The sequence below is a fragment of the Streptomyces sp. NPDC016562 genome (assembly GCF_043076955.1).
Taxonomy (GTDB): domain Bacteria; phylum Actinomycetota; class Actinomycetes; order Streptomycetales; family Streptomycetaceae; genus Streptomyces.
Genome location: NZ_JBIBRZ010000005.1, coordinates 339,032 through 394,186, shown reverse-complemented (window position 1 = coordinate 394,186; position 55,155 = coordinate 339,032). Strand labels below are relative to the sequence as shown.

Genomic DNA, 55,155 nt, shown 5'->3' with positions numbered 1-55,155 from the left:
TGGCAGGTGCCCCCGCTCCCGCCGACGCAGGGGCCGCTGGTCACCGTCCCGGTGCGCTACGACGGGCCGGACCTGGCGGAGGTCGCCCGGCTGTGGGGGGTGACCCCGCGGGAGGTGGCCGACATCGTCGGCGGCACGGACTTCCGGGTGGCCTTCTGCGGTTTCGCCCCCGGCTTCGGCTATCTGACGGGGCTCGCGGAGCGCTGGCACCTGCCCCGCCGGGCCACGCCCCGTACGGCCGTCCCGGCGGGCTCGCTGGCCCTGGCCGGGGAGTACGCGGGGGTGTACCCGCGCTCCTCCCCCGGCGGCTGGCAGCTGATCGGCTCCACGGACGCGGTGCTCTGGGACCCGGAGCGGGAACCGGCGGCGCTGTTCGCGCCCGGGGTACGGGTGCGGTTCACGCCGGAGGGCCGGTGAGCGCCCTGCTGGTGGTGCGGCCGGGGGCCCTGACCACCGTCCAGGACCCGGGGCGGCCCGGCCACGCGCACCTGGGCGTGCCGCGCTCGGGGGCGCTGGACACGGCGGCGTACGCACTGGCCAACCGGCTGCTCGGCAATCCGCCTGACGCCGCGGCGCTGGAGACGACCCTCGACGGGGTCGGGCTGCGGGCCCTGGCGGCCACGGTCGTGGCGGTCACGGGCGCGCCCTGTCCCGTACGGGTCTCCGGGCGCCCGGCGGCCTGGGGGGCGCCGGTGTGGCTGCCGGCCGGGGCGGAGCTGGAGGTGGGCCGGGCGGAGTCGGGGCTGCGCAGCTACGTCGCCGTGCGGGGAGGGCTGAGCGTCCCGCCCGTCCTCGGCAGTCGCGCGACGGACCTGCTGTCGGGCCTCGGGCCGCCCGTCCTGTCGGCCGGGACGCTGCTGCCGGTGGGGCCCCCGGGCCCGGATCCGGCGCGCGGGGCGGACGCCTGCGGCCTGCCCGGGCCGCCCGCGGAGCTGGCCCTGCCGCTACGGCTCGGGCCGCGGGCGGACTGGTTCACGCGCGCTTCGCTCGACGGCCTGTGGCGGGCGTCCTTCCGGGTGTCGGCCCTGTCCAACCGCATCGGCCTGCGCACGGAGGCCGGTGCCCCGCTGGTCCGCGGCCGCCGGGAGGAGCTGCCGAGCGAGGGCATGGTGCTGGGCGCGGTCCAGGTCCCGCCGGACGGGCTGCCGGTGGTGTTCCTGGCCGACCACCCGGTGACGGGCGGCTACCCGGTGGTCGGCGTGGTCCCGCCGGGCCCGGCCCTGGACGCGGCGGCCCAGGCCCGTCCCGGCACGCCGGTCAGGTTCCTGCGGGCCCGGTGAAACGTTCCGGGGCGCTGCGGCCAAGTACAGGGTGAGGGGGCCGACGGGGCCCCGACGCAGGGGAGGAACCGGGTGCGCAGCCCACGACAGGAGACCGGACCCCCGGATCTCACCACGCCCGAGGGATTCGGCGCGTTCTACGAGGAGCACATCGACGCGGTCCTCGGCTTCGTCACCCGCCGGGTCGCCGACCCGCACCTGGCGGCCGACCTGACGGCCGACATCTTTCTCGCGGCGATGGGATCGGCCGGGACCTACCGGGGCCACAGGGGAGCCCCGGTCGCCTGGCTGTTCGGCATAGCCCGCAACGTCCTGTCGGGTCATGCCCGGGGGCGGGCCCGCGAGAGCGGCGCGCTGGCGCGGCTCAGCGGACGCCGGCTGCTCGACGACGAGGACGTCGCGGCGCTGGAGGAACGGATCGACGCGCAGCGGGCCTTCAGGGCCCTGGCCGAGCGCCATGCGGCGCTGTCCGAGCCGCTGCGCGCCGCGCTCGACCTGGTCGTCGTCGACGAGCTCACCCCGGCCGAGGCCGCGCAGGCCCTCGGCGTCACCCAGGCGACCGTCCGGGTCCGCCTGCACCGGGCCCGGCGGGCGCTGAGCGCCCCGGGCGCCGTCACCGAACGCCAGTTGGAGGCAGCCCGATGAGCACCCGGCCCAGCGGCTTCGAGGACCGGCTGAAGGCCGCGCTCCTGGCCCGCCTCCCAGAGGCCCCGGCGCCGTCGCCCAGCCCCGCCCGCCGTTACGGCGTCCCGCTCGCGGTGGGCGTCGCCACGGCCGCCGTCGTCGCCGTCATGGCCCTGCCCGGGAGCGCCCGCAACGGCTCGCTGCCCGCCGGCGGTGCCACCGCCTCGCCGAGCCCCTCGGCCACGGAAGCTCCCGAGATCAAGAAGGATCCGGACGGCTCGCTCCGGTTCAAGCTGCCCGAGGCCGGCCAGATCCCGGCTCTGGTGGAACGGCTGAAGGCACTGGGGGTCCGGGTCGCACTGGTCCCGAAGCGGCCGCCGTCCCAGTGCTCCGAGCCGGGCGGCGGGGGACGGGGTCCGCAGGCCGACCGCGAGGCCGAGGTCTTGCAGCCCGCCGATGACGGCTTCATCCTCAAGGTCAACGCGAAGACGGTCCCCCCGGGCCACACGCTGATGTTCCCGTGGGCGGACTACTACCCGCTGGGTGAGCGGGGGGTCGGCTTCGGCGTGGTCGAGACCTCCAAGGTCCCGTCCTGCTCGATCGACTACTCCGAGGGCCTGGAGGAGGCGCTGAAAGCGGCTTCCGGCCCCCCGAAGGACCCCGGGAAGACGATCGAGGTCGAGGTACCCACGCCCGACGGGCTGCCCGAACTGGTGCGGAGGCTTCAGGCCGAGGGCGTCAGCGTCGCGGTGGTCGAGAAGAAGCCCGCGTCGGAGTGCTCGCATCCGGGGGGCGGGTATCGCGGTCCCCAGGCCGACCCCGAAGCCGAGCTGCGCCGCGGTGACGGCAGGCTGCAGATCAACTCGAAGACGGTCCCGCCGGGCTACACGCTCGTGTTTTCGAAGCCGGCCACGCCGTCGGGCCTTCACGCAACCACCGGGTTCGGCGTGAAGGAGACGTCGAAGGTCACGCCCTGCGAGATCGCCTTCTCGCCTCCTCCGTCACCGCCTGGCGCGTCGTCGCGCTGAGCCCGGCCTTCCGCCCCGGCCCCCTCAGGGCCGGGGCGCACGCGTGCCGACCGCCGGTACGCGCAAACGGCCCCGCCTTCAGGCCCGGTTCGATCCGGATGCCCGTCGGCCGGGGCCGTTCGCGTTCCCGAAAGCCGTTCGCGTTCCCGAAACGTGGAACCGCGGCGGCGCCAGAGGGGTCCCCCTACACGGCGGACTCCGGCGCGATGCGGCTGCGCACCGCCGACTGGACGTCCTCTTCCTCCGCGGGGTCCGCCGCGAGGCGGCGCAGCCGGGGCGCGACCCGCGCGTCGGCGGTTTCGGCGTGGCGGGCCGCCACCTCGCGGGTGGTCTCCTCGCAGTCCCAGAGGCATTCCACCGCGAAGCCCGCCGCGAAGGAGGGGTCCGTACTGGCCAGGGCGCGCGCGGCCCGGCCGCGCAGGTGGGAGGAGGCCGTCTCGCGGTAGATGTGGCGCAGGACGGGGGCGGCGCAGCTGATCGCGAGGCGGCCGGCTCCGTCGACCAGGGCGAACAGCCGCGGGGTGTCGGGGCCCGAGCCGCGGACGGTCGAGCGCAGGGCGCCCAGGACCAGGGCCGCGTCCTCGGCTCCGCCGCGGGCGGCCAGGGTGGCCGCGGCGGCGGCGCCCAGGGCGTCGGGGCGGTGGACCCAGCGCCGGGCCCGGTCGACGGCCTCGGGGCCGCACATGCGCTCGTAGGCGGCCACGGCGGGCTCGTCGGCGGCGGCTTCGATGAGGTCCAGCACGGCCGGGTTGTCCGGTTCGGCGAGGACCAGGTGGTGCAGGGCGGTGGCGCGGGCCGCCTCGCCGCAGGCCCCGGCGGCGGCGGCGAGGATGGCGGAGCGGTCCTCGGGCGAGGCCACGGCGGCCAGGCAGCGCGCGGCGGGCACGTGCAGCGGCGTGCCGCGGCGCAGCCCGTCGGCGGCCCAGTCGAAGACGGCCTGGACGCCCCAGCCGGGCCGGGGCCCGCTGGGGGTGAGCTGGCGCTGCCAGCGGTCGAAGGAGCCCTGCCGGCGGGCGGCGCGCAGGCGTTCCCCGTACTGGGGCGACTCCTCCCACAGCCACCACGGCCGGGGCTCGTACGCGTCGCGGATCGCGGCGGCCAGCCGCGCCTCGCCCTCCGCCGTGGCGGGGAAGCGGGCCAGGACGGGCGCGGCCAGTGACCGCAGCCCCTCGTCGTCGTCGCGCAGGGCGAGTTCGTCGAGGGCCCAGGCCCAGTTCGCTCCGCCGGCGGCGTAGCGGCGCAGCAGCATGAGGGCGTCGTCGCGGCCGTACGAGGCCAGGTGGCCCAGGACGGACAGGGCGAGGCCGGTGCGGTGGTCCTCCTCGTCCAGGAGGTCCTCGGCGCTGAAGAGGTGGGCCTCGATCTCGCCCAGGGGGCCGTCGAGGTCCAGGTAGAGCCTGGCGTAGTACAGCGAGCGGTTCTCGACCTGCCAGTCCTGGCGCGGGTCGCGGAGCACGCACTGGTCGAGGGCCTCCAGGGCCTCCGCCCTGGGTGCCGCGAGCGCGTGCAGCGTGCCGTCGCCGCGGCCCCTCTGGAGGAGCCCGAGGAGGGTGCCGCTCGGCGCTATGACTGGTTCGAACATGGGAATGGCCTCAAATCAAGCTGGGGACGCAACCGGGAATCGGGATTCACAGGGCCGCGTAACAGCATGTGAGGACGTCCGCCGTCATGTTCCGCTCGATGTAGACCATTGCCTTCTCACTCTCGTCGGTGCTTCGTGACCAGGGCGGCCGGTTCCGCAGGGCCGGACCCGGACACCCGTTGTGTCCTGCCCGCTCCTGCCCGTCCGCCGTGCTCACGAATCGAATCCGACGCCATGATGACCCAGCCGGTTTGTGCACCGCGACCACATTTACGGCCGCCGTGATCAACCTGTGAGCTCGGCGGCGTCCCCGGCCCGGCCAAAAGCGGACTACTTGGCTCCGAAGAGTTCCAGCAGGTCGGCCTTTGCGAACATGCGCGCCGTGTCCACCGCGGAGGGGGTTCCGGCGGTCGGATCGGCCCCGCCGGCGAGCAGGGCGCGGATGACGGCCTCCTCGCCCTTGAACACGGCGCCGGCGAGCGGGGTCTGGCCGCGGTCGTTGGCGCGGTCGGCCTCGGCGCCGCGGGCGAGCAGGGCCGTGACGGTGTCGGCGTGGCCGTGGTAGGCGGCGAGCATGACGAGGGTGTCGCCGCGGTCGTTGGTGAGGTTCGCCGGGACCCCCGCGTCGAGGTAGGCGGTGAGCGTCTGCGTCTCCCCCTGGCGGGCGAGGTCGAAGATCTTGGTGGCCAGTTCGATGACGTCCTCGTCGGGGACTTCGGGGGAGGCGCCTTCGGTGTGCTCGCTCATCGTGCGTACCGCCTTTCACTCGCTACTGCCATGAAGCTTCCCCGGGCCGTTCGGGCAGGGGGGTGCACGGCACTGCGTCCGTACGGGTGAATCGTCAGAGTAGCGCCCTGGCCTGCACATGTACGGCCCGGACCGAGGCAATGATCACCTGCGACCCGCTGTGCGGCGGACGCGCCAGCCGGGGTGAGCCGGTCAAGTGAAAAACTCGCCGATTCACCCGTATGCACCTTTTGTCGCATTGATACTTCCTGTGAGCCTGGAAGAACTGATGGTGACTGTCCCCACCAACCAGGAGAAGCTCTCATGGTTCTGTCCATCTCAGGCGTGGTCCTGCTCGGCATCATCTGCTTCCTCTTCTTCAAGAAGGACGGGATGAAGCTGTCGCACGCGTTCGTCTCCTCGCTCTTCGGCTTCTTCCTCGCCGGCTCGGCCATCGCCCCGAGCATCACGGCGAGCACGGCGAGCCTCGCGAGCCTGCTCGGCGGGATCAAGCTCTAGGCGGGCCCCGCGCAGCGCATCACCAGCAACACCCGAAAGACCCGTCACATCCACAACTCCAGGAGACGCCCGTGGCCCGGCGCCCACTTCCCCGCATTCTCAGCAGCGGCACCGTGTCGCTGTCCCGGGGCCGCGACCTCGCTCGCACGGCCGCCGACAGCGCCACGGACGTCCTCCATCCGCTCCTCACCATCGGACGCGGCCTGCGCATCCTGGCTTCGACCGGGCGGCGCAAATGGGCCGAGACCCCCAAGGACAAGCGTGGTCCCGCGCTGTTCCTGGGAGCAGCCTGCGTCCTGGTGGTCGCGCTCGTCCCCTACGGCCCGCTCCTCGCCCTGATCACCCTCATGGCGGCGGCGGCCTGGCAGGGACGCGACCGCAATCCGGTGAAGACCGGGCCCAGCGATGCCGAGACCGAACGGCTCGGCTCCCTCTACGAAGCCCTCGTGCCGTACTTCTCCATCCCGGAGGACCCCAGTCCGCTCTTCGCCCACGGCGGGGAGTGGGACAAGGCCTTCAGCGGCCACGAGTTCGACGAGGCGGGCCGCATCACCCGGCTCCACATCCGCTACCCGGCCTACTTCACCGATGGCGAGGCCGCCTCACGGGCCCGGATCGAGGCACTGCTGCACGCCAAGTCCGGGCGCGGACGGGAGTATCTCTTCGACTGGGACGAGGAGGGCAACCAGCTCGACCTGAGCGTGCTGGCGGCGCTGCCGACGGGCATCGCCGCCCAGCCGTTCGTCACCTCGCCCGGTGAGACCGTGCTCGGTTTCACCGACGCCGGCAGCGTCCAGCGCACCCTGCCCGTCCTGGTGGGCGACGAGCCCCGTGACGTGCCGCCGGTGATCTGGCGCACCGGGCCCCGCTCCACCGAGCCGCACCTGCTGGCCGTCGGCCAGCCCGGCAGCGGCACCTCCACCCTGCTCCGCTCCCTCGCCCTGCAGGCCCTGCGGCACGGGGGCGACGTGATGATCGTCGACGGCGGCGGCAGCGGCGACTACTCCTGCCTGACCGGCCGCAGCGGCGTCCTCGCCGTGGAATGCGGGCCGACCGGGGCGCAGGCCACCCTGGAATGGGCCGCGCAGGAGACCGAACGGCGTCTCATCGCCACCCACCGGGCCCGCGAGGGCGGCCGGCCGGCGCCCGAGGACACCCGGCGCCCGCTGTGGATCCTGCTGGACCAGCCGAGCGTGCTGGCCCACCTCGCCGTCGCCGAAGGGCGCCCCGACCCGCTGGCCGCGTTGCAGGTGCCGCTGCGGCACGGGCGGCCCGCGCACGTCACGGTGGTGGTGGCCGAGCAGTTCGACCACCTGGAGCTGCTGCACGACGCCATCTGGCAGCACACCCGCGCCCGGATCGTGCTCGGGCCCGCGACGATCCAGCAGATCGCCGACGTACTGGGGCTGCCGCCGCACACCACCCCGCCGGCCCACATGCCCCCGGGCCGCGGGTACGCCCGGCTCGGAACGGGTCCCGTGTACCGCTTGCAGGTGCCCGCCACCCCCGACCCGTACGACGAGGCCACGCACCCGCTGCACCGGCAGGCCGTACGGGAGCTGCTGCCGGAGCGCCCGTCGCCGGGCGCGGGCGGCGGCCAGGGCCACCCCGGGCCGGCCAAGTCGCTCCAGGCGCAGCCGCCCGCCCAGGCCCAGGGCCCGGCCATCGACTCCACGGACGTCCCGGACCTCCCGGAGGTCGCGGCGGAAACGCCGTAGCCCCGGCCGGCGCCCCGACTTCGGGGGCGGCTACGCCACGAAGGTGCGCGGCGGCTCCGCACCGCCGCCGCCCGCGCCGGTGCCGACCAGCCGGGCCGCCGCCGCCAGTCTCGACGCCGCCTCGTCGGCCACCGGCCCGCCCACGGTGAACGGCAGGCGGACGTAGCCCTCGAAGGCCCCGTCCACGCCGAACCGCGGCCCCGAGGGGACGCGTACGCCGACCCGCTCCCCCACCTCGGCCAGCCGGGACCCCGACAGTCCGCCGGCCCGGGCCCACAGGGTCAGCCCGCCCCGGGGGACCTCGAACTCCCAGTCCGGCAGCTCCCGGCGCACCGCCGCGACCAGCGCGTCGCGGTTGTCCCGGGCCTGGTCACGGCGGATCTGGACGGCCTCCTGCCAGCCCCCGGTGCGCATCAGCCAGTTCACCGCGAGCTGTTCCAGCACGGGCGTGCCCAGGTCGGCGTAGGCGCGGGCGGCGACCAGGCTGCGGATGACGTCGGGCGCGGCGCGGACCCAGCCGATCCGCATGCCCGCCCAGAAGGCCTTGCTGGCGGAGCCCACGGTGATGACCGTGCTGCCGGCGGGGTCGAAGGAGCAGACCGGGCGCGGCATCGGCATCTCGGGGTCCAGCTGGAGCTCCAGCATGGTCTCGTCGGCGACCAGGACGGTGCCGGCCGACCGGGCGGCCTCCACCATGGCGCGGCGCTGCTCCTCGGAGGCCAGTGCCCCGGTCGGGTTGTGGAAGTCGGCGACGACGTAGGCGAGGCGGGGGGCCGAGTCGCGCAGCACCTGCCGCCAGACGTCCATGTCCCAGCCGGCCAGCCCGTCGGCCATGGCGACGGGGACCAGGCGCACCCCGGCGGCGCGCATCAGCTGGAGGATGTTGGCGTAGGAAGGGGACTCGACGGCGATCCGCTCCCCCCGGCCCGCGAAGAGGCTGCAGATCGCGTCGATCGCGCCCATCGCACCGGTGGTGACCATGATCTGCTCGGGCATGGTGGGGATGCCCTGCTCGGTGTAGCGGTCCGCGAGCATCCGGCGCAGGGCGGGCAGGCCGGCCGGGTAGTCGCCGTGGGTGTGCGCGTACGGCGGCAGTTCCTCCAGCGCTCCCTGGACGGCCCTGGTCAGCCAGGGCTCGGGGGCGGGCAGGGCGGCGCAGCCGAGGTCGATCATCGAGCCGAGGGACTCGGGCGGCAGCGGCTCCAGGCCGCGGGCGGGCAGCGGGTTCCCGGCCGGTACGGAGGTCCAGCTGCCGGCGCCGCGGCGGGATTCCAGGAACCCCTCCCCGCGCAGGGCCTCGTACGCGGCGGCGACGGTGGTGCGGCTGAGGGAGAGGGCGACGGCCAGCTCGCGCTCGGCGGGCAGCCGGGCGGCGACCGGAACGCGGCCTTCGAGGACGAGGAGGCGGATCCCGTCGGCGAGGGTGCGGTAGGCGGGCAGTCTGCGGGCGCCGGAGACGGCGGGCCGCTCCTGTTGCGAGCCGATGAGACGGGCGAGCTGCGCGGCACCGACCGCTGAGGTCCATTCGGCCATGGCGTCCGGTCCACCTTCGTCGGATTGGCCTCGACGGCGCGCGCCGGAGGCCGGGATTGGATTGATAGCTGCGGCACAGACTGTCACGTGCCAGTCCACTCGCACCAGGGGGCCTCGGACCGGAGCTCGACGAAGGCGGCGCGCTCACGTCCGTCGTCCGCCTCGCGGCCCACCGGCCCCTCCCGCCACGGGGGATACTGCCGCCGTGACGCACGTACGCCTTCGCCATCCCTATCTGGACCACCCGGCTCCGATCGCCTTCGCGCACCGCGGAGGCGCCGCGGACGGGCTGGAGAACACCGCCGCCGCCTTCCGCCGGGCCGCCGACGCGGGCTACCGGTACTTCGAGACCGATGTGCACGCCACGGCCGACGGGAAGCTCGTCGCCTTCCACGACTCCACCCTGGACCGGGTCACCGACGGCCGGGGCCGGATCGCCGAGCTGCCCTGGGCCAGGGTCCGCGAGGCGCGCGTGGCGGGCACCGAGCCCCTGCCCCTGTTCGAGGAACTCCTGGAGGAGTTCCCGGACGCCCGCTGGAACATCGACGTCAAGGCCGAATCGGCGCTGCACCCGCTGATGAACCTGATCGCGCGGGCCGGGATCTGGGACCGGGTCTGCGTGGGCTCCTTCTCGGAGAGCCGGGTCGCCCGGGCCCAGCGGATCGCCGGCCCCCGGCTGGCGACCTCCTACGGGGTGCGCGGCGTGGTCGGCCTGCGGCTGCGCTCGTACGCCATCCCGGCGGCGCTGCGCGTGGGGGCGGTGGCGGCCCAGGTACCGGAGACCCAGGGGGGCGTCCGCGTGGTCGACCGGCGCTTCGTACGGACCGCGCACGAGCGGGGACTGCAGGTGCACGTGTGGACCGTGAACGAACCGGAACGCATGGAGGCTCTCCTGGACTTGGGAGTCGATGGCATCATGACCGACCGGATCGACATCTTGCGCACGGTGCTGGACCAGCGCGGGGCCTGGGCCTGACACGCTCTTCGGCTCCCGCGCGGGACCCGGCGGCCGCTGCCGTACGGGGACCAGCGAGGGGGACGCCGCATGACCGCGGAAGACAGCAGGAAGACGGAAGAAGCGGAACCGGGGGCGGAGGACGGCAGATCGGCCGCCTCGGCCGAGGCCGACACGTCCGCGGCCGCGACGGCCGCGCGCAAGCGGGAGCAGCGGGGCTGGTACTTCTACGACTTCGCCGTCTCGGTGTACTCGGCGAGCGTGCTGACCCTGTTCCTGGGGCCGTACCTGACCGAGATCGCCAAGGAGGCCGCGGACCCCGAGGGCTTCGTGTACCCCCTGGGCATCCCGGTGCGCTACGGGGCGTTCTTCGCCTATTCGGTCTCCGCGTCGGTGATCCTGGCCGTCCTGCTGATGCCGCTGGCCGGGGCGGTCGCGGACCGCACCGGCCGCAAGAAGCCGCTGCTCGCGGTGGCCGCGTACACGGGCGCCGCCGCGACGGCGGGCATGTTCTTCCTGAGCGGTGAGCGCTATCTGCTCGGCGGGGCGCTGCTGGTCGTGGCGAACGCCTCGCTGTCCGTCTCGATGGTGCTGTACAACGCCTATCTGCCGCAGATCTCCACGCCGGACGAGCGGGACGCCGTCTCCTCGCGGGGCTGGGCCTTCGGTTACACCGCGGGCTCCGTGATGCTGGTGGTGAACCTGGCGCTGTTCCAGGCCCACGACACCCTGGGGCTTTCCAAGAGCGAGGCCGTGCGCATCTGCCTGGCCTCGGCGGGCCTGTGGTGGGGCGCCTTCGCCCTGATCCCGCTGCGCAGGCTGCGGGACCGGGCCGTGGTGCGCGAGCCGGGGGCCGCACCGGCGCTCAGCGGCTGGAAGCAGCTCGTCGCCACGCTCAAGGACATGCGGCGCTACCCGCTGACCCTGTCGTTCCTGCTCGCGTACCTGATCTACAACGACGGCGTGCAGACGGTGATCTCCCAGGCGGCCATCTACGGCAAGCTGGAGCTGGAGCTGGAGGAGTCCACGCTGATCGGCGCGGTGCTCCTGGTGCAGGTGCTGGCGGTCGCCGGCGCGCTGGGGATGGGACGCCTCGCCCGCATCTACGGCGCGAAGCGGACGATCCTGGGTTCGCTGGCCGCGTGGGCGGTGACGCTGGCGGTCGGCTACTTCCTGCCCGCCCGGACACCGGTGTGGTTCTTCGCGCTCGCGGCGATGATCGGGCTGGTGCTGGGCGGCAGCCAGGCGCTGTCGCGCTCGCTGTTCTCGCACCTGGTGCCGGCGGGCAAGGAGGCGGAGTACTTCTCGGCGTACGAGATGAGCGACCGCGGCCTGAGCTGGGTGGGACCGCTCGTCTTCGGCCTGACCTACCAGCTCACGGGCAGCTACCGGGACGCGATCATCTCGCTGGTGGTCTTCTTCGCACTGGGATTCGTGCTGCTGGCGAGAGTGCCGGTGCGGCGCGCGGTGGAGGCGGCAGGCAATCCTGTACCGGAGCGGATCTGAGAACGGTCCGCGCGTGTGGGTCCGGTCCGCATCCACGAACGAATTCCGAACGAATTTAGACGTTGAAGCAAAGGGCCGGTAGTGTACGCCTTTGGCCTGCCAGGCGGACCGTTACTGCGCGCTTGAGAAGTGTAGACGTTGGGTGACATCTGCTGCCAGATGTGACAAAACGGGCATTGGTGGGTACAACAAGGGGCGGCACGACGGGCGACGCATGACCCGGAGCGGGAATCTATACCGCAGTCCGGACGTTGACCGGATGACGACGACAGCGACACCTGTCCTGTGGGCGACAAAGCCCGGGAGGCACGATTCATGAGTGAGCGAGCTCTCCGCGGTACGCGCCTCGTGGTTACCAGCTACGAGACGGACCGCGGCATCGATCTGGCCCCGCGCCAGGCGGTGGAGTACGCATGCCAGAACGGACATCGATTTGAGATGCCGTTCTCGGTTGAGGCAGAAATTCCGCCGGAGTGGGAGTGCAAGGCGTGCGGCGCCATGGCACTCCTGGTGGACGGGGATGGGCCCGAAGAGAAGAAGGGCAAGCCTGCGCGAACGCACTGGGACATGCTCATGGAGCGGCGCACCCGCGAGGAGCTGGAGGAAGTGCTGGCCGAAAGGCTCGCGGTCCTTCGTTCCGGCGCCATGAACATTGCCGTGCATCCGCGGGACAGCCGCAAGTCCGCCTGACAGCCGGACGGAACAGCACAGCCGAGGGGCCCCGCCACACACCGTGTGGCGGGGCCCCTCGGCTGTGTCACGGGGTCCGTGCGAGCGGGCCAGCAGCTCCTACGGGGCCAGGGGCGGGCGGTACGACGCGTCGTCCGGGCCATCGTGCCGCTGCCCCGGCCGGTCCTCGCGGATGACCTCGCCCGGCACGATCTTGCCGTCGGGGTAGTGGATGCGGGCCTGCTGGAAGGCGTCGCCGAAGGTGCCGGCCTGCGCCGTGGCCATCTTGCGCTCCAGCGAGCGGGCCGTCCGGCGGCCGAGCCAGGCCCGGACGGGCGGGAGCAGCAGGAACAGGGCCGCCACGTCGGAGAGCAGCCCCGGCAGTATCAGGAGCAGACCCGCCAGCATGGTGAGGCCGTTGCCCTGGCCGGGCTGCTGCGGGCTGGGCTGCCGGCCCTGCTGCGCCTGCTGGAAGGTGTCCGCCAGGTTCTTGAAGGCGCGCCGCCCGGCCCGCTTGATGACCACCGCACCGAGGACCAGCCCGCCCGCGAGCAGCGCGGCGACGCTCACCGCGCCGCCGGCGCCGGCGACCAGGCTGAGCAGCCAGATCTCCAGGATCAGCCAGGCGGCGATCGCCAGGGGGAGGAAGGTGCGGGCGGCCGAGCGCCGCCGGGGGGCGGTCGAGGTGCCCGACCGCAGGGAGCCAGTGCCGGTCGTCATACCGACAAGTGTGCCCGGGACGGCGTAAGAGCGGCCTCAGCCGGAGGTACCGGACACCCCCTAAGGGCCGTCCGGTCGTCCCCGGCGACCGGCGCGCGGCGGGTCAGACCGAGCGGTCCGGCTTGCCCAGCAGCTTGGCCGCCTGGGCCTTCAGGCCCCACTGGGTGACCCGCCACAGGGCCTCCACCACGATGTCCTTGCTCATCTTGCTGTCGCCGAACTCACGCTCGACGAAGGTGATCGGCACCTCCACCACGCGGAAACCCTTCTGCACGGCCCTGCGGGCCAGGTCGACCTGGAAGCAGTAGCCCGCGGAGGCCACCTCGTCCAGACCCAGGCCCTCCAGGGTCTCGCGGCGAAAGGCCCGGTAGCCGCCCGTCACGTCGCGGATCGGGACGTTCAGCATCAGCCGGGAGTACGTCGACCCGCCGCGCGAGAGGATCTCGCGGCTCTTGGGCCAGTTCACGACCCGGCCGCCCGGCACCCAGCGGGAGCCGAGGACCAGGTCGGCGCCGGCCAGCGCGGTGAGCAGCCGGGGCAGTTCCTCCGGCTGGTGGGAGCCGTCGGCGTCCATCTCGACGATCACCCCGTACCCGGCCTCCAGGGCCCAGACGAAGCCCGCCAGGTAGGCGGCGCCCAGCCCTTCCTTGCCCTTGCGGTGCAGGACGTGCACGTGGTCGTCGACGGCCGCCAGCTCGTCGGCGAGCTTGCCGGTGCCGTCGGGGCTGTTGTCGTCCGCGACCAGGATGTGGGCCTCGGGCACCGCCGCGCGGACGCGGCCGACGATCAGCCCGATGTTCTCCGCCTCGTTGTAGGTCGGAATGATCACCAAGGCTGTACCGAGCGGCCCGTAGGCCCGCTGTCCGCCGTCGCTCACTGAGTCCCCTTTGTGCTCTCGCACGTCCTGTACATCTGGTCGCAGAGGATGACTTTAGAACAGCGATCGGGGCCCGCGGTCCTTCGGGCCGGTCAGAAGGCCGCTGGATGCGGGCCGCCGTGACCGTTGTCTACTGGACCGCCGGGCCCCGACCGGGGGCCACCCTCTCCCGGCCGCAGCCGGGGGTGCCCCCACCGGCGAAACCTTCCCTCGCCCCCGAGGCGCGGGCGCGCTGAGCAGACGGATCCGTCCGGTACGGACGTCCTGTGGTGGACCCGGCCGAACTTATCCGGGTCCGACCGCCCGTACCGAACCCAGGCCCCCCGGATCACCCCTGTGGGCGTACGAATACCTCCCGCCCGCCGACGACGGTCGCCAGGCACACCGGCAGGTCGGAGCCGGGGCTCAGATCGGGCAGTCCGGGAGTGCCCGAGCGGGGGTCGGTGGACCAGCGGGCCACCCGGTCGTCGGGGGCCTGGACGACCAGCTCGCCGGTCCGCCAGAGCGCGTAGTCGGCCGGGGCGCCGGGCACCAGGATCCCCGCGTCGTCGCGGCCCAGCGCCCGCCAGCCGCCCCGCGTGTGGGCGGTGAACGCCGCGCGGACGGAGATGCGGTGCTCGGGGGTGCGGTGGAAGGCGGCCGCGCGGACGGTGCCCCAGGGGTCCAGCGGGGTGACGGGGGCGTCCGAGCCGAAGGCCAGCGGGACACCGGCCCTGAGCATGGCCGCGTACGGGTTGAGGGTGCGGGCGCGCTCGGCTCCGAGCCGGTCGGCGTACATGCCGTCCTCGCCGCCCCAGGCCGCGTCGAAGGCGGGCTGCACGGACGCGGTGAGCCCCAGCTCCGCGAAGGCGGCGATGGCGGCGGGGGTCATCATCTCGGCGTGCTCGACGCGGTGCCGCGCGGCGCGCACCCGGGCCAGGCCGACCCGCTCGGCCGCCGCGCGGACCCCCTGCACGACGGCGGTGATCGCGGCGTCGCCGATGGCGTGGAAACCGGCCTGCAGGCCCGCCTCGGTACAGGCGGCCACGTGCTCCGCGACGGCGTCCGCGTCCAGGTAGCCGGTGCCGGTGTGCGCGGCGTCGGCGTACGGGGCGTGCAGGCACGCCGTGTGCGAGCCGAGCGCGCCGTCCACGAAGAGGTCACCGGCGGCTCCGACGGCCCCCAGCGCCTTGGCCCGGTCCAGGTCCCGGTCGGCCCAGTACCCGAAGACGCGCGGCCCGGGCCGCTCGGCCGCCAGGTCGAGAAGGGCGGTGAAGTCCTCGGCCGAGGAGATGTCGGGCCCGCCGCACTCGTGCAGCGAGCCGATGCCGAGGGACGCGGCCCGGTCGAGGGCGGCCCGCTGCGCCTCGGCGCGCTGGGCGGGGGTGACCGCGGCCAGCGCGGCCCGCCGCACGGCGTGGTGGTCCTCCCGCGTCAGCGGCTCGTCCCCGTCGGGCCGCACCCCCGGGACCAGGTCGAGCAGGGCCGTGGTGACCACCGCCGAGTGCACGTCGATGCGGCTCAGGTAGAGCGGGCGGCCGCCCGCGGCCTCGTCGAGCTCCGCGCGCCTCGGTGCCCGCCGCTCGGGCCAGCGCGCGGCGTCCCAGCCGTGCCCGAGGAGCACCCGGTCGGCCGGACGGCTCGCGGCGTACGCCCGTACGAGGTCCAGCGCGGCGGACAGGGAGCGCGCCCCGGACAGGTCCAGCCCGGTCAGGGCCAGGCCCGCGGAGGTGGCGTGGACGTGGGCGTCGGTGAAGGCGGGCGTGACGAGCGCGCCGCCCAGGTCGACGACCTCGTCGACGCCCTGCGCGAAGGCGTCGGCGGCGCCCTCGGAGCCGACCCAGGCGATGTGGCCGCGCTCGACGACCATCGCGGTGGCGAAGGGGTCGGCGGGGCTGTGGACCTCGCCCCCGCGGAGGAGAACGGTCCTGGTCGGTGCTCCGGCGGCGTCGGCGGAGTGGGCGGTGCGGTCAGTCATGCCGACCAGTCTCCCGCGTCACCCTCCCCCGTCCGACCGCCGGGTCCCCTCAGGGGCCCGGACGCGCGCTAAACGCGCGGCGGGCGGGCCTCGTAGGGGGTGGAGAGGACCACCGTGGTGCGCGTGGAGACGTGGGCGAGGGCGCGCAGCCGGCCCAGCAGGTCCTCCAGCTCCAGGGGCGTGGCGACGCGCACCTTGAGGATGTAGTTCTCGTCGCCCGCGACGCTGTGGCACGCCTCGATCTCGGGAACACCGGCGAGCCGGTCGGCGATGTCGTCCGGGGCGCTCGGGTCGAAGGGCTTCACCGAGATGAACGCCGTCAACGGCAGCCCGACGGCCTCCGGGTCGACCACGGCCGCGTAGCCGCGGATCACCCCGCGCTGCTCCAGGCGGCGTACCCGCTGATGGACCGCCGACGTGGACAGTCCCGTGGCCTTGCCCAGATCCGTGTAGCTCATCCGCCCGTCCCGCACGAGCAGATCCACGATCTGGCGGTCCAGCTCCTCCATTGCGCTCATAGCCGCACAACTTAAGGCCCAAGGGGCCTCCAGGCACAGCGGTGTCCGCCCACTGGAGGCATCTGCGGCAGGCATGTGACCAAGCCCACAGGGGTAGGCAAATGGCAGGCCGGTCTGTTGTGGTTACTCGTGACGCTCGGCGGGAAGTGCTTGCTGTGGCCGAGGCCGCAGAACCTGCCCGCCCGGCCCACCCAAGGGGGAGTACATCCATGCAAAACACCAAGCGCGCCGGTCGCACCGAACCGGATCCTCTCGAACCGTTCGATTCCGGGGACGGCGAGGACTCCGAATACCTCGACGACGCCGAGGGGTTCGAGATCCACCACGCGATCTGCCCCGACTGCGACCAGGCCATCGCCCTCTTCGCGGACGAGGAGTTCCTGCCGCAGCACGCGCTCTGCCTGACCCCGTGGAACCCCTTCGGGCTCACGGTGTGCGCGGGCACCGGCCGGCCCGCGGCGGACGCGCTGCCCACGGTCGGCAGGATCCAGCCGGTGGAGCCGCAGGAGCGGGAGTCCGTCGCCCTGTCGGCCCTTCCCCAGGGCCTGGACTGGCGCACGCAGCCCTTCTCGCACGTCGGCGGCCCGGGCTCGCGTCCGGTCCGCGTGGTGAGCCCCGTACTGCCGCAGGCCCAGGCCCAGACGCGGCAGCAGCACGCGCAGGCGGCCTGACGGTCGCCCGGGCGCTCCGCTCACCTTTTTCCCCTCCCCTCCCTGCGGGCTACCAGTACGTGCCCTGCACCATGGCGGCCAGGCTGGCGTGGTGCAGGATCAGGCCGTCCGGATCCGCGGGGATCTCGACCTCGCCGAAGTGCGCCTGCCGGTAGGCGATGCGCAGCATCACGATCGCGTGGCGCAGGGCCGCGTACAGGGTGTGGAACTCCATGTCCCGGGGGGTGTGGCCGGTGAGTTCGGCGTACCGCCGCTCCAGGTCCTCGCGGCGCAGGAAGTCCGGCAGGCCGGGCTGGCCGAAGCTGACCGTGAGGTCCTGGAAGAACCGGTGCAGGTAGACCGTCCAGCCGAGGTCCACCTCGCGCGGGGCGTACGCCGCCATCTCCCAGTCCAGCACGGCGGCCGGCGTGAAGCCGTCGTAGATGACGTTGCCGATGCGGGCGTCGCCCCAGTTGAGGACGGACGGGCCCTCGTCCGCGGGCCACAGCTCCTCCAGGCGGGCGAACGCCCGCTCGATGAGCGGGGACGGGGCGAGGCCGCCCACCACCCAGTCGTAGTAGGCCCGTTGGGCCTCCACGTGCCGGCGCAGCGGGCTCCCCGCGCCGGCCGGCAGGAGGAACTCGGCCTCCTTGGGCGGGAACTGGTCGTGCAGCCGGGCCAGCAGCGCGATGCTGGCCTCCTGGAGAGCGGCACGCTCGGCGTCGGTCGCGTCGTACAGCCAGTTGCCCTCGTAGGTGTACGGCATGACGTCGGGCGGGACCCGGCCCTCGGCGCGGGCCATCACGAAGAACGGCGCGCCCAGCGGCCCCGGGTCCTCCTCCAGCCACTGCACGCGGGGGACGGGCACGTCCGTGTGCTCGGCGACCAGTCTCATCACGCGGTGCTGGCGGGGCATGTCGTACGTCGGGAAGACGGTGTAGGCGGCCGGGTCGGCGGCGAGCCGCAGCGCGCAGGCGCGCAGCGGGGTGTCGGGGTGCTCTATGTCGAAAAGCAGGGTTTCGCTGGACATGCCGTTGGAGCCGGGGACGGAGACGTTGACGACCTTCGCGCCGGGGAGCTTGGTGTCGAGCCAGCCGGCGAGGCGGCGGCCGAGCTCTTCGGGCTCTCGGGTGGAGGTGCGCGGACGCGGAGCGGTGGCCATGGAGGAGCTCCTTTCCTACGAGTTGCTGCGGGACTACGGGGCTACTGGGCTACTGGGCTACTGGGCGACGGACGAGTAGTCGGTGAAGCCGCTCGGGTCATGGCGCCCGAAGCTGCCGTGCTCGAAGATGCCGTGGCCCACCCGGCCGTCGAGGGTGAAGCGCGCCGCGTGGTCGGTGACTCCGAAGGCGGCCATCGGGTGGGCCGCCGGGTCGGACAGGTCGAAGACGCGACGGTCGGTCCAGCCCCGCCCCTGCCAGGTGCCGTGCTGCCAGTCGGCGGCGGGCGGGTAGCCGGCGCCGACGGCGAGCGGGGAGGAGCTGAGGATCTCCACGCCCATTTCGAGGGACTTGCGGGCCGGGTCGGTGAGGTGGACGACGGCGCTCTCGGGATGCCGACTGCCGGGCCGGTAACGGATCTCGGTGTGCGGCCAGCCGAGTTGGACGTCGTTGCGCCCGCTGCCTTCGGGGAAGACCTGCACGGCTTCGTTCAGGGTCCGGTGCCCGTCGGCGTCCTCCTGGGCGATGACCATCACGAAGCGGTCCTCGAAGCGGACCGGGATCCAGAGCCAGTGGAAGCCCTCGGGGCGGTACTCCTGCGCCGCCCGCCCGCCGTCCTCGCCGGGTATGGGGCGCACGCCCCAACTCCGGTCGCGCGTACCGGTCCACTCCCCCGGCGTGAGGGTCAGCTCCTCGCCCTTCGCACGGATGGTGCCGGTGACGTTGCCCGCCTGCACGAAGCGGCGCCCTTCGAGCATGAGGCGATCGCCGCGCCGCTGGATGTGGTGGGGCTCCCAGACGGCGGGGAACTCCGCGGTCCAGGTGACGTCGTACGAGAGCCCGTGCGGGTCGGCCGGGTCTGCGGCGCAGCGCAGCGTGAGCTGCTGGAGCGGGGCGTCGACGGTGATGGACAGGGGTCCCACCGAGAGGTTCATCCGCTCGTCGGTGAGGGCGTCGGAGGCGCGGACGGCGAGGAGCTCGTCACCGACGCGGAGGGTGGCGTAGGCGTCGATGACCCCGGCGTTGGGGTACACGCCGAGGCCGAGGATGAGAAGGGCGCGGCCGGCGTGGTCGAAGACGTGGAAGATGCACCGGTCGTAGGCGTTCCGGTCACCGCTGACGAGGTGCTTCATCGACAACGGAGCCTGGTGGATGGGGTATTCGTCGAGGGCGACGGGCCGGTCGGCGGGCATGGCGAACCTCCAGGACGGACGACGTCGGGGCGTGGGCGGGAGGGGGCGGGAGACGCGCAAGGAAAGAGAGGGCCAGGGCCAGCTCAAGCGAATATGACGGTACGTCAGAAACCCTGCGGGAGGCCACCCTTCTGGCACGTTCTGACAGCCGGGCACGGCACGCCGGGGGGCGGGGAGGCTTCGGGGGCGGAAGCCAGACCGGCGGCATCAGAAGCTTGCGGAGAGGCTACGCAGGCGGAAGCCCGGCGGGCGGCACGAGGCGATGTGGGGTGGCTTCGGGGGGGCGGGAGCCCCTTGGGCGGCATCAGAGTGGCGTATGGGGGTTTCCCGTCAGTCTCATCGTCTCTCCGTGTCGGGCCGGTCCCTCAAGGGCGCTCCCTGCGGTCGCGTCGCTGCGCGATGGCCTTCGGCCACCCTTGACCGACCGTCCCGCCCCGGACATACGAAGACTGCCGGGAAACCCCCAAAGGAACGGGCCGGCCATCTACATACAGGGGCGGGCAGCGTCGCGATGCACGGCCTGGACCCCGGCCGGACAGCCGGTGAGGCGGGCAGATCCGCATCGGATCCCGAGACCGGGGCGGGAAATCTCCCCACACGGCGGCCAGATGATGCTGGCGACGGATCAGACGGGAGGGACGCGTCAGATCGCTACGCGCTTCTCATCTCTCAGCGTCCGACGGCCGTCCGGGGCTGGACATAGGCCGCCCACGAGTCTTCGATGTCTGCGAAGACGGCGTCTGACGGCTGTCTAGGGAAGTCCAGGCACCAGAGCACGGCTATTCCGAGCTGTATCCGGGTCAGCGTGGGGGGACGACCGCAAAGACCGTCTCTTTGCCCTAATTGAGGCGTTCTGTCCGTCAGTTTGTGGGAGCGGGATCGCTCTGATGGGAGTACAGCTCGGCTGAGGCGAGGAATGGACGCCCACGACCCTCCACCACCCCCCGGCGGGCCCTCTCCACCACAAACGACCGGCTGCCGCCGTCGACGGAGACCGTGTAGCGATCCGTGGCGGCCTATGTCCAGCCCCGGACGGCCGTCGGACGCTGAGAGATGAGAAGCGCGTAGCGATCTGACGCGTCCACCGCCGATCCCGGGTCCCCGGGAGGTGGGGCCGCTCCTGGAGATCCGGCCACCGGCACCCGGGCCGTGCATCGCGACGCTGCCCGCCCCTGTATGTAGATGGCCGGCCCGTTCCTTTGGGGGTTTCCCGTCAGTCTTCGTATGTCCGGGGCGGGACGGTCGGTCAAGGGTGGCCGAAGGCCATCGCGCAGCGACGCGACCGCAGGGAGCGCCCTTGAGGGACCGGCCCGACACGGAGAGACGATGAGACTGACGGGAAACCCCCAAGTCCTCTCTGATGCCGCCCAAGGGGCTCCCGCCCCCCGAAGCCACCCCGCACCGCCCCACCCCGTGGGACCGCTCGAACGGATACCCGGGCTGTGCGGGTGATTACCCGGGCCTGCGGTCCGGCGTTGGCCTGGTATGACCATGCTTCAGTCGGCAACGGGCCGGCGGCGTCGTCCGACGCCGCCGGGTTGCGAAGAATCGGTTCAGCAGTCTCTTCAACATCAACATCAGCATCAACATCAGTACCCGCAGCCGCGTGAGCAGCAGCAGGTTCCCGATCCGCCGATCTACCGCGACCTGGTGGCCCGGTGGGCCGACGACGGCCGCACGCTGCCCGGGCGGCGTGATCCGGAGTGGTCCCGGCTCACGTCCTCCCCTATCTGGCCCACCGGCAGCAGCGGGCTGTACTAGGCGGCAGGGCGCCCAGGCCGTCAGCGCGTCTCCGGGCCCGCCAGGTGGCGGGCGATGACCATGCGCTGGATCTGGTTGGTGCCCTCCACGATCTGGAGCACCTTCGCCTCGCGCATGAGCCGCTCGACGGGGAAGTCCGCCGTGTAGCCGTAGCCGCCGAGGATCTGCACGGCGTCCGTCGTCACGGCCATCGCCGCGTCGGTGCAGAAGAGCTTGGCAATGGCCGCCTGACGGGAGAACGGCTTGCCCGCGTCCCGCAGCCGCGCCGCCGCGAGGTACAGCGCGCGGCCCGCCTCGATCTTGGTGGCCATGTCGGCCATCATGAAGCGCAGCCCCTGGAAGTCGGCGATCGGGTGCCCGAACTGCTTGCGGTCCAGGGCGTACACCAGGGCCTCGTCCAGGGCCGCCTGTGCGACGCCTATGGCGCAGGCGGCGATGCCCAGACGTCCCGCGTCCAGTGCGGCGAGGGCGATGGAGAAGCCCTGGCCCTCCTCGCCGATGCGGCGGGAGTCGGGCACCCGTACGCCGTCGAAGTGCAGCTGGGCGGTGGGCGAGCCCTTCATGCCCATCTTCTTCTCGGGCACGGCCGCGCTCAGGCCCTCGGCGTCGCCGGGGACCAGGAAGGCGGTGATGCCCTTGGGGCCCTCGACGCCGGTGCGGGCGAGGACGGTGTAGAAGTCGGCGACACCGCCGTGGGTGATCCAGGCCTTGGTGCCGGTGATGATCCAGTCGTCGCCGTCGCGCACCGCCTTGGTGGCGAGCGAGGCGGCGTCGGAGCCGGCGGCCGGCTCGGAGAGGCAGTAGGCGCCCAGGAGGCCGCCGCCGAGCATCGCGGGCAGGTGCGTGGCCTGCTGCTCCTTCGTGCCGTAACCGGCGAGGCCGTGGCAGGCCAGGGAGTGGACGCTGACGCCGAGGCCGACGGTGAGGCGGGCCGCGGCCAGCTCCTCCAGGACCTGGAGGTAGACCTCGTACGGCTGCTCGCCGCCGCCGTACTCGCCGTCGTACGGGAGGCCGAGGAGGCCGGCTTCGGAGAGAAGGGTGAAGATCTCGCGCGGGAAGCGTCCGGCGTCCTCTTCGTCGGCGGCCCGGGGGCGGATCTCCCGCTGGGCGATCTCGCGTACGAGTGCGAGGAGGTCCCGGGACTCCTCGGTGGGCAGCTGACGGTCCACCGGCTGCGGGGCGCGGTCGGTCATGGCGGCGCTCTCCTCCCTGGTCGGGCACGGCGGCGACGCGTGAGTGGTGGGACGCGGCGCCGGGTCTGGGTGCTCCTGCAGCCGATCGTGCCCGTCCCGGATCACGGGAGGGGCTGTTCAGCGGCTGCGGCGGCTTGAGTATGCCCGATCAGGGGCCTCCCGTCACCGGGGCAAGATCACCGGGTTGAGCGCACGGCCCTTCGGTCTCGGGAGGTGCCGGACACTCCGGGACGAACTCCTCGATCACGGTGCGGTCGCGCGCCGGCCGGCGTACCGGCGGGTCCACGAACCCGCGCGTTACAGCCAGCCGACCTGGGTGACGAACATGGCGACGACGACCACGAGGGTCCAGCCGAGGACGTGTTCCAGCCAGGAGGAGCCGTCCTGGGGGCCGCCGGTGCGGACGAGGCCGCGGGCGCGGACGCTGGGGGTCGCCGGGGTGGGGGTGGCGGTGTGAGCGGTCATGCCGTCCAATGTGCCACCGTTCGCGGCTTTCGTGGGAGAGACGATGGTCACGCCCGGCGTCACCGGAGGCGCAGGGATGGATGCGGAGTCGTACGACACACCCCGGCACCACGGGGCCCCGGGCGTCCTGGTCACCCAGGGCGGCCGGGGCCCGGTGGCCGGTACCGGTCCCTTCCGGCGTCCGCGTCAGATGCGGGTCTCGCGGGTACGGCCCGCCATGGTGTCGCGGGTGCGGCCTGCCATGGCCGCCATCGCGAGGCCGAGACACAGGGCGACGCCGCCGGCGATCACGTTGCTGACCACGGTGCGCGTCGTGTCCATCTCACCGGCGATGACCCACGGGGCGACGATCGTCCACGCACCGAGGCCGACCGCCGTCCACGCCATCGCGTGCGTGCGCTCGTAGGCGGAACCCAGACCGCCCATGCACAGGCAGTACGCCAGGCCGGCGATCAGGTTGTTGATGGCCAGCGGGGTCAGGGTGCTGAATCCCGCGATCCACGGGGAGGCCGCCAGGTAGAGGCCTGTGAGGAGGGCCAGTGCTTCTACGGCCTGCGCTGCGGGGGTGCTGGTCACCCGCTCGAACCGAGTGCGCATCTCGGCGAGGTCGGGGTGGTGCTCGATGCTCGTATGGGTGGTCATGGCGGACTGCCTCCTCTTACGACGAAGCGCTTATGTGCCATTTACCCCATTATGTTCCACTTATCCACGCTGGTCGGTCTCACGGAGACTCCGCCGCATCACAGCACTCCGACCAGCCGCAGCGCCGCGATCTGCGCCGGGCCCGGGAGCGCCGGGACGTAGAGGTAGCAGACTCCCCCCGTGCCGCTCCTGACCTTGCCGTTGGCGTCGTACCGCTTCGTCCGGAGCCAGATGTTCTCCCACTCGGCGCGCCGGTAGACGCGGCGGACCGCGGGGTTGTCGGGCGCGTTGGGATCGTTGGCGATCACGTCCCCGGCGGCGGTGAAGCCGATGACGGTCATCAGGTGGCCGCTGGTCCCGTAGCCCGCGCCGGTGAGCTCCTCGGCGCGGAAGGACTGCGAGGTGATGACCGGGATGCCGGCCCCGACCAAGGTCTCCAGGTCGGTCAGGGAGGCGAGGCGGGTGATGACGCCGGCGAGCCCCCGGTAGGTGGCGGCGTAGGCGGCGTTGAAGGGCCAGTTCCCGCAGCCCCGGTAGGCGGCGTCGTAGGTGGAGCGGGCGGCGTGGCAGATCTGCGGGTCGGCGTACTGCGGGTTCACCCAGCTCAGGGCGGTGGCGCTGACCCTTCGTCCCCAGTACTCGATGACCATCTGGGAGGAGGCGGGGCTGCACCAGGCTTCGCCGCCGTTGTCGTATTCGGGGTACTGGCCGGCGTGGGTCTCCTGCGAGTAGCGCGGGACCTTGAGCTCGTGGGCCGTGCCCGAGGGGGTGGAGGCGGGGACGGTGAAGCGGTCGGGGACGTCGCAGGCCATGGCGCCGGCCAGCCATACGGTGGGGCCGCGGTCGGCGCCCGGCTTGCGGTGGAGGGTCAGGCGCAGCTGCCAGTGCGTGATCCGCAGCCCGGCGGCCGCGGCTGGGGCGTCGACGGCGAGGGTGTCGGTCCAGACGGTGGACGTGCCGTCGCTCTGGCCGTCCAGGGAGGTGCGGCGGATGTCGCGGTCGCCGGAGGCCCAGCGGCCCATGACGTACCAGGGGGTGGCCGCGCCGTCGGTGTAGGTGCCGCGCAGTTCGATCTGGATCCAGGTGCCGGCGGGGGTGCGGGCGTTCCAGGAGGCGATGACCTCGGTGGCGGGCACGGTCGAGCGGTGCGGCGGGGAGGTCCAGGTGGCGTACTCCCAGGTGCCCTTCTTTCCGGTGTGCGGGTCTGCGTACTCGGTGCGCCCGGCCGCCGCGGCGATCTCCAGGCCGGGGCGGGTGCCGGCGACGGCGGTGGTGCCCTGGTGGGTGCCGGCCAGCCAGTGGGCGTAGGAGAACCAGAACCGGTTGTCGACGGTACGGCCCGGCGCCTCCGGGGCGGGCGGGACGGCGGCCGGGGCACCGGCGCCGTCGCCCGGGACGGGGCCCGGCGCACCCTCGCCCGGGACGGTGGCGGCCGCGGCCCCCGGGACGGTGGCCGCGGTGGCGGTGGCGGCGACCGCCAGGGCCGCGGCGAGCAGGGCCCTGCGGGGCGTGGGTGTGGTCATCGCGAGGTTCCCCTGGGGTGGTCGGCGCTGGGTGGCTCTTCACCCTTCCAGTTCCCGGCGGCCGTACGTCGAAGCCCGGGGCCGTGTCGGGCTTGTCTACGCTGGTCGGGTGGAGCCACACCCGTCACTTGAGTCACTCGCCCGCGAGCTCGCCGCGTCACCTCCCTCCCTCGGCCCGGTGCGGCTCATCGGCGTCGACGGGCACGCCGGATCCGGGAAGAGCACCTTCGCCGGGCGGCTCGCGGAGCTGATGGGCGCTCCGGTGCTGCACCTGGACGACGTGGCCAGCCACGAGGAGCTCTTCGGCTGGCAGGAGCGGCTGCGCGCGCAGGTGCTGGAGCCGCTGGGCGAGGGACGGCCCGCGCACTGGGCCCCGTACGACTGGGTGGAGCGCCGCTTCGGGCCCCCGCGGGTGCTGGAGCCGGCGCCGGTGGTGCTCGTGGAGGGGGTCGGGGCGGGGCGGCGGGCGCTGCGCCCGCATCTGGCGCGCCTGCTGTGGATGGAGACGCCGCGCGCGCAGTCCTGGGGGCGGGGGCGAAACCGGGACGGAGTCGAACTCTCCGACTTCTGGGACGGATGGGAGCGCGCGGAGCGCGCGCACTTCTCCAGCGACCCTTCACGCCCCTTCGCCGACTTCCTGGTACGCCAGAGCGGTACGGGATACGAGTGGTCTTCCGGGGCGGGTGCGACAGCTGGATCCCGCTCTTCTGTCACCGAGGGTGACGAACTCCCCCGGGCCTGAGCGGCCCGGAGATCCGCTCCGCCCGGGCCCTCCGGGACCCGCTTGACCTCGGCCCCGCGGCGGCCTTACGTTCTCAATGTGCGGCTTTTACGGCCGCCGCGGACACGAAGCCCCCGATTGTTCCCCCGTGATCGGGGGCTTCGTTCTGCCCGGCGCCGCCGCCCGCGCCCGCGTCGGCACCCCCTGCGCACCCTCCGCACCCCTCCGCGCCGCCGTCGCGCGGCCCGCACACCCGCCCGTTCTTCACCCTGCGTCACGATGAGCCAGGGGGGCGCAGGCCCGAACCGGCCCCGTCGCGCCCTACGTAAGGTGCCGTACCGCAGGTACGATGCACCCCTGATTTCATCGGCGCAGTGGGCAACTCGCGCGCTCGAAGCGGGGGTTACCGCGCACCACGGGGGCAGGCTTGTGGGGGACGTGATGGATTTCGGCACGCCGGGCAGCATGCACTCCCCGGCCGAGCTCGCCTGGCTGCGAGGCGTCGACGCCTGCACGATGGGCGCCTACCCGCAGGCCGAGGAGGAGTTCCGGGCGGCCGTACGGCTCGATCCCTCGATGGCCGACGGCTGGCTGGGCCTGCACGCGTTACGGGTCGACACCGGCAACGCCCTGCTGCGCATGTACGCGCACCGCGACCGCTTCGGCGAGCAGCGGGCCCGGCACCGCCGCACGCTGAATTCCTGGTACTGGCTGGGCTGGTGGGTGCAGCCGGTGCTGGAGAGCCGGCGGGACCTGCTGCTCGCCCACGCCTCGCACTGGCTGGACGGCCGCCACGTGCCCGAGCTGGACCAGGCCCTCGCCGCGCTGCCGCCGGTGGACGCCGATCCGCAGGTCCGCTTCCTGCACGCCTGCCGGGCCTATCTGGTCAAGGACTGGGACCAGTTGGTGCGTCACACCGAGCCGCTGGTCAACGATCCGCTGCTCGGGATCGAGGCCGGACTGTTCGGCGGCATGGCGCGGGTCCGGCTGGAGATGTACGGGCAGGCGGAGCCGATGCTGTCGGCGGCCCTGATGCGGTGCCGCAGCGAGCAGCCGCAGCGCAAGGAGCTGCGCTACTGGCTGGCGCGGGCGCACGAGGGCACCGGGCGCAGTGCGGCGGCGCTGCCGCTGTACCGGGCGGTGCACCGGGTGGACCCCTCGTTCATGGACACGGCGGCGCGGCTGACGGCCATCGAGGACGGCGACGACACCGACGGCATGGCCGATCTGGCGGGCCTGGCGGGCTACGCCGGGTACGGGGCCCACGCCGGGCACGGCCCGTTCCCGGCCGGCGGGGACTTCGCTGCGGTCGCGCTGGGCGGCGGGCCCGTCCAGGACGTCGCGGCGGACGGCCAGGCCGACCCGGACCCGCTGGCTCCGCCCCCGCCTCCGGGCGGCCGGGTGGAGGGCGTACGGCGCAAGGTGTCCGTCCCGCCCCAGGGCGCGCCCGAGGACCTGCCGGCCGCGCCCGCCGACCCGGCGGCGCTCGCCGAGGCGCTGGCGGAGCTGGAGCGCATGGTGGGTCTGGAGCCGGTCAAGCGGCAGGTGAAAGCGCTCTCCGCGCAGCTGCACATGGCGCGGCTGCGGGCAGGGCAGGGGCTGCCGGTGCAGCCTCCCAAGCGCCACTTCGTGTTCTCCGGGCCCTCGGGCACCGGCAAGACGACGGTGGCCCGGATCCTGGGCCGGGTCTTCTACGCGCTGGGTCTGCTCGGCGGCGACCACCTGGTGGAGGCGCAACGGGCGGACCTCGTCGGGGAGTTCCTGGGCCAGACGGCGGTGAAGGCGAACGAGCTGATCGATTCCGCGATCGGCGGGGTGCTGTTCGTGGACGAGGCGTACTCGCTGTCCAACTCGGGCTACAGCAAGGGCGACGCGTACGGCGACGAGGCCCTGCAGGTGCTGCTCAAGCGGGCCGAGGACAACCGCGACCACCTGGTGGTGATCCTGGCCGGGTATCCGGCGGGGATGGACCGGCTGCTGGCCGCGAATCCGGGGCTGTCCTCGCGGTTCACCACCCGGGTGGACTTCCCCAGCTACCGGCCGCTGGAACTGACGGCGATCGGCGGGGTGCTGGCGGACTCCAACGGGGACCACTGGGACGAGGAGGCGCTGGAGGAGCTGCGCAGCATCAGCGCGCACGTGGTCGAGCAGGGGTGGATCGACGAGCTCGGCAACGGCCGCTTCCTGCGGACGCTGTACGAGAAGAGCTGCGCTTACCGGGACCTGCGGCTGGCGGGCTTCGCGGGCGAGCCGTCGCGGGACGACCTGGCCACGCTGCGACTGCCGGACCTGATGCAGGCGTACGGGGAGGTCCTGTCGGGCCGGGGGCCGCGGGAGCGGCCGGAGCCGCCACCGCCGCTGTGACCCGGGCGGGCCGCGGCGACGGCGACGGCGGTGACGGCGCCGGAGGCGGGGCTGCTACGTCCGGCCTGCCGGGACGCGGTGTGCGGGGTCGCGGACCTCGCCCACCAGCATTTCCAGGACGTCCTCCAGGGCCACCAGGCCCAGCACCCCGCCCGCCGGGTCGGCGACCTGGGCCAGGTGCGTGGCCTCCCTGCGCATGACGCTGAGCGCGTCGTCCAGCGGGAGCGTCGCGGACAGCGTGGTCATCCGGCGCCAGACCCGCTGGGGTACGGCCCGCTCCCGGTCCTCCAGGTCCAGTACGTCCTTGACGTGCAGGTAGCCCATGAAGGCGCCGCTGTCGGCGCGGACGGGGAAGCGGGAGTAGCCGGTCCGCACGGTCAGCTGCTCGATCTGGCGCGGGGTGACGGCGGGCCCGACCGTGACGAGGCGGTCCCGGTCCAGGAGGACGTCGGTGACGGGGCGGCTGCCCAGTTCCAGCGCGTCCTCCAGCCGTTCCTGTTCGACCGGCTCCAGGAGCCCGGCCTGCCGGGAGTCCTTGAGGAGCCGGCCCAGCTGGGCGGAGGTGTAGACGGCCTCGACCTCGTCCTTGGGCTCGACCTTGAAGAGCCTGAGGACGAGCTTGGCGCAGGCCCCGAGGCCGGTGGTGACGGGCCCGCACACGCGGGCGAAGGCCACCAGGCCGGGGCTGAACCACAGGGCGGTCTTCTCGGGGGCGGCCATGGCGAGGTTCTTGGGGACCATCTCGCCGATGACCAGGTGCAGGAAGACCACGGCGGCGAGCGCGACGGCGTAGCCGAGCGGGTGGACCAGGCCGTGCGGTACGTGGACGGCGTGGAAGACCGGTTCCAGGAGCCGGGCCACGGTGGGTTCGGCGACCGCTCCGAGGGTGAGCGAGCACACGGTGATGCCGAACTGCGCGGCGGCCATCATGCGGGGCAGGTTCTCCAGGCCGTGCAGGACCTGGCGCGCCCGCTTGGACTCGGCCGCGAGGGGCTCGATCTGGCTGCGGCGTACGGAGACGAGGGCGAACTCGGCTCCGACGAAGAAGCCGTTGGCCAGGACCAGGAGCAGGGCGAAGAGCAGCTGGAGCGCGTTCATCGGGCGGCTCCTTCCAGCTCGGCCCGCTGCGGGACCGGGTCGCCGTGGCGGCCGGAGCCGAGGACGGCGGCGTGGCCGCTCTGGTGGGGCTGCTGGTACGGGCCGGCCGCGGGCACCGTGGTCAGCCGTACGAGGCGCACCCGCTCGGCGCGGTTGCGGCCGACGCGGCGGACGGACAGCCTCCAGCCGGGGAGCTCCGCGCGGTCCCCGGGGGCGGGGATCCGGCCGAGCAGGTCGGCGACGAGGCCGGCGACGGTCTCGTACGGGCCTTCGGGGACCTCCAGGCCTATCCGGCGCAGGGTCTGGACCCGGCAGCTGCCGTCGGCCTCCCAGGAGGGGCGGCCGTCCTCGGCCGCGACGGCGGCCAGTTCGGGGATGTCGTCCTCGGCGAGGTCGTGCTCGTCGCGGACCTCGCCGACGAGTTCCTCCACGATGTCCTCCAGCGTGACGACGCCGGCGGTGCCGCCGTACTCGTCGACGACGACGGCCATGGGCTGTTCGCTGCGCAGCCGCTCCAGCAGCGGCTGCACGGGCAGGGAGCCGGGCACCAGCAGCGGGGCGACGCAGATCCGGCTGACGCTGGTGCGGTCGCGTTCGGCCTCGGGCACGGCGAGGGCGTCCTTGAGGTGGACGACGCCTGTGATCTCGTCGATGCGCTCGCGGTAGACCGGGAAGCGGGACAGGCCCGTGGCGCGGGTCAGGTTGAGCACGTCGGCCGCGGTGGCCGTGTGCATCAGGGCGCTGACCTTCACCCGGGGCGTCATGACGTGCTGGGCGGTGAGGTCGCCCAGCGACAGGGTCCGTACGAAGAGGTCGGCGGTGTCCTGTTCGAGGGCGCCGGCCTGGGCCGAGTGGCGGACCAGGGAGACCAGTTCGCCGGGGGTGCGGGCCGAGGCCATCTCGTCGGTGGGTTCCACGCCGAGCGCCCGGACGAGCCGGTTGGCCACGGCGTTGAGGCCGGCGATGACCGGCCGGAAGACGCGGGAGAAGGCGTTTTGCGGTCCGGCGACGAAGCGGGCCACCTGGAGCGGCCGGGAGACCGCCCAGTTCTTCGGGACGAGCTCGCCGACGACCATCTGGACGGCGGAGGCGAGCAGCATGCCGATGACGACGGCGACGCCGGCGACGGCTCCCCGGGGCAGGCCCGCCGCGGCCAGCGGCCCGGCCAGCAAGGCGGCGAGCGCGGGCTGGGCGAGCATGCCGACGACGAGGGAGGTGATGGTGATGCCGAGCTGGGTGCCGGAGAGCTGGAAGGACAGCTCCCCGAGGGCCTTGACCACCGTACGGGCACGGCGGTCTCCGTCGGCTGCGGCGCGCTCGGCCTCGGGTCGCTCCACGGTGACGAGGCCGAATTCGGCCGCCACGAAGAAACCGTTGGCGAGGATCAGGGCGAAGGCCGCCAGGAGAAGAAGGAACGGGGTGCTCATGCCGCCGCCTCCGGGGGGAGGGCGGCGCGGGTATTACCGGACGATCCGTCCATTGCTGGAGGGAGTCACTCCTCAAGTCGCAGGTGCCCGCGGGCCACGGGGTCCCGGGGCCGGTGGGGGGGCGCACAGCTGCGCCCCGCCACCAGGGTAGTCACTGAGATCGTGGCCGCAACGGTACGCAGCGGCGGGGATCGGGGCGATCAGTGGGCGTTCGTGCCGGTTCCCCGGGATTCGACGAGGCCGCGCAGGGCGCGGGCGTCGCCGATCGCCTGCTGCTTGGCGACACCCGGCTGGATGCCGAGGGCGGGCAGGCTGGTGCCGTCGCTGAGGTCGAGGAACACCCACGGGTCGCCGGGGCGTAGGTTGACGCGCAGGATCTGCGCCCACTCCAGGCGGCGGGTGGTGGTCAGGTTCACGACGGTGACCCCGCCCTCGTCCGCGACCACCTTGGGGCGGCTGAGCAGGACGAGTACGGAGGTCAGCAGGACGGCGGTGAAGACGAAGCTGATCCGCTCCCCCGGGCCGAGGTTCTCCAGCAGCAGGGCGATCGCCGTGATGGTGGTGAACATGGCGAGCCCGACGCCCAGCAGGACGACCCGGGTGCGGGTCGGCCGGAAGGTGACCGGCAGGGTGGGTACGGGCTGGGCGGCGGACTCGGCCATGGTGCTTCGGGTGCCTTCTGCAGTGGTGTCGCGGGCCGGACGGGTCAGAGACGGCAGGCGTGGATGGAGGTGGTGAGGATCGCGCGCGCGCCGAGCTCGTACAGGTCGTCCATGATCCGCTGGGCTTCCTTGGCCGGGACCATGGCGCGGACGGCCACCCAGCCCTCGTTGTGCAGCGGGGAGATGGTCGGCGACTCCAGGCCCGGGGTGAGGGCGACCGCGCGCTCCAGGTGCTCGGCGCGGCAGTCGTAGTCCATCATCACGTAGCTGCGGGCGACCAGGACGCCCTGGAGGCGGCGCAGGAACTGCTGGGCCTGCGGGTCCTCGGGGTCGGCGCCGTTGCGGCGGATGACGACGGCCTCGGAGCGCAGGATCGGCTCGCCGATGACCTCCAGGCCCGCGTTGCGCAGGCTGGTGCCGGTCTCGACGACGTCCGCGATGATCTGGGCGACGCCGAGCTGGATGGCGGTCTCGACCGCGCCGTCCAGGTGGACGACGGAGGCGTCGATGCCCTGGTCGGCGAGGTGCTTGGCGACGATTCCCTCGTACGAGGTCGCGATCGTCATGCCGTGGAAGTCCTCGGGGCCCTTCGCCGTGCCGGGCTTGGTGGCGTAGCGGAAGGTGGAACGCCCGAAGTTCAGCGGCAGGATCTCCTCGGCGCTGGCGCCGGAGTCGAGCAGCAGGTCGCGGCCGGTGATGCCGATGTCGAGCTTGCCCGAGGAGACGTAGATCGCGATGTCCTTGGGGCGGAGGTAGAAGAACTCCACCTCGTTCTCGGGGTCGACGACCACGAGCTCCTTGGACTCCTTGCGCTGGCGGTAGCCGGCCTCATGGAGCATCGCCGACGCCGGTCCGGAGAGTGAACCCTTGTTGGGGACGGCGATGCGCAGCATGGGGCTTCCTTTGGTGCGTGGTGGCGTGATCGGGCGGGGTGTGTGCGTGCCTGGCTCAGAGGTGCGCGTAGACGTCGTCGAGGGAGATCCCGCGCGCGACCATCATCACCTGGACGTGGTACAGCAGCTGCGAGATCTCCTCGGCGGCGGCGTCCTTGCTCTCGTATTCGGCGGCCATCCAGACCTCGGCGGCCTCCTCGACGACCTTCTTGCCGATGGCATGGACGCCCTTGTGGACGAGCTCGGCGGTGCGGGAGGTGCTGGGGTCGCCGTCGGCGGCCTTGAGCTGGAGCTCGGTGAAGAGCTCTTCGAAGCTCTTGGAGGGTTTGTTCGCCATGATGGTCCTCAGAATACGGGGTTTCCCCACGCCACTCAGCGCCAGGGTTCGCTGACGGTCCGCAGGGTCATGGCGGTGGAGACGGCGGCGGTGACCGCTTCGTGTCCCTTGTCCTCGTTCGACCCCTCAAGCCCGGCGCGGTCCAGCGCCTGCTCGTCGTTGTCGCAGGTCAGCACACCGAAGCCGACGGGGACTCCGGTGTCGATCGACACCTGTACCAGGCCCTGGGTGACGCCCTGGCAGACGTAGTCGAAGTGCGGGGTGCCGCCGCGGATGACCACTCCGAGGGCGACGATGGCATCGTAACCGCGACCGGCCAGTACCTTCGCCACGACCGGGAGCTCGAAGCTGCCGGGGACGCGGAGCACGGTGGGCTCGTCGATGCCGAGCTCGTGCAGGGCCCGCAGGGCGCCGTCGACCAGTCCGTCCATGACCTTCTCGTGCCACTGGGCCGCGATCACGGCGACTCGGAGGTCTCCGCAGTTCTTCACGCTCAGTTCGGGTGCGCCCTTGCCGCTCACAGCTCTGCTCCTCGGTGGTTCGTAGGGTTCGTAGGGGATGTGGTGCGTTCGTTCTACTGGTTGCCGCAGGCGGACGTGGTCGCGGCCGCGTCCAGCCAGGGCAGGTCGTGCCCCATCCGGTCCCGCTTGGTGCGCAGGTACCGCAGGTTGTGCTCGCCCGCCTCCACCGGCATGGACTCCCGGCTGGTGACCGTGATCCCGTGCCGGACGAGGGCGTCGGACTTCTCCGGGTTGTTGGTCAGCAGCCGGACGCTGCGCACGCCGAGGTCGCCGAGGATCTGCGCGCCGGCCGCGTAGTCGCGGGCGTCGGCGGGCAGGCCCAGCTCCAGGTTGGCGTCGAGGGTGTCGCGGCCGCGCTCCTGGAGCTCGTAGGCGCGCAGCTTGGACAGCAGTCCGATGCCGCGGCCCTCGTGGCCGCGCAGGTAGACGACGACCCCGCGGCCCTCCGCCTTGATGCGCTCCATGGAGGCGTGCAGCTGGGGGCCGCAGTCGCAGCGCTGCGAGGCGAAGATGTCGCCGGTCAGGCATTCGGAGTGCATGCGGACCAGCACGTCCTCGCCGCCGTCGGCGCGGACGTCGCCGTGGACGAGGGCGACGTGCTCGACGCCGTCGACGGTGGAGCGGTAGCCGTACGCCGTGAAGGGGCCGAAGGCGGTGGGCAGGCTGACCTCGGCCTCGCGGCGCACGGTGGGCTCGGCGGAGCGGCGGTAGGCGATCAGGTCCTCGATGGAGATGATCGTCAGGCCGTGCTTGCGGGCGAAGGGGATCAGCTCGGGCAGGCGCAGCATGACGCCGTCCTCACCGGCGATCTCCACGATCGCGCCGACCGGGCGCAGGCCCGCGAGGCGGGCGAGGTCGACGGCCGCCTCGGTGTGGCCGTTGCGGACCAGCACGCCGCCGGGCTTGGCGCGCAGCGGGAAGACGTGGCCGGGGCGGACGAAGTCGGTGGGCTGGGCGATCCCGCCGGCGAGCAGGCGCAGGGTGGTGGCCCGGTCGGAGGCGGAGATGCCGGTGGTGACGCCGTGGACGGCGCTCGCGTCGACGGAGACGGTGAAGGCGGTCTGCATCGACTCGGTGTTGTGCTGGACCATCTGCGGGAGTTCGAGCCGGTCCAGCTCGGGGCCCTCCATGGGGGCGCAGATCAGGCCGCGGCACTCGCTCATCATGAAGGCGATGATCTCGGGGGTGGCCTTCTCGGCGGCGATGACGAGGTCGCCCTCGTTCTCGCGGTCCTCGTCGTCGACGACGACGATCGGACGGCCCGCCGCGATGTCGCGGACGGCCTGCTCGACGGGGTCGAGGCGGAAGGTCTCTTCGGGGACGTCGGGCACGGGCTTGAGGCTGGTCATGCCGTTGCTCCTTCCAGGGCCGGGGCGGGGGTGGTGCGCGAGCGGAGCCACCAGTCGCGCAGGCCCCACAGGACGAGCGCGCCGTAGATGACGTAGACGAAGCCGGAGAAGGCGTAGCCGTTGGCGAAGTTCAGGGGCACGCCGACGAGGTCGACGAGGAGCCAGGCGAACCAGAACTCGACCATGCCGCGCGACTGGGCGTACATGGCGACGATCGTGCCGACGAAGATGTAGGCGTCGGGCCAGGGGTCCCAGGACAGCGCCGGGTAGGCGGTGAAGAGCAGGGCGACGGCGACGGTGCCGAGGGCGGCGGCGCCGACGAGGACTCCGCGCTCGCGCCAGCTGGCGAAGCGGACGGCGATCGTGCCGTCCTGGGCCTTGTGGCGGCCGCGGCTCCACTGCGCCCAGCCCCAGGCCGCGACGAGCATGACCACGACCTGCTTGCCGGCGCTGCCGGACAGGTGGCCGGCGGCGAAGGCCACGAAGAGGATGACGCCCGAGAGGAACTGGGCGGGCCAGGTCCATATGGAGCGCCGCCAGCCGAGGGCGAGGGCGAGCAGACCGATCGTGTTGCCGATCATGTCGGACCACTTGATGTGCTGGTCGAAGGCGGTGAACGCCTCGGAGTTCAGCCAGTTCAGGGCGCTCACTGGCCGGCCTCCCGGCCCGCGAGCAGGCGCTCGACGTACTTGGCGAGGACGTCGACCTCCAGGTTGACCGGGTCGCCGCTCTGCTTGATGCCGAGCGTGGTCAGCGCGAGGGTGGTGGGGATGAGGCTGACGGTGAACCAGTCGGCGGCGGCCTCGACCACGGTGAGGCTGACGCCGTCGACCGTGATGGAGCCCTTCTCGACGACGTAGCGCGAGAGGTTCGCGGGGAGGGCGATCTTGACGATCTCCCAGTGTTCGGAGGGGGTTCGGGAGAGGATCTCGCCGGTTCCGTCCACGTGTCCCTGGACCAGGTGGCCGCCGAGCCGTCCGCCGAGGGCCATCGGGCGCTCCAGGTTGACCCGGGAGCCCTTGGTCAGGGCGCCGAGGCTGGAGCGGTTGAGGGTCTCCTGCATGACGTCGGCGGTGAACTCGCCGTCGGCGCTCTCCACGACGGTCAGGCAGACGCCGTTGACGGCGATGGAGTCGCCGTGCTTGGCGCCCTCGGTGACGAGGGGGCCGCGCAGCCGGAAGCGGGAGGCTTCCTCGAGCTGCTCGACGGCGGTGACCTCGCCCAGTTCTTCGACGATTCCGGTGAACACTTCAGTGCTCCTTGGGGGGCGTGTGGACGGTGGGGACGGCGGTGATGCGCAGGTCGGGGCCGATGCGGACGGCCTCGGTGATGTCGAGGCGCACCGCATGCGAGATGTTCGTGACGCCGGCGTCGGCGAGGGCGGCGGGGCCCGCGCCGAGGAGGGCGGGGGCGAGGTAGCCGACGACCCGGTCGACGGCTCCGCCTTCGAGGAAGGCGCCCGCCAGCGTGGGTCCGCCTTCCAGGAACAGGGAGCGCACGCCGCGGGCGTACAGGTGGGTGAGCAGGTCGTGGACGCCGATGCGGCCGCCGTGCAGGGGCAGTCGGAGGACCTCGACGCCGGGCAGGTGCCGGGTGTCGGCGTCCTCGCCGACGACGATCAGGGTCGGTGCGGCGTCGTCGAGGATGCGGGCGGTCGGCAGGATCGTGGCGTGGGTGTCGAGCGCGATCCGCAGCGGCTGGGTCGCGCCCTCGACGTCCCGGACGGCGAGGTGCGGGTCGTCCTGGCGCAGCGTCCCGCCGCCGACGAGGACGGCGTCGGCCTCGGCGCGCAGCCGGTGGACGTCGGCCCGGGACTCGGCGGAGGTGATCCAGCGGCTGCTGCCGTCGGCGGCGGCGCTGCGGCCGTCGAGGGTGGCGGCGTACTTCCAGGTGACGTACGGGCGGCCGAGGCGTACGGAGGTCAGCCAGGCGGCGTTGCCCGCCTCGGCCTCGTCCGCGAGCAGCCCGGCCTCCGTGGTGATCCCGGCGGCCCGCAGGGTGGCGGCGCCGCCGCCGGCCCGCGGGTCGGGGTCGCTGACGGCATAGACCACGCGGGTGATCCCGGCCGCGATCAGGGCTTGGGCGCAGGGTCCCGTACGGCCGGTGTGGTTGCAGGGTTCGAGGGTGACGTAGGCGGTGCCGCCGCGGGCGGCCTCACCGGCCGCCCGCAGGGCGTGGACCTCGGCGTGCGGTCCGCCGGCCCGCTCGTGCCAGCCCTCGCCGACGACCGCGCCCGTGGCGTCGGTGATGACGCAGCCGACGACCGGGTTGGGGCTGGTGGAGCCGAGTCCGCGGGCGGCGAGCTCGACGGCTCGGCCCATGGCGCGGGTGTCCGCGTCGGGTGCTGCGTGCGCGGCGTGGGTCGCCACCGGGTCCTCCTGCCTCATCGGGCACGGACTCCGGGGCCTGTCGGGATACGACAGATGAAGCGGTACAGCTCACACGGGGACGCCGAGGCCGGAAAAGCGGTCCGCTCGGAGACATCCACAGGGATGTGCCGATGAACCGCCGACGGCGGCGTACCGGTGACTGGCCCGCCGCGCACTGCCTCCCATCCGGACTTTAACCGTCGGTCCAGGAATCTCACCTGGTCAACCGGCCGCTGGCTGCGGACGGGTCGCGGACTATAACCGCCGGTTCGGAATTACACCGACCCCGGAGTGCGCTGCTACTGGTACTGAAGCCAGTCTGCCACGGGGGATCGGCAGCCACGCGAGTGATGTGGTGTGGCCTGGCTCACAGGAGGACCGGACCGGAGCGGGTTTTGTCAAGTGGACCGCGGTTGGTCCAGACCTATTGACGGGGTGGTCTAGTCCTCTTAACGTTCCCTTCAACTTCCCGGCAACAGCCCGTCAGATGTGCGCTGTGCGCCCTGTCATGCCCCTGCCATCCTCCCCTCCCCAGGAGGCACCATGCCGTCCCCCACACGTTCGAGAGCGATGCTCCTGGCATCCGGCGCCGCAATCGCCGGACTGCTGCTGGGCGGGCTCTCGGCGGGCGTCTCGCACGCCGCCGACCACGAGAGCTGTCGCCCCGACGGGCTCTACAAGACGGCCGGCGTCGACGTCCCGTACTGCTCGGTCTACGACGCCGAGGGCCGCGAGAAGATGGGCGCCGACCACCAGCGTCGCGTCATCGGATACTTCACCGGCTGGCGCACCGGCAAGGACGGCGCCCCCGCCTACCTCGCCCACGACATCCCGTGGCCCAAGGTCACCCACCTGAACTACGCCTTCGCCCACGTGGGCGCCGACAACAAGATCTCGGTCGGCTCCGACAACGCGAACAACGCCGCCACCGGGATGACCTGGCCGGGCGTCGCGGGCGCCGAGATGGACCCGGCCCTCCCGTACAAGGGCCACTTCAACCAGCTGACGAAGTTCAAGAAGCAGCACCCGAACGTCAAGACCCTCATCTCGGTCGGCGGCTGGGCGGAGACCGGCGGCTACTTCGGCGACGACGGCAAGCGGGTCGCCTCCGGCGGCTTCTACTCCATGGCCACCAACGCCGACGGCTCCGTCAACCAGGCCGGCATCGACACCTTCGCCGACTCCTCCGTCGCGTTCATCCGCACGTACGGGTTCAACGGCGTCGACATCGACTACGAGTACCCGACCACCATGAAGGACGCGGGCAACCCCCTGGACTGGCAGCTGTCCAACGCCCGCCGCGCCGGCCTGGTCCAGGGCTACGCGGCCCTGATGAAGTCCCTGCGCGAGAAGCTCGACCGCGCGGGCGCCGCCGACGGCAAGCACTACCTGCTCTCCGTCGCCGCCCCCTCCTCCGGCTACCTGCTGCGCGGCATGGAGACGTTCCAGGTGCAGAAGTACCTGGACTACGTCAACATCATGTCCTACGACCTGCACGGCGCCTGGAACGAGCACGTCGGCCCCAACGCCTCGCTGTTCGACGACGGCAAGGACGGGGAACTGGCCGCCGCGGGCGTCTACTCCACCTCCCAGTACGGCGGCATCGGCTACCTGAACACCGACTGGGCGTACCACTACTTCCGCGGCTCGATGCCGGGAGGCCGCATCAACATCGGCCTGCCGTACTACACCCGCGGCTTCAAGAACGTGCAGGGCGGCACGGACGGTCTGTGGGGCAAGGCCCCCGCGACCACCTGCCCGGCCGGGGCGGGCCTGACCAAGTGCGGTGACGGCGCGGTCGGCATCGACAACCTGTGGCACGACAAGGACACCAACGGGGCCGAGTCCCCGGCCGGCTCCAACCCGATGTGGCACGCCAAGAACCTGGAGAAGGGGGTCGTCGGCGACTACGTCACCAAGTACGGCTTCCCGGCGAACACCACGCTGACCGGCACCTACGTCCGCAAGTACGACTCCACCCTGGCGGCGCCGTGGCTGTGGAACGCCGAGAAGAAGGTCTTCCTCTCGACCGAGGACGAGCAGTCGGTGGCCGCCAAGGCCGACTACGTGGTCAACAAGGGCATCGGCGGCACGATGGTCTGGGAGCTGGCGGGCGACTACGCGTACAACGCGGCCAAGGGCCAGTACGAGAGCGGCGCCACGCTCACCTCCCTGATGTACGACAAGTTCAAGGCGGCCACCCCGTACGGCGCGAAGAAGGCCGGCGCGGCCCTGCCCGCCCAGGCCGTGGACGTCAAGACGGAGTTCACCGAGTTCAAGCTGGGCGACTCCAACTACCCGCTCACCCCGAAGCTGCGGATCACCAACAACACGCGCACCACGCTGCCCGGCGGCACCGAGTTCCAGTTCGACTACGGCACCTCCGCCCCGAACAACGCCTCGGACCAGTCCGGCTTCGGCACGAAGGTGATCAGCAGCGGCCACACCGGCCCCAACGTCGGCGGCCTCAAGGGCGACTTCCAGCGGGTCTCCCTGAAGCTCCCGGCCTGGCAGACGCTGGCCCCGGGTGCCTCGGTCGACCTGGCGTTCAACTACTACCTGCCGGTGTCCACGCCCTCCAACTGGACGGTGACCATCTCCGGCACCACCTACGCCCTGGCCGGCGACCTGGCACGGGGCACCACCCTGGTGGAACCGGGCGGCCAGACCACGACCCCGCCGACCACCCCTCCCCCCACGGGCGGAACCTGCACCACCCCGGCCTACGTGGCGGGCACCGTCTACAACACCGGCAGCCTCGTCTCCCACAAGGGCCACACCTGGAAGGCCCAGTGGTGGACGCAGAACGAGGAGCCCGGCACCACGGGCGAGTGGGGCGTCTGGAAGGACCAGGGCACCTGCTGACCACCTGAGTCCCCGGTGGCCAATCGGCCACCGGGCCCCGGCCGCACGCCCCTCCCCGACGGGGTCGGGCGTGTGCCGACGTACCCCCGGGGGCCCTGGAGGAAAACGCAGGCCGCACCGGACACCACCGCCGGTCGCGACGGGGCCGGGTGTGTGGCGGGGTGTCCCCGCAGGGCGTCGAACGCGCCACCGCCGCACCTCCCGACCCCCCGAACCGTTCGGCGCCCGAGGAGACACCCCGGCGCGCACCCGGCCCCGTCGCGACCGGCCCCGCAGCCGGGCCCGCAGCCCGGCCCCGGCCCCGGCCCCGGCCCCCCCCGCGCCGCCAGGCCCCCTCACACAACAGCCGAAGCCGCCGGAGCGAACAGCACCGCCTGCGCCGCCTCCCGCGCAGCCAACCGCCCACCCGCCAGAACCGCCGGGTCACCGAGCTCCGTGGCCCGGACCTCCGTCGGAACGGGCGTCAGCCCGGCCAGCCGATGCGCGACCCGGGCCGCCAACGCCGCCCCGCCCGCGCGGCCCAGCTCGCCCGCCAGGACCACGCAGCCCGGGTCCAGGATCGCCGCGGCCGCCGCGGCCCCCAACGCGAGCCGCTCGGCCAGGGCTTCGAGGAACGCCTCCCCCGCGCCCCCGGCCGCGGCCTCCTCCGCCGAGCCCGCGAAGCCGTACTCGCGTGCCAGCGCCGTCACGGCCTCCCGGCCCACCAGCGCGTGGAACCCGCCCCCGCAGTCGGCCGCCGAGGGCAGTCCGCCGGTGCCCGGCACGGGCAGGAAGCCGATCTCGCCCGCCCCGCCGGAGGCGCCCCGCCGCAGCCGGCCGTCCAGGACCACCCCCGCGCCCACACCCGCGCCGAGCCACAGCAGGACGAAGGAGTCCAGGTCGCGGGCCACGCCCAGGCGCTGCTCGGCGAGGGCCGCCAGGTTGGTCTCGTTCTCGACGACCACCACGGCGGACAGGCCGCGCTGGAGGGCGCCCACCAGGTCGCGGTGCCAGCCGGGCAGACCGGTGGTGTCGCGCAGTTCGCCGGTGGCGGGCGACACCAGGCCCGGCGCGCCGACGACCACGGTGTGCAGGGCGCCGGCCCCGGCCCGGCGGGCGGTGTCCAGCAGGACCGCCACCGCGTCCTGCGGCGCGCCGACGGGCAGGGCGGCCTCGGCCAGGGGGTGGCCGAGCAGGTCGGTGACGACGGCGGTGACCCGGTCGGTCCGTACGTCCAGGGCGGCCAGGTGGGCGCGCCCGGCGACGATCCCGTACAGCTTGGCGTTGGGGCCGCGCCTCTGCGCGCCGGACTCCCCGGCGACCTCGATCAGCCCGGCCCCGGTGAGCCGGTCGACGAGGTCGGCCACGGAGGGCCGCGAGAGGCCGGTCAAGGCCTTCAGCTGGGTGGCCGTCAGGGGGCCGTGTTCCTGGAGGAGTTCCAGGGCGAGCCGGTCGTTCAGCGCCCGAGCCGTGCTCGGCGAGGCGGGCGAGGGCAAGGCGGACGACGGCGAGGCGGACAACGGCGCGACCGGCAACGACGGCGGCAACGACGGAGAGGTCACCGGATTCGTCACCGGGGTGGAGGCTGGAGTCACAGCGCCCATCCTAGGGAGTCAGGACATCATCTATCAGGCAGGCTCCCTGATAGTTTATCGGCATGACCGGGGAACCCGACCTCAGCCCGGCGCGCCTGCGCCACGCCCGCTTCGCCATCGCCGCCGTCTTCTGCGCCCACGGCGCCGTCACCGGCTCCTTCGCCACCCGCATCCCCTGGATCCAGGACCACGCCCAGCTCGGCGCGGGCACCCTGGGCCTCGCCCTCGCCTTCCCCGCCCTGGGCGCGGCGCTCGCGATGCCGCTGGCGGGGCGGGTCAACCACCGGTTCGGCGCGCGCCCGGCGCTGCGGGTGCTGCTGTCGATGTGGACGCTCTCCCTCATCCTCCCGAGCCTCGCCCCGAACCTGCCCACCCTCTGTCTGGCGCTCTTCGTCTACGGGGCCACCTCCGGGATGTCGGACGTGGCGATGAACGCGCTCGGCGTGGAGACCGAGAACCGTCTGGGCCGCTCGGTCATGTCCTCGCTGCACGGCATGTGGAGCGTGGGCGCCCTGCTCGGCTCGGCCGCCGGCACGGTCGCCGCGCACCTGGGGGCCGATGCCCGGCTGCACCACCTGATCGCCGCGCTGTCCCTCACCGCGGCCGGGCTGGTCGCCGTACGGGGGGTGCTGGACCTCCGGAGCGACCAGGAGGCGCCGGCTCCGCCGCACTTCGCGCTGCCCCCGAAATCGGCCCTGTTCATCGGCGCCATCGGGTTCTGCGCGGTCTTCGCCGAGGGCGCGAGCCTGGACTGGTCGGCGGTCTACCTGCGGGACGTCCTGGACACGGACGCCGGCCTGGCGGCCGCCTCCACCACCGCCTTCGCGCTCACCATGGCCGTGGCGCGGCTGGCCGGTGACCGGGTGGTGGACCGGTTCGGGGCGGTGCGCACGGTCCGCGCGGGCGGCGTACTGGCCACCGCGGGTGGGGTGCTCGTGGTGACGGCCGCTCATCCGGCGGCGGCGCTGGCCGGCTTCGGGATGATCGGGCTGGGCATCGCCGTGGTGGTCCCGCTGGCCTTCGCGGCGGCGGCGCGCAGCGGGCCGTCCCCGGCGCAGGCCATCGCCGGTGTCGCGACGATCACGTACACCTCGGGTCTGATCGCGCCGTCGGCGATCGGCGCGGTGGCCGACGCGACCTCGCTGGTGGTGTCGTTCGGCCTGGTCACCCTGCTGGCCTTCGCGCTGACCGCGGGCGCGGCCGTGCTGCGACCGCGGCCGCCGGTGGGGCAGGCTACGGGGAAGGCAGGCCCGCCCCACCGGGACGAACCTGCCGATACGCCTGATACCACCGATACTGCCGATACTCGGCCGTAACCTGTCGACTGGCCGCAGCCGCACCCCTGGCGCTGCGGCTTCGATGTGTGATCCGCCGGAGCATGGTCCTCCGGAGAAGTGGAGTGGAAGATGCGCCTCGGCGTGGGCTGGACCCTGCACGGAGACGGGCGGACCCCCGCCCCCGGGGCGGTGGTGCGGCCGGACGAGCGGCTGTCGTGGCCGCGGACCGCGGGGCTGGGGGCCCAGCACGTCGTGGCGATGTTCGGCGCCAGTTTCGTCGCGCCGGTCCTGATGGGCCTGGACCCGAACCTGGCCATCATGATGTCCGGTGTCGCCACGGTGATCTTCCTCCTCGCGACGCGCGGCCGGGTCCCGTCCTACCTCGGCTGTTCGCTGTCCTTCGTCGGCGTCGCGGCGGCCATCCGGGCGTCGGGCGGGGACAGCGCGGTCGTCACCGGCGCCGTCTTCGTCGTCGGCGCGGCGCTGTTCCTGTCGGGGCTGGCCGTCCGGCGATTCGGCGCCCGCATCATCCACGCGGCCATGCCGCCGGTGGTGACGGGCGCGGTGGTGATGCTGATCGGCTTCAACCTGGCGCCGGTGACGGCGAGCACGTACTTCCCGCAGGACCAGTGGACGGCGCTGCTGGTCATGCTGTTCACGGGGCTGGCCGTGGTCTGTCTGCGCGGGTTCTGGTCGCGCATCGCGATCTTCCTCGGGCTGCTCTTCGGGTACGGGCTGTCCTGGGTGCTCGACCGGGTCTTCGGCCGGATCCACTCCTCCATGGGCGGGGCCGAGGCCGTCGACCACTGGCGCCTCGACCTGTCCGCGGTCTCCCGGGCGGACTGGATCGGGCTGCCGTCCTTCCATGCGCCGCAGTTCGAGTGGTCGGCGATCCTGATCGCGCTGCCCGTGGTGATCGCGCTGATCGCCGAGAACGCCGGGCACATCAAGGCCGTCGGCGAGATGACCGGCGACCCCCTCGACGACCAGCTGGGGACGGCCATCGCGGCCGACGGCGCCGCGTCCATGCTGTCCACGGCGGTCGGCGGCCCGCCCAACACCACGTACTCCGAGAACATCGGCGTCATGGCGGCCACCCGGGTCTACTCCACGGCGGCCTACTGGGCGGCGGCCGGCTTCGCCCTGCTCTTCGGGCTCTGCCCCAAGTTCGGCGCGGTCGTCGCCGCGATCCCGGGCGGGGTCCTCGGCGGCATCACCGTCATCCTGTACGGGATGATCGGCCTGCTCGGCGCCCAGATCTGGATCAACGGCCGGGTGGACCTGCGCAATCCGCTCAACCTGGTGCCGGCCGCGGCGGGCATCATCATCGGCGTCGGCGGCGTCACGCTGCGGATCACGGACAGCTTCGAGCTCGGCGGCATCGCCCTGGGCACGATCGTGGTGATCACCGGCTACCACGCGCTGCGGTTCTTCGCCCCCGCGCACCTCAAGCGGCGGGAGCCCCCGCTCGACGCGGGGGCCAGCTCCTACGACGACACGGCCACCGGGGACAAGCGCGGTTGACGCCGCTTCGCCCGAACCGGGGAAGCGTACGGCCAAGTTCCCCGGATCGGCGGCGGCGCCTGCGACCCTGCCCCCATGGAAGCGGTGCTGGCGCGGATGCGCGCCCTGGACGAGCGGCTCCCCGCGCAGGACGGTGTCGCCGTCTTCAACCGGGTCTACCTGACGGTGACGCAGGCGCTGTACGAGCGCATCTCCCACGGGGGTTTCCCCGCGCCCCGCAGGGCGTCGGTGCTGAGCGCCCGCTTCGCGGAGCGCTACCTGGCGGCGGTGGAGGCGGACCGGCCGCCGGCCTGCTGGCGCCCGCTGCTGCAGTACCGCCGCCATCCGGGGGTGCGTCCGCTCCAGCACGCGCTGGCCGGGATCAACGCGCACATCGGCCATGACCTGGCGCTGGCGGTGGTGGCCACCTGCCACGCCCTGGACTGTGAACCGCGGGCCCTTGAGGCGGACTTCGAGCGGGTCGGCGACACCCTGGTCGCCTTGGAGGAGCACATCCGCGAGGACCTGATGCCGGGTCCGGACCTGCTGGAGATCGCCGACCCGCTGACCCACCTGCTCGGCTCGTGGAGCCTGGACCGCGCCCATTCGGGTGCCTGGGCCGCGGCCCGCCTGCTGTGGAGCCTGCGCCGCTCCCCCGACCTGGCGCAGGAGTTCACGCGGTCCCTCGACTCGGGCGTCGGCCTGGTCGGCCGCTGCCTACTGACCCCCGTCCGGGCCGCGTCCGCGGCCCGCCTGCTGTGATCCGGCGGCGCCGAGCATGAGAACGGGCCGCCTCCGCGCTGCTCGCGCGGGGGCGGCCCGTGATCTTGGGCCCGGGGAGGGGGCAGAGGAGGGGTCAGTCCTCGGGGAGTTCGACCGGGGCGATGTCGTCGTAGACGTCGCCCGGGCCCGGGTTGGTGGCGTCGGTGGAGCCGCCGAGGTGGTGCATGACGCCCCAGACGGCGTTCAGGGCGGTCTGGACCGCGCCCTCGGCCCAGCCGGCCGTCCAGGAGATGTCGTCACCGGCGAGGAAGATGCCGCGCTTGTCCTCGGGGAGGCGGTCCTGCATGAAGTGGGTGAACAGGCGCCGCTGGTAGCGGTAGTGACCCGGGAGGTTGGCCTTGAACGCGCCCATGAAGTAGGGCTCGTTCTCCCAGGACACGGTCACCGGATTGCCGATGATGTGGCGGCGGATGTCGACCTTCGGGTAGATCTCGCCGAGGGACTTCAGCATGACCTCCATCCGCTCGTTCGCGGACAGCGGCAGCCACTTCAGGCTGTCGTCGCACCACGTGTACGAGAGGCAGATGACGGCGGGCTTGTCCGGGCCGTTGTCCAGCAGGTACGTGCCGCGGGTCATGCGGTCCGTGAGGGTCATCGACATGACGTCGCGGCCCGTCTCCTCGTCCTTGTCGAGCCAGAACGGCCGGTCGACGGGGATGAAGAGCTTGCTGGACTCCATGTAGTGGGTGCGCTCGATCGCCGTCCAGTGGTCGATCGGGAACAGCGTGTCGTCGCACTCGATCTTGGACAGGAGCATCCAGGACTGGGCGGTGAAGATCGCGGCACGGTAGGTACGGATGTCGCCGGAGGCGTCGGTGACCGTGATGCGGTTGCCGGCCGTGCGGTGCAGGCGGGTCACCGCGGGGCGCGGGGTGCCGTCGTGGAGCGAGGACAGGGACGTGCCCTGGGCCCAGTGGACGATCTTCTCGGGCTCGCGCTCCCACAGGCGCAGCGGGAGCTGCTGGGAGCCGCCCACGATGCCGCGGTGGTGGTCGTCGGCCTCGGTGTAGACGACGCGCAGGATCTCCAGGATGGAGTTCGGGAAGTCGGTGTCCCAGCCGCCCGTGCCGAAGCCGACCTGGCCGAAGATCTCGCGCTTGCGGAAGGACTGGAAGGCCTCGGACTTGCAGAGGAAGCCGTAGAAGGTCTCGTCGTCGAGCTTCTCGACGAGCTTGGCCCAGATCTCGCGGATGCGCGGGACGTCCCGCTCGCGCATCGCGGTGTTCATGTCGGAGAAGTCGGCGCCCTCGTCCAGGCAGGCGTTCCACGCGGCGGCCACGTCGCGGTAGACCTGCGGGAGGTCGGCGATGGTCTCGGCGTAGTGCGTCTCGCCCTTGAGGTCCACGACGGTCGAGGGGGTGGCCTCGGCCAGCGGGTTCGGGAAGGGCTCCGTGACCAGGCCGACGAGGTCGATGTAGTGCTGCAGGGCCGTGGAGGACGGCGGGAAGCGCATCGCGCCCATCTCCGCGGTGAGCTCCTCGGTGCCGGCGCCCTCGAAGCCGACGGTGCGCAGGCGGCCGCCGATCTGGTCGGCCTCGTAGACGACGGGCTTCAGGCCCATCTTCATCAGCTCGTACGCCGAGATGATGCCCGACAGACCGCCGCCGATGACGGCGACCTCGGTGCCGAGCTCGGTCGCGGGTATCTGGCCCAGGCCCGCCGGGTGGGCGAGGAAGTCGTCGTAGGCGTACGGGAAGTCCGGGCCGAACATGGTGATCGGCGGCTGTCCGTCACTGTGCGGAACGGCGGTGGTGGGCACCGTGGACGTCATGGGGGTACGTCTCCTTGCGGCCTTGCGGCTGAGCTGGGGAAAGAGGGGGGCTTAGACGAGGGAGGCGTAGAGCCCGGGGCGGCGATCGCGCAGGTAGGGATTGGTCTCGCGGGATGCCGCCAGCAGCTCGGGGTCGGCCTCGCCGAACACCAGCTCCTCGCCGCGGCCGGCCCGGGTCCGGGTGACCCCGTCGGGGCTCGCCAGGCAGCTGAGTCCGATGAACTCGAACTCGCCTTCCGGGCCGGTGCGGTTGACGTACGCGATGTACATCTGGTTCTCGAAGGCCCGTACGGGGACGAGCTGTTCGGCCACGAACTGGAACGGGTGCATCTGCGCGGTCGGCACCAGGAGGAGGTCGGTGCCGGCGAGCGCGTGCGCCCGGACGTTCTCGGGGAACTCCACGTCGTAGCAGATCATGATGCCGATGCGGAGGCCGTCGAGGTCCGCCTGGACGACGGGGGTGTCGCCGGGGGTGAAGGCGTCCTGTTCGAAGCAGCCGAAGAGGTGGGTCTTGCGGTAGTTCGCGAGCCGGACCCCGTCGGGGCCGATCAGCTGCGCCGCGTTGAACACCGCGCCGCCCGTCTCGCCCGCCTCGTCCGCTGTGCCCGCCCGTTCGGGGTAGCCGTACAGGACGGCGACGCCGTGGCGCCGGGCGATCTCGCCGATGGCGACGGCGGACGGGCCGTCGGCCGGTTCGGCGAGCCCGGGGATGTCCTGGAGGTCCAGCGCGTAGCCGGTCAGGAACATCTCCGAGGTCACGAGGAGCCTGGCCCCGCTCTGTGCGGCGCGCGCTGCGGCCTCGTCGAGCGCCTTGAGGTTCTCGGCGGTGTCGCCGAGCACTCCCGAGCTCTGGAGGAGGGCGGTGCGCAGCGGGGGCATGGGCGGTCCTCTGTGACGGATGGGGTGGGGTCGTAAAACGGTACGTTTACGCGTTCGACCCGGACAAGCCGTGACCGTTGCGCTGCGCGCATCGATTCGTTGCGTGTTCTGCGGCGGGGACGGTGATTCGTTGCGCGGGGACCGCTACGGGCCCTCCGCGGCCCCTCGGGGCCCCTCCTGGGAAGCCGTGCGGAAGGCCGGGTGGGCGCCCAGGAATCGCAGGTCGTCGAGGATGTCGGGGGTGTGATCGGAGACCACGCGGCCGCTCCAGGTGTCGACGAGCGCCGGGACGGTCAGCGTGCCGTCGAAGTGGTGGCCGGCGGCCTCGTAGGCCCGGCGCAGGGCGCCGTACCCGTCCGCTGCGGCGTCCGCGTCGAGGAGGGTGGCGCGGACGGAGTCCTCCAGGCCCAGCAGGGCGAGGGCGGCGCGCACGCGCAGGGAGCGCGGACAGCCGGCGCGGAGGTAGAGGTGGTAGCGGTGCGGGACCGGGGAGAACCCGGCCCCGATGCGGCCGCGCGGGGCGGGGGCCGGGCCGGTGCGGGGCAGGACGGTGTGCGACATGACTCTCCTGGGGCGGCGCGGAGGGGCCTGGGCAGGGCGGTGCCCCCGGGCGGCGCGGTGCGCGCCCGTCGGGGGCAATCGTCGGTGCGAGGAGTCAGCCGCGGCGGCCGAAGGCGCTGCACACGCGCAGGAGGTCGATGTGCAGGCGCCGGGTGAGCCACCAGCGCCGTGGGGTGGGGGTGGGCCGGGGGCTCCGTAGGGGCTGGGGGCTCCATAGGGGCTGGGGGGTCACGGCGGCTGCGTCCGCCGTCCACGCCGGATTCACCGGTGCCTCGCCCCCGTCCTGTCCCGTACGCGTCCACCGCAGTCTCCTGGCGGGGTCGGGGGCCGTCAAGAAGGCGGGCGCGTCCGGCCTCGGCAGGAGTCTCGCGGGCCGAAGGGTGGTCCGCATCACGAGACCGTCGGCCGTGATGGGGTTTCACGGGACGTCCAGCGGTCAGACGCGGTGCAACCCACGGAAAGGAACTGCCATGACCGACGTCTCCCATCTGCCCGGCGCCGCGCACCACTTCTGGCAGTGGCAGTCCCGGGCGGCCTGCCGGAACCTGGGGTCCGGCCGGTTCTTCCATCCCGCCGGCGAGCGCAGCGAGGACCGCAAGGAGCGGGACGCCGCCGCCAAGCGGGTGTGCGCGGGCTGCCCGGTCCGGGCGGCCTGCCTGGAGCACGCGCTGCGCACCCGCGAGCGCTTCGGCGTCTGGGGCGGCCTGACGGAGGAGGAGCGCCAGGAGCTCCTCGCCCCGGCGCGCGTCGCGGCCCGGACCGGCGGCTGAGCCGGCCCTCCCCGGCAGGACTAGGCCGGGGCTCCCGAGGTGAAGCGGCGGAGCAGCGGGGAGAGCACGAGGACCGACTTGGTGCGTTCCACGAAGGGCTCGCCCGCGATGCGCTCCAGGACCCGCTCGAAGTGCCGCATGTCCGAGGCGAAGATCTGGACGAGGGCGTCCGCGTCGCCGGTGACGGTCGACGCGGACACCACCTCGGGGTAGCGCTCCAGTCCTCGCCGGATGTCGTCCGGCGAGGTGTTGTGCCGACAGTAGATCTCGATGAAACCCTCGGTCTCCCAGCCCATGGCCGCGGGATCCACGCGCACGGTGAAGCCGGTGATGGCGCCTTCGGCGCGCAGCCGGTCCACGCGCCGCTTCACGGCGGGGGCGGAGAGCCCGACCTCGGAGCCGATGTCCGCGTAGGAGCGGCGGGCGTCCTCGGCGAGGGCGTGCACGATGCGTTCGTCGAGATCGTTCAGTCGCACGGGGGGTGGATCACTTCTGTTCAGCGGCCTCCGCGACCGGGTCGGTCACGGCGGCCACAGTGGCCAGGCTGGAGCGGCGCATGCCGTAGAAGAAGTAGATCACGAGCCCGACCGCCATCCAGCCACCGAAGACCAGCCAGGTGATTCCCGGCAGCGTCAGCATCAGGTACGCGCAGAGGATGAAGCCCACGATCGGGGTGACCGGGAAGAGGGCGACCTTGAAGGTGCGGTTCATCTCCGGGCGGGTGTAGCGCAGGATGACGACGGCCACGTTGACCAGGCCGAAGGCGAAGAGCGTGCCGATGCTGGTGGCGTTGGCCAGTTCACCCAGCGGGATGAACGCGGCGAGCAGACCGCAGAAGAGGCAGACGATGATCGTGTTGGCCTTCGGCGTGCCGGTCTTCTCGTCGACCTTGGCGAAGGCCTTCGGCATCAGACCGTCACGGGCCATCGCGAACAGGATGCGGGTCTGGCCGTAGAGCACGGCGAAGACGACGCTGGCGATGGCGACGACCGCGCCGGCGGCGAGGACGACGCTCCAGAAGGCGTTCCCGGTGACGTTCTCCATGATCTGGGCCAGGGCGGCCTCGCTGCCCTCGAAGTCCTGCCACGGCATGGCGCCGACGGCGACGACGGCGACCAGGCAGTACAGCGCGGTGACGATCAGCAGCGAGAGCATGATCGCGCGGGGCAGGTCCCTCTTCGGGTTCTTGGCTTCCTCACCGGCGGTGGAGGCGGCGTCGAAACCGATGTACGAGAAGAACAGCATCGAGGCGGCCGTACCGATGGCGGTGACGCCGAGCGGGGCCAGCGGGGTGTAGTTGCCGGCCTTGATGCCCATGAAGCCGATGACGATGAAGAGCACCAGCGTGACGATCTTGACCGCGACCATGATCGAGTTGATCCGCGCGCTCTCCTTCGTCCCGCGCAGCAGGAAGACCATGCAGAGCAGCACGACGACCAGGGCGGGCATGTTGATGTAGCCGCCCTCGCCCAGCGGGGCGGAGAAGCCCTCGGGGATGGTGATGCCGAGCGTGCCGTCGAGCAGCTCGTTGAGGTACTGGCCCCAGCCGACTGCGACCGCCGCGACCGAGACGCCGTACTCCAGGACCAGGCACCAGCCGCAGACCCAGGCTATGAGCTCGCCCATGGTGGCGTAGGCGTACGAGTACGAGGAGCCCGAGACGGGGATCGAGCCCGCCAGCTCGGCGTAGGAGAGCGCCGAGAACAGGGCGGTCAGGCCCGCGAGGATGAAGGCGATCCAGACGGCCGGGCCGGCGATCGGGGTGGCCTCGCCGAGGACGACGAAGATGCCGGTGCCCAGGGTCGCGCCGATGCTGATCATGGTCAGCTGCCACATGGTGAGCGAGCGCTTGAGCGCCCCGCCCTCACCCTGGCCGCCCTCGGACACCAGCTGCTCCACCGGCTTGCGGCGCAGCAGCGGGTTGAGGGGCCGGGGGGACTCGGAAGCGAGCGGCGGCGCCTGGCCGTGGTCGAGCACGAGGGGACTCCTTGTCACTGCGGATCGGGGAGGTCGGGGATGAGGCGTCGACCGCGACGGTCCGGAGCAGGACAGGGCCCGACGAAGGAAGGGCCTGAGCATGGCGGACCGCCGAGCAGGCGATCCGCGCCACTCCACGTACAGCGAGTGAGCCTACGAGCTGAGTGATACCGCCCGTAATGCACCATCCTTGCACATTGGCGCACGATCGTTGCGCGGATCTGTCCTAGATGGTCCTTTGTTGCGTACGGATGATCGATCGCTGCGCAGACCGCCGAAAACCATCGTTCTTGACAGAGCGTCAGAACTGCCGCAGCGTGCCGTGAGGGATCCGGACAGGTGAAACGCTGCCCGCGTGCGTGACGGGGCAGACGCGGGTGATCGACGACGGGCGTCGGCGTGACGTTCCCGTATCCGACGAGCGGAGGCGAAGAGTGAGGGCCGACAGCACGGACGGCGCCGAGGGCACCGACACCACCGAAGGCGGCACCGAGGGCGGCACCGAGGGCGGCACCGAGGGCGGCACCGGCGCACGGTGGCAGGATCCGCTGCCCTTCCTGCGCGGGGTCGCCTGGCTGCACGAGGGGCGCCCGGTGCGGGCCGACCCGGCGGACACCATGCGGCTGCCCTGGGACACCGGCGAGCGCTCCACGCTGCCCATCGGGGTCCGCCTGGAGTTCACCACCGAGACCGCGCGGGCCGTGGAGGTCCGCTACCGGGCGGCCGTGCCCGGCCCCACCGACGCCCTGCGCGACCTCGCCCACGCCTTCGCGCTGTGGGACCGGCACGGGCTGGTCACCGAGGTGCTCACCGACCCGGCCGCCGAGGCCGTGGTGCGGATCGGCCTGGGCGGCGGCCACGGCCCGTTCACCCTCCACCTGCCCGAGACCCAGTCCCCGCTGGTCCTCGCGGTGCGCGGGATCGGCGGCACCCTCACACCGGCGCCGCCCGCCCCGCGGTGGGTCGTGCACGGCGACTCCATCACCGAGGGCTGGTGGTCCACCCGCCCCGCGCACGGCTGGCCCGCGGTCACCGGCCGCGCGCTCGGCTGGGACACCGTCAACCTCGGCTACGCGGGCGCCGCGCGCGGCGAACTCGCCACGGCCGAACAGCTCGCGGGCCTGCCCGCCGACGTCCTCACCCTCGCCTTCGGCACCAACTGCTGGTCCCGGGTGCCCTTTTCGGCGCCCCTGCTGTACGAGACCACGCGCGCGTTCCTCGAACTGGTGCGGCAGGGGCACCCGCGGACACCCCTCCTGCTGCTCTCCCCCGTCCTGCGGCCCGACGCCGAGCGCGCGCCGAACAAGCTCGGTGCCACCCTGGGCGCCCTGCGCGACGCGATGGAGCGGGCCGTCCGGGAGCGGATCGCCGCCGGGGACGACCGGCTGGCCCTCCTCCCGGGCAGGGACCTGCTCGCTCCCGAGCACCTCGCGGACGGGCTGCACCCCAACGACGAGGGACACCGGGTCCTCGGCCTCGCTGTGGCCACGGCTCTGCGGCGGGCCGGGTTCGATGCGGACTGAGTGAAACAGCCCACACCGTCCCATGTGAACAGGTGTCTCCCCTCGCGGCGTGTCCTGGGCAGAGTCGGCGCCGCCAGGACGGCGGGTGCGACGGGACACCACACGTGGGAGAGATCAAGATGGGCATCAAGCGCGGGACCACCCTTGCCGCGGCCGCGATCACCGTCGTCCTCGCGGCGACGGCCTGCGGCTCGTCGGACGGCAAGACCGGCTACACGACCACACCGGCCGCAGCCGCCTCCCAGGCCCCGGCGGCCGCCGACGGCGGACCGGCGGCGGGCGAGCCCGCGGGGCAGCTGGCGGTCGCCGCCAGTGAGCAGCTCGGCCAGGTCCTCACCGACAGCGCCGGTCTGACCCTCTACCGCTTCGACAAGGACACGGCCCAGCCGTCGAAGTCGACCTGCGAGGGGGACTGCGCGCGGACCTGGCCGGTGGTCGCCGCGGGCGACGTCACCGCGACGGCGGGCATGGACCCGGCGCTGCTGGGCGAGGTGGTGCGCGGTGACGGCACGAAGCAGCTGACGGTGGCCGGCTGGCCCGCGTACCGCTTCGCCAAGGACGCCAAGGCGGGCGACTTCAACGGTCAGGGCGTCGGCGGGGTGTGGTTCGCGTTCGCGCCGGACGGCAAGAAGGCGGCGAAGCCGGCCGCGGCCGCCGGCGGTACTGCTCCGGGCGGTGCGGCCCCCGGTGGTGCGGCCCCGGGCGGTGCGGCCCCGGGTGGTGCGGCCCCGGGTGGTGCGGCCGGGGCGGGTGCGGCGCTGTCCGTGGCGAAGGACCCCAAGCTGGGTGAGCACATCGTCGACGGCGCGGGCATGACCGTCTACCGGTTCAAGCCGGACACCGCGTGGCCGATGGTCTCCAAGTGCGTCGGGGACTGCCTGGCCAAGTGGCCGGTCGTCCCCCCGGTGGACAAGGCCGACGCCAAGGGCATCACCGAGCGCAACTACCTGGTCCTGGACCGCCCGGACGGCAAGAAGCAGCAGACCGTCGACTGCTGGCCCGTCTACACCTTCACCGGCGACAAGAAGCCCGGTGACGTCAACGGCCAGGGCGTGGGCGGCACCTGGTACGCCGTCGCCCCCGACGGCAAGCTCATCACCGTCCAGTAGCCACCCCCGCCCTCCCGACCCGCCCCTCCCGCCCCCCACCACGGCCGCGCGGCCCCTGCCCTACCTCCCCCGGGGCGGGGGCCGCGCCCGTGCTGCCCGTACCGCCCGGGGTAAGGGATATCTAGACTCGGGCGCATGCTGCGCGTACTGGCCGTCGACGACGAGAAGCCGCTCCTGGAGGAACTCCTCTACCTGCTGCGCTCGGACCCCCGGGTGCGCAGCGCGGAGGGGGCCTCGGACGCCACGGAGGCCCTGCGCCGGATCACCCGGGCTCTGGAGTCGGGCCCGGACGGCTCCGACGGCATCGACGTGGTCTTCCTCGACATCCACATGGCCGGGCTGACCGGGCTGGACATCGCCCGGCTGCTGGCCGGGTTCGCGCGGCCGCCGCTGATCGTGTTCGTGACCGCCCACGAGGGTTTCGCCGTACAGGCCTTCGACCTGAAGGCCGTGGACTACGTGCTCAAGCCCGTGCGTCCGGAGCGGCTGGCCGAGGCGGTCCGGCGGGCCTGCGTCCAGCTGGACCGGGCCGAGGAGCCCCCGGCCACGGGCGCGGCGGGCCCGCTCGCCACGACGGCGCCGCGGCGCCCGGCCGGCGCCGTCGCCGACCGGGTCCCGGACCAGATCGCCGTCGAACTGGGCGGGGTGACCCGCTTCGTGGCGATCGCCGACATCACCTACGTCGAGGCGCAGGGCGACTACGCCCGCCTGCACACCGACGAGGGCAGCCATCTGGTCCGCATCCCCGTGTCCACGCTGGAGGAACGCTGGGCCGCGCGCGGGTTCGTACGGATCCACCGCCGCCATCTGGTGGCGCTGTCCCGGATCGACGAGCTGCGGATGGACGCCGGCACCACCACGGTCCGGGTGGGGGCGGCGGAGCTCCCGGTCAGCCGCAGGCACGCGCGGGAGCTGCGGGACCTGCTGATGCGTCAGGCCACGGGCTGAGACGAAGACCCTTCGGGTCGTCAGCTCCCTCAGGTCCCAGCTCCGACCGTCCGGCGCGCCCGGGCGCCGTTCGTCGTGCCGCGCGGGGCGTACGGCGATCCGCCGGAGCCGTCGGCCGCACCGGGGCCGTGCACGGCGGCCCGCGCCCCCGCCGCCGCCTATCGTGGATCTTCCGGCGCGGGAGGAGCGCGATGTCCGAGATCCAGGCGCTGGTCGACGCCCTGAGCGGCCTGCCGCGTGCCGCGCCCGCCGGCCCCGTCGAGGCCGAGGCGTTGCTGGCCCGGCTGCGCAGCGCGGCCGCCCGCTGGGCGGACGTCCTGTACGAGGCCCGCGAGGGCGTCCGCGAGCAGCTGCCGCCGCGCGCGGAGGCGGCCCTGACGCTGGCCTTCCGGCGCGCGGAGGAGTCGTACGTGGAGCTGGAGATCGCCCTGCGCGACTGCGCGGAGCGCCGCGACCCGGTGACCTGACCCACCCGGACCCCCGGGGTCCGAATCGAGCCTGTTGCCCGGTCAGCGCTCATGCATAGACTCCGGTCGCCCCTGCCCTCCTCCGAAGGACCGACCGGTGAACCAGACGTACGCGCTGACCGCGGTCGCCGTCGTCGTCCTGGTCACGATGCTGGTCGGAGCGCTGGGGCTGCGGATATCCCGGACCACCTCCGACTTCTACGTGGCCTCGCGCACGGTGGGGCCCCGCCTGAACGCGGCGGCCATCAGCGGGGAGTACCTCTCCGCCGCGTCCTTCCTCGGGGTGGCCGGGCTGGTCCTGCTCCAGGGACCCGAGATGCTCTGGTACCCGGTGGGCTACACCGCCGGATACGTGGTGCTGCTCGTGCTGGTGGCGGCCCCGCTGCGCCGCTCCGGCGCCTACACCCTGCCCGACTTCGCCGAGGCCCGGCTGGAGTCCCAGGCGGTGCGCCGGATCGCCGTCCTGTTCGTGATCGGGGTCGGCTGGCTGTACCTGCTGCCGCAGTTGCAGGGCGCGGGGCTCACGCTGGAGATCCTCACCGGGGCCCCGCACTGGGCCGGCGGGCTGGTCGTGGCCCTGGTGGTGAGCGCGGCGGTGGCCGCGGGCG

General features: G+C 72.9%; 52 protein-coding genes and 1 riboswitch (2 of these 53 only partly in view). Of the genes, 23 read left to right on the top strand and 29 right to left on the bottom strand.

All coding sequences use genetic code 11. The annotated features are described in order from the left end of the window. From ACF059_RS23545 to ACF059_RS23530, 4 genes are all read left to right on the top strand, one after another. Window positions 1–417 carry the 3' portion of an allophanate hydrolase subunit 1 gene (locus ACF059_RS23545; RefSeq protein WP_392060269.1) on the top strand. Its footprint begins 201 nt before the window's first position, so 417 of the gene's 618 nt are visible here — the last part of the coding sequence; the start codon falls outside the window, past its left edge; it ends in the stop codon at window positions 415–417. Continuing rightward, the gene (locus tag ACF059_RS23540; RefSeq protein ID WP_392060266.1) at window positions 414–1,280 is read left to right on the top strand and encodes a biotin-dependent carboxyltransferase family protein; all 867 of its coding nucleotides are present in this window, start codon (window positions 414–416) and stop codon (window positions 1,278–1,280) included. Before ACF059_RS23545 ends, ACF059_RS23540 begins: the two co-directional genes overlap by 4 nt. A 72-nt stretch (window positions 1,281–1,352) precedes the next feature. Further along, complete coding sequence (locus tag ACF059_RS23535; protein WP_361953334.1) at window positions 1,353–1,925, top strand: RNA polymerase sigma factor; 573 nt, start codon at window positions 1,353–1,355, stop codon at window positions 1,923–1,925. Then, the gene (locus ACF059_RS23530; protein ID WP_392060263.1) at window positions 1,922–2,932 is read left to right on the top strand and encodes a hypothetical protein; all 1,011 of its coding nucleotides are present in this window, start codon (window positions 1,922–1,924) and stop codon (window positions 2,930–2,932) included. Before ACF059_RS23535 ends, ACF059_RS23530 begins: the two co-directional genes overlap by 4 nt. 184 nt (window positions 2,933–3,116) lie before the next feature. On the opposite strand, the gene ACF059_RS23525 is transcribed toward ACF059_RS23530, so the two are convergent. Together ACF059_RS23525 and ACF059_RS23520 are read right to left on the bottom strand one after the other, a co-directional pair. Continuing rightward, on the bottom strand, window positions 3,117–4,514 hold the full coding sequence (locus ACF059_RS23525) for a HEAT repeat domain-containing protein (protein ID WP_392060261.1): 1,398 nt from the start codon (window positions 4,512–4,514) through the stop codon (window positions 3,117–3,119). 330 nt (window positions 4,515–4,844) lie between these two features. Then, window positions 4,845–5,261 carry an ankyrin repeat domain-containing protein gene (locus ACF059_RS23520; protein WP_361953325.1) on the bottom strand — a complete coding sequence of 139 codons (417 nt, stop codon included), beginning with the start codon at window positions 5,259–5,261 and terminating at the stop codon, window positions 4,845–4,847. A gap of 303 nt (window positions 5,262–5,564) precedes the next feature. Between ACF059_RS23520 and ACF059_RS23515 the strand changes: the two genes are divergently transcribed. Together ACF059_RS23515 and ACF059_RS23510 are read left to right on the top strand one after the other, a co-directional pair. Then, window positions 5,565–5,759, top strand: coding sequence for a hypothetical protein (locus ACF059_RS23515; protein ID WP_215020655.1), 195 nt, complete (start codon window positions 5,565–5,567; stop codon window positions 5,757–5,759). 71 nt (window positions 5,760–5,830) lie between these two features. Beyond that, window positions 5,831–7,477 carry a hypothetical protein gene (locus ACF059_RS23510; protein ID WP_392060257.1) on the top strand — a complete coding sequence of 549 codons (1,647 nt, stop codon included), beginning with the start codon at window positions 5,831–5,833 and terminating at the stop codon, window positions 7,475–7,477. Window positions 7,478–7,507: 30 nt separating this feature from the next. Here the strand turns inward: ACF059_RS23510 and ACF059_RS23505 are convergent, their stop codons facing one another. Then, on the bottom strand, window positions 7,508–9,010 hold the full coding sequence (locus ACF059_RS23505) for a PLP-dependent aminotransferase family protein (protein WP_392060254.1): 1,503 nt from the start codon (window positions 9,008–9,010) through the stop codon (window positions 7,508–7,510). Between the two features lie 205 nt (window positions 9,011–9,215). On the opposite strand from ACF059_RS23505, the gene ACF059_RS23500 reads away from it, so the two are divergent. The 3 genes from ACF059_RS23500 to ACF059_RS23490 all read left to right on the top strand — a co-directional run bounded on the left by ACF059_RS23500 (window position 9,216) and on the right by ACF059_RS23490 (window position 12,161). Continuing rightward, on the top strand, window positions 9,216–9,986 hold the full coding sequence (locus ACF059_RS23500) for a glycerophosphodiester phosphodiesterase family protein (protein WP_392060251.1): 771 nt from the start codon (window positions 9,216–9,218) through the stop codon (window positions 9,984–9,986). A 69-nt stretch (window positions 9,987–10,055) separates the two neighbouring features. Beyond that, window positions 10,056–11,471 carry an MFS transporter gene (locus ACF059_RS23495; protein ID WP_392060248.1) on the top strand — a complete coding sequence of 472 codons (1,416 nt, stop codon included), beginning with the start codon at window positions 10,056–10,058 and terminating at the stop codon, window positions 11,469–11,471. Between the two features lie 315 nt (window positions 11,472–11,786). Next, a complete protein-coding gene (locus ACF059_RS23490) occupies window positions 11,787–12,161 on the top strand; it encodes an RNA polymerase-binding protein RbpA (RefSeq protein ID WP_007262928.1) in 375 nt (124 codons plus the stop codon). 99 nt (window positions 12,162–12,260) lie between these two features. Here the strand turns inward: ACF059_RS23490 and fxsA are convergent, their stop codons facing one another. The 4 genes from fxsA to ACF059_RS23470 all read right to left on the bottom strand — a co-directional run bounded on the left by fxsA (window position 12,261) and on the right by ACF059_RS23470 (window position 16,203). Next, window positions 12,261–12,860: an FxsA family membrane protein gene (gene fxsA, locus ACF059_RS23485; protein WP_392060245.1), complete on the bottom strand. Its 600-nt coding sequence runs from the start codon at window positions 12,858–12,860 to the stop codon at window positions 12,261–12,263. 103 nt (window positions 12,861–12,963) lie between these two features. Beyond that, complete coding sequence (locus ACF059_RS23480; protein WP_392060242.1) at window positions 12,964–13,737, bottom strand: polyprenol monophosphomannose synthase; 774 nt, start codon at window positions 13,735–13,737, stop codon at window positions 12,964–12,966. 328 nt (window positions 13,738–14,065) lie between these two features. Then, window positions 14,066–15,694 carry an amidohydrolase gene (locus tag ACF059_RS23475; protein WP_392060239.1) on the bottom strand — a complete coding sequence of 543 codons (1,629 nt, stop codon included), beginning with the start codon at window positions 15,692–15,694 and terminating at the stop codon, window positions 14,066–14,068. A 68-nt stretch (window positions 15,695–15,762) separates the two neighbouring features. Next, the gene (locus tag ACF059_RS23470; RefSeq protein ID WP_030011705.1) at window positions 15,763–16,203 is read right to left on the bottom strand and encodes an Lrp/AsnC family transcriptional regulator; all 441 of its coding nucleotides are present in this window, start codon (window positions 16,201–16,203) and stop codon (window positions 15,763–15,765) included. Window positions 16,204–16,421: 218 nt separating this feature from the next. Between ACF059_RS23470 and ACF059_RS23465 the strand changes: the two genes are divergently transcribed. Then, window positions 16,422–16,883 (top strand): hypothetical protein, encoded by a 462-nt coding sequence (locus ACF059_RS23465; RefSeq protein ID WP_392060236.1) that lies wholly within the window; start codon window positions 16,422–16,424, stop codon window positions 16,881–16,883. A 49-nt stretch (window positions 16,884–16,932) separates the two neighbouring features. Here the strand turns inward: ACF059_RS23465 and ACF059_RS23460 are convergent, their stop codons facing one another. Together ACF059_RS23460 and ACF059_RS23455 are read right to left on the bottom strand one after the other, a co-directional pair. Further along, window positions 16,933–18,024 carry a phosphotransferase family protein gene (locus ACF059_RS23460; RefSeq protein ID WP_392060233.1) on the bottom strand — a complete coding sequence of 364 codons (1,092 nt, stop codon included), beginning with the start codon at window positions 18,022–18,024 and terminating at the stop codon, window positions 16,933–16,935. 57 nt (window positions 18,025–18,081) lie between these two features. Continuing rightward, window positions 18,082–19,215, bottom strand: coding sequence for a hypothetical protein (locus tag ACF059_RS23455; protein ID WP_392060231.1), 1,134 nt, complete (start codon window positions 19,213–19,215; stop codon window positions 18,082–18,084). A 1,485-nt stretch (window positions 19,216–20,700) separates the two neighbouring features. Here ACF059_RS23455 and ACF059_RS23450 point away from each other — a divergent pair. After that, a complete protein-coding gene (locus ACF059_RS23450; RefSeq protein ID WP_392060228.1) occupies window positions 20,701–20,976 on the top strand; it encodes a hypothetical protein in 276 nt (91 codons plus the stop codon). Window positions 20,977–20,996: 20 nt separating this feature from the next. On the opposite strand, the gene ACF059_RS23445 is transcribed toward ACF059_RS23450, so the two are convergent. From ACF059_RS23445 to ACF059_RS23430, 4 genes are all read right to left on the bottom strand, one after another. Next, window positions 20,997–22,169: an acyl-CoA dehydrogenase family protein gene (locus ACF059_RS23445; protein ID WP_392060225.1), complete on the bottom strand. Its 1,173-nt coding sequence runs from the start codon at window positions 22,167–22,169 to the stop codon at window positions 20,997–20,999. 297 nt (window positions 22,170–22,466) lie between these two features. Beyond that, window positions 22,467–22,634, bottom strand: coding sequence for an SCO1431 family membrane protein (locus ACF059_RS23440; RefSeq protein ID WP_361952781.1), 168 nt, complete (start codon window positions 22,632–22,634; stop codon window positions 22,467–22,469). 186 nt (window positions 22,635–22,820) lie between these two features. Then, complete coding sequence (locus ACF059_RS23435) at window positions 22,821–23,276, bottom strand: SPW repeat protein (RefSeq protein WP_392060222.1); 456 nt, start codon at window positions 23,274–23,276, stop codon at window positions 22,821–22,823. Between the two features lie 98 nt (window positions 23,277–23,374). Beyond that, window positions 23,375–24,799 carry a peptidase C39 family protein gene (locus ACF059_RS23430; protein ID WP_392060219.1) on the bottom strand — a complete coding sequence of 475 codons (1,425 nt, stop codon included), beginning with the start codon at window positions 24,797–24,799 and terminating at the stop codon, window positions 23,375–23,377. 109 nt (window positions 24,800–24,908) lie between these two features. Between ACF059_RS23430 and ACF059_RS23425 the strand changes: the two genes are divergently transcribed. Both ACF059_RS23425 and ACF059_RS23420 read left to right on the top strand, forming a co-directional pair. Then, window positions 24,909–25,541, top strand: a complete 633-nt coding sequence (locus ACF059_RS23425) for a uridine kinase (RefSeq protein WP_392060216.1) — start codon at window positions 24,909–24,911, stop codon at window positions 25,539–25,541. Window positions 25,542–25,961: 420 nt separating this feature from the next. Continuing rightward, the gene (locus ACF059_RS23420; RefSeq protein WP_392060212.1) at window positions 25,962–27,884 is read left to right on the top strand and encodes an AAA family ATPase; all 1,923 of its coding nucleotides are present in this window, start codon (window positions 25,962–25,964) and stop codon (window positions 27,882–27,884) included. Window positions 27,885–27,938: 54 nt separating this feature from the next. Here the strand turns inward: ACF059_RS23420 and ACF059_RS23415 are convergent, their stop codons facing one another. From ACF059_RS23415 to ribD, 10 genes are all read right to left on the bottom strand, one after another. Continuing rightward, window positions 27,939–28,982 carry a hemolysin family protein gene (locus ACF059_RS23415; RefSeq protein WP_392060209.1) on the bottom strand — a complete coding sequence of 348 codons (1,044 nt, stop codon included), beginning with the start codon at window positions 28,980–28,982 and terminating at the stop codon, window positions 27,939–27,941. Next, on the bottom strand, window positions 28,979–30,409 hold the full coding sequence (locus tag ACF059_RS23410) for a hemolysin family protein (RefSeq protein WP_361952799.1): 1,431 nt from the start codon (window positions 30,407–30,409) through the stop codon (window positions 28,979–28,981). The genes ACF059_RS23415 and ACF059_RS23410 overlap by 4 nt, the downstream gene beginning before the upstream one ends. 200 nt (window positions 30,410–30,609) lie before the next feature. Next, on the bottom strand, window positions 30,610–31,071 hold the full coding sequence (locus ACF059_RS23405; RefSeq protein WP_392060206.1) for a PH domain-containing protein: 462 nt from the start codon (window positions 31,069–31,071) through the stop codon (window positions 30,610–30,612). Between the two features lie 44 nt (window positions 31,072–31,115). Then, a complete protein-coding gene (hisG, locus tag ACF059_RS23400) occupies window positions 31,116–31,964 on the bottom strand; it encodes an ATP phosphoribosyltransferase (protein WP_360902259.1) in 849 nt (282 codons plus the stop codon). Between the two features lie 55 nt (window positions 31,965–32,019). Continuing rightward, window positions 32,020–32,301 (bottom strand): phosphoribosyl-ATP diphosphatase, encoded by a 282-nt coding sequence (locus tag ACF059_RS23395; RefSeq protein WP_243631636.1) that lies wholly within the window; start codon window positions 32,299–32,301, stop codon window positions 32,020–32,022. Window positions 32,302–32,336: 35 nt separating this feature from the next. After that, a complete protein-coding gene (ribH, locus tag ACF059_RS23390; RefSeq protein ID WP_215031692.1) occupies window positions 32,337–32,822 on the bottom strand; it encodes a 6,7-dimethyl-8-ribityllumazine synthase in 486 nt (161 codons plus the stop codon). A gap of 53 nt (window positions 32,823–32,875) precedes the next feature. Then, entirely contained in the window at window positions 32,876–34,171 is a 1,296-nt protein-coding gene (locus ACF059_RS23385; protein WP_392060202.1) for a bifunctional 3,4-dihydroxy-2-butanone-4-phosphate synthase/GTP cyclohydrolase II, read from the bottom strand. Continuing rightward, window positions 34,168–34,812 (bottom strand): nicotinamide mononucleotide transporter family protein, encoded by a 645-nt coding sequence (locus ACF059_RS23380; RefSeq protein WP_366866840.1) that lies wholly within the window; start codon window positions 34,810–34,812, stop codon window positions 34,168–34,170. Before ACF059_RS23380 ends, ACF059_RS23385 begins: the two co-directional genes overlap by 4 nt. Before the next feature lie 5 nt (window positions 34,813–34,817). Beyond that, a complete protein-coding gene (locus ACF059_RS23375) occupies window positions 34,818–35,420 on the bottom strand; it encodes a riboflavin synthase (RefSeq protein ID WP_392060199.1) in 603 nt (200 codons plus the stop codon). A 1-nt stretch (window position 35,421) separates the two neighbouring features. Continuing rightward, complete coding sequence (gene ribD, locus ACF059_RS23370; RefSeq protein ID WP_392060196.1) at window positions 35,422–36,558, bottom strand: bifunctional diaminohydroxyphosphoribosylaminopyrimidine deaminase/5-amino-6-(5-phosphoribosylamino)uracil reductase RibD; 1,137 nt, start codon at window positions 36,556–36,558, stop codon at window positions 35,422–35,424. 150 nt (window positions 36,559–36,708) lie between these two features. After that, a riboswitch (FMN riboswitch) is annotated at window positions 36,709–36,839 on the bottom strand. A gap of 244 nt (window positions 36,840–37,083) precedes the next feature. Between ribD and ACF059_RS23365 the strand changes: the two genes are divergently transcribed. Beyond that, a complete protein-coding gene (locus ACF059_RS23365; RefSeq protein ID WP_392060193.1) occupies window positions 37,084–39,405 on the top strand; it encodes a chitinase C-terminal domain-containing protein in 2,322 nt (773 codons plus the stop codon). A gap of 335 nt (window positions 39,406–39,740) precedes the next feature. Here ACF059_RS23365 and ACF059_RS23360 read toward each other — a convergent pair whose 3' ends face one another. After that, window positions 39,741–40,880, bottom strand: a complete 1,140-nt coding sequence (locus ACF059_RS23360; protein WP_392060364.1) for an ROK family transcriptional regulator — start codon at window positions 40,878–40,880, stop codon at window positions 39,741–39,743. A 161-nt stretch (window positions 40,881–41,041) separates the two neighbouring features. On the opposite strand from ACF059_RS23360, the gene ACF059_RS23355 reads away from it, so the two are divergent. The 3 genes from ACF059_RS23355 (at window position 41,042) to ACF059_RS23345 (ending at window position 44,521) form a co-directional block, all read left to right on the top strand. After that, entirely contained in the window at window positions 41,042–42,295 is a 1,254-nt protein-coding gene (locus tag ACF059_RS23355) for an MFS transporter (RefSeq protein WP_392060190.1), read from the top strand. A 90-nt stretch (window positions 42,296–42,385) separates the two neighbouring features. Continuing rightward, window positions 42,386–43,780, top strand: a complete 1,395-nt coding sequence (locus tag ACF059_RS23350) for a uracil-xanthine permease family protein (protein ID WP_392060186.1) — start codon at window positions 42,386–42,388, stop codon at window positions 43,778–43,780. Window positions 43,781–43,855: 75 nt separating this feature from the next. After that, window positions 43,856–44,521 (top strand): DUF5995 family protein, encoded by a 666-nt coding sequence (locus ACF059_RS23345; RefSeq protein ID WP_392060183.1) that lies wholly within the window; start codon window positions 43,856–43,858, stop codon window positions 44,519–44,521. 94 nt (window positions 44,522–44,615) lie between these two features. On the opposite strand, the gene ACF059_RS23340 is transcribed toward ACF059_RS23345, so the two are convergent. The 3 genes from ACF059_RS23340 to ACF059_RS23330 form a co-directional block, all read right to left on the bottom strand. Further along, window positions 44,616–46,313: an NAD(P)/FAD-dependent oxidoreductase gene (locus ACF059_RS23340; protein ID WP_366866738.1), complete on the bottom strand. Its 1,698-nt coding sequence runs from the start codon at window positions 46,311–46,313 to the stop codon at window positions 44,616–44,618. 51 nt (window positions 46,314–46,364) lie between these two features. Next, window positions 46,365–47,192: a carbon-nitrogen hydrolase family protein gene (locus tag ACF059_RS23335; protein ID WP_392060180.1), complete on the bottom strand. Its 828-nt coding sequence runs from the start codon at window positions 47,190–47,192 to the stop codon at window positions 46,365–46,367. Between the two features lie 144 nt (window positions 47,193–47,336). Beyond that, window positions 47,337–47,753 carry a hypothetical protein gene (locus ACF059_RS23330; protein ID WP_392060177.1) on the bottom strand — a complete coding sequence of 139 codons (417 nt, stop codon included), beginning with the start codon at window positions 47,751–47,753 and terminating at the stop codon, window positions 47,337–47,339. Window positions 47,754–48,223: 470 nt separating this feature from the next. Here ACF059_RS23330 and ACF059_RS23325 point away from each other — a divergent pair, with 470 nt between their 5' ends. After that, window positions 48,224–48,523 (top strand): WhiB family transcriptional regulator, encoded by a 300-nt coding sequence (locus ACF059_RS23325; RefSeq protein WP_361953600.1) that lies wholly within the window; start codon window positions 48,224–48,226, stop codon window positions 48,521–48,523. 20 nt (window positions 48,524–48,543) lie between these two features. On the opposite strand, the gene ACF059_RS23320 is transcribed toward ACF059_RS23325, so the two are convergent. Beyond that, entirely contained in the window at window positions 48,544–48,999 is a 456-nt protein-coding gene (locus ACF059_RS23320) for an Lrp/AsnC family transcriptional regulator (protein WP_030027017.1), read from the bottom strand. A 10-nt stretch (window positions 49,000–49,009) separates the two neighbouring features. After that, window positions 49,010–50,500: an amino acid permease gene (locus ACF059_RS23315; protein ID WP_392060172.1), complete on the bottom strand. Its 1,491-nt coding sequence runs from the start codon at window positions 50,498–50,500 to the stop codon at window positions 49,010–49,012. 548 nt (window positions 50,501–51,048) lie between these two features. On the opposite strand from ACF059_RS23315, the gene ACF059_RS23310 reads away from it, so the two are divergent. From ACF059_RS23310 to ACF059_RS23290, 5 genes are all read left to right on the top strand, one after another. Next, window positions 51,049–52,023: a GDSL-type esterase/lipase family protein gene (locus ACF059_RS23310; RefSeq protein ID WP_392060361.1), complete on the top strand. Its 975-nt coding sequence runs from the start codon at window positions 51,049–51,051 to the stop codon at window positions 52,021–52,023. 119 nt (window positions 52,024–52,142) lie between these two features. Continuing rightward, the gene (locus tag ACF059_RS23305) at window positions 52,143–53,132 is read left to right on the top strand and encodes an SCO0930 family lipoprotein (protein ID WP_392060357.1); all 990 of its coding nucleotides are present in this window, start codon (window positions 52,143–52,145) and stop codon (window positions 53,130–53,132) included. Window positions 53,133–53,267: 135 nt separating this feature from the next. After that, a complete protein-coding gene (locus ACF059_RS23300; protein ID WP_392060169.1) occupies window positions 53,268–54,080 on the top strand; it encodes a LytR/AlgR family response regulator transcription factor in 813 nt (270 codons plus the stop codon). Between the two features lie 191 nt (window positions 54,081–54,271). Further along, on the top strand, window positions 54,272–54,547 hold the full coding sequence (locus tag ACF059_RS23295) for a hypothetical protein (RefSeq protein ID WP_392060166.1): 276 nt from the start codon (window positions 54,272–54,274) through the stop codon (window positions 54,545–54,547). 97 nt (window positions 54,548–54,644) lie between these two features. Beyond that, window positions 54,645–55,155, top strand: partial view of a cation acetate symporter gene (locus ACF059_RS23290; protein ID WP_392060164.1) — the beginning only. 1,220 nt of this gene lie beyond the right edge of the window; the window shows 511 of its 1,731 coding nt (coding positions 1–511); it begins with the start codon at window positions 54,645–54,647; its stop codon lies off the right edge, out of view.

What these genes read in the sequence shown, in the direction of transcription:
- fxsA (WP_392060245.1), bottom strand. Translation starts at nt 12,860, where the DNA reads ATGACGACCGGCACTGGCTCCCTGCGGTCGGGCACCTCGACCGCCCCC.
- ACF059_RS23300 (WP_392060169.1), top strand. Translation starts at nt 53,268, where the DNA reads ATGCTGCGCGTACTGGCCGTCGACGACGAGAAGCCGCTCCTGGAGGAA.
- ACF059_RS23470 (WP_030011705.1), bottom strand. Translation starts at nt 16,203, where the DNA reads ATGGAGGAGCTGGACCGCCAGATCGTGGATCTGCTCGTGCGGGACGGG.
- ACF059_RS23460 (WP_392060233.1), bottom strand. Translation starts at nt 18,024, where the DNA reads ATGGCCACCGCTCCGCGTCCGCGCACCTCCACCCGAGAGCCCGAAGAG.
- ACF059_RS23440 (WP_361952781.1), bottom strand. Translation starts at nt 22,634, where the DNA reads ATGACCGCTCACACCGCCACCCCCACCCCGGCGACCCCCAGCGTCCGC.
- ACF059_RS23345 (WP_392060183.1), top strand. Translation starts at nt 43,856, where the DNA reads ATGGAAGCGGTGCTGGCGCGGATGCGCGCCCTGGACGAGCGGCTCCCC.
- ACF059_RS23365 (WP_392060193.1), top strand. Translation starts at nt 37,084, where the DNA reads ATGCCGTCCCCCACACGTTCGAGAGCGATGCTCCTGGCATCCGGCGCC.
- ACF059_RS23395 (WP_243631636.1), bottom strand. Translation starts at nt 32,301, where the DNA reads ATGGCGAACAAACCCTCCAAGAGCTTCGAAGAGCTCTTCACCGAGCTC.
- ACF059_RS23385 (WP_392060202.1), bottom strand. Translation starts at nt 34,171, where the DNA reads ATGACCAGCCTCAAGCCCGTGCCCGACGTCCCCGAAGAGACCTTCCGC.
- ACF059_RS23405 (WP_392060206.1), bottom strand. Translation starts at nt 31,071, where the DNA reads ATGGCCGAGTCCGCCGCCCAGCCCGTACCCACCCTGCCGGTCACCTTC.
- ACF059_RS23475 (WP_392060239.1), bottom strand. Translation starts at nt 15,694, where the DNA reads ATGACTGACCGCACCGCCCACTCCGCCGACGCCGCCGGAGCACCGACC.
- ACF059_RS23410 (WP_361952799.1), bottom strand. Translation starts at nt 30,409, where the DNA reads ATGAGCACCCCGTTCCTTCTTCTCCTGGCGGCCTTCGCCCTGATCCTC.
- ACF059_RS23490 (WP_007262928.1), top strand. Translation starts at nt 11,787, where the DNA reads ATGAGTGAGCGAGCTCTCCGCGGTACGCGCCTCGTGGTTACCAGCTAC.
- ACF059_RS23525 (WP_392060261.1), bottom strand. Translation starts at nt 4,514, where the DNA reads ATGTTCGAACCAGTCATAGCGCCGAGCGGCACCCTCCTCGGGCTCCTC.
- ACF059_RS23445 (WP_392060225.1), bottom strand. Translation starts at nt 22,169, where the DNA reads ATGACCGACCGCGCCCCGCAGCCGGTGGACCGTCAGCTGCCCACCGAG.
- ACF059_RS23495 (WP_392060248.1), top strand. Translation starts at nt 10,056, where the DNA reads ATGACCGCGGAAGACAGCAGGAAGACGGAAGAAGCGGAACCGGGGGCG.
- ribD (WP_392060196.1), bottom strand. Translation starts at nt 36,558, where the DNA reads ATGAGGCAGGAGGACCCGGTGGCGACCCACGCCGCGCACGCAGCACCC.
- ACF059_RS23350 (WP_392060186.1), top strand. Translation starts at nt 42,386, where the DNA reads ATGCGCCTCGGCGTGGGCTGGACCCTGCACGGAGACGGGCGGACCCCC.
- ACF059_RS23520 (WP_361953325.1), bottom strand. Translation starts at nt 5,261, where the DNA reads ATGAGCGAGCACACCGAAGGCGCCTCCCCCGAAGTCCCCGACGAGGAC.
- ACF059_RS23515 (WP_215020655.1), top strand. Translation starts at nt 5,565, where the DNA reads ATGGTTCTGTCCATCTCAGGCGTGGTCCTGCTCGGCATCATCTGCTTC.
- ACF059_RS23340 (WP_366866738.1), bottom strand. Translation starts at nt 46,313, where the DNA reads ATGACGTCCACGGTGCCCACCACCGCCGTTCCGCACAGTGACGGACAG.
- ACF059_RS23465 (WP_392060236.1), top strand. Translation starts at nt 16,422, where the DNA reads ATGCAAAACACCAAGCGCGCCGGTCGCACCGAACCGGATCCTCTCGAA.
- ACF059_RS23305 (WP_392060357.1), top strand. Translation starts at nt 52,143, where the DNA reads ATGGGCATCAAGCGCGGGACCACCCTTGCCGCGGCCGCGATCACCGTC.
- ACF059_RS23330 (WP_392060177.1), bottom strand. Translation starts at nt 47,753, where the DNA reads ATGTCGCACACCGTCCTGCCCCGCACCGGCCCGGCCCCCGCCCCGCGC.
- hisG (WP_360902259.1), bottom strand. Translation starts at nt 31,964, where the DNA reads ATGCTGCGCATCGCCGTCCCCAACAAGGGTTCACTCTCCGGACCGGCG.
- ACF059_RS23295 (WP_392060166.1), top strand. Translation starts at nt 54,272, where the DNA reads ATGTCCGAGATCCAGGCGCTGGTCGACGCCCTGAGCGGCCTGCCGCGT.
- ACF059_RS23335 (WP_392060180.1), bottom strand. Translation starts at nt 47,192, where the DNA reads ATGCCCCCGCTGCGCACCGCCCTCCTCCAGAGCTCGGGAGTGCTCGGC.
- ACF059_RS23430 (WP_392060219.1), bottom strand. Translation starts at nt 24,799, where the DNA reads ATGACCACACCCACGCCCCGCAGGGCCCTGCTCGCCGCGGCCCTGGCG.
- ACF059_RS23505 (WP_392060254.1), bottom strand. Translation starts at nt 9,010, where the DNA reads ATGGCCGAATGGACCTCAGCGGTCGGTGCCGCGCAGCTCGCCCGTCTC.
- ACF059_RS23530 (WP_392060263.1), top strand. Translation starts at nt 1,922, where the DNA reads ATGAGCACCCGGCCCAGCGGCTTCGAGGACCGGCTGAAGGCCGCGCTC.
- ACF059_RS23355 (WP_392060190.1), top strand. Translation starts at nt 41,042, where the DNA reads ATGACCGGGGAACCCGACCTCAGCCCGGCGCGCCTGCGCCACGCCCGC.
- ACF059_RS23450 (WP_392060228.1), top strand. Translation starts at nt 20,701, where the DNA reads ATGACCATGCTTCAGTCGGCAACGGGCCGGCGGCGTCGTCCGACGCCG.
- ACF059_RS23420 (WP_392060212.1), top strand. Translation starts at nt 25,962, where the DNA reads ATGGATTTCGGCACGCCGGGCAGCATGCACTCCCCGGCCGAGCTCGCC.
- ACF059_RS23325 (WP_361953600.1), top strand. Translation starts at nt 48,224, where the DNA reads ATGACCGACGTCTCCCATCTGCCCGGCGCCGCGCACCACTTCTGGCAG.
- ACF059_RS23455 (WP_392060231.1), bottom strand. Translation starts at nt 19,215, where the DNA reads ATGCCCGCCGACCGGCCCGTCGCCCTCGACGAATACCCCATCCACCAG.
- ACF059_RS23435 (WP_392060222.1), bottom strand. Translation starts at nt 23,276, where the DNA reads ATGACCACCCATACGAGCATCGAGCACCACCCCGACCTCGCCGAGATG.
- ACF059_RS23415 (WP_392060209.1), bottom strand. Translation starts at nt 28,982, where the DNA reads ATGAACGCGCTCCAGCTGCTCTTCGCCCTGCTCCTGGTCCTGGCCAAC.